Here is a 57,671-nt window from a genome sequence, read left to right on the forward strand (position 1 = left end):
TTTAAAAGTGATATCACCGTTAACGAAGGTGACACTTTGAGCATGCAGGCCGGTGTAAAACTTATAGCCATAGGTGATGGCAAAACCTATCAAACGGCTCCTGAAATTATCATGCACGGTACATTCATTAGCCTTGGTACTAAAGATAATCCAAACTATATAACTGTTGCCAATGCTGCCACGTTGCATACTGAAGCCAGTGCCCAAAACTATACTAATATTTTTCAGGGATGGTGGGGTGGTATTGTATGCTCGCCGGGGCCGGTAACGGCTTCAAACCCAACGCCAACAGGTGGTGATATGATCATTAAATGGACACATCTTGAGTTTGCGGGCGGTCCTTCAGGGCCAAACAACGATCCGGCAATTTACGCACAGGGCGATCCGCGATATATTATCTATTACGGTAATATCAAAAAGAACTTCATTTTGGAAGATTCATGGGTGTTTGGCAGCAAGGATGATGCTATCCGTATCTCGGGCGGTAAAATCAGCGTTATGCGCAACACCTTCGAGCTTTGCGGTCAGGCAGGCGGCGAGTTTTTCAACATGAAAAGCGGCACCGTAGGTGATATAGGGTACAATATGCTTATCGGAGCTGCTACCAATGCCTTAAAAGCATCCGATTCGGGTAGTTCGGGCGTGCAATGTGATGTGAGTATGTATAACAATACCATGGTTAATTGCGGCTTCAGGCAAACCAAATCTGGTCGTGGCGGTTCAATTGACTATGAAAAAGGTGCAAGGGGATGGGTTTATAATAATCTCATTGCCAATTGCCGTTTCGGGCTGCGTTTAACCAGCGACGCCGACCTGGCCAATATTACCTATAACAACCAGTACTACTATGGCTCGTCAGATAAAATTATAGGGCAATTTTTAGTAGCCGATGGTGTAGCAAAATTTCAGTCGGCTGATACACATTCAACAACTATAAAAGATAACGACCCTAAGTTTTATGGTTACGATTTAACCAAGTTTGATTTTGTTGCCAATCCGGGCCCGATGAACGTTAGCCTTCAAACTGCCGACCTGGTTACGATCGGTACATCAAATTTCAGGCTGCAGGCGTCAGTTTCACCTGCATTAAATAAAGGTAAGGTTGATTTAACACCCATAAATGCAGTAACTGTTACCGGTACTTTGGGCACTACTATTACCCCTCCGGGTAAAGATATCGGTGCTTATCAAAATGACGGTACCGGTAACCAACATTAATTTATCACTTAGTTTATAACCAATAGTTCATGATGCATGGTTTTTCAGGTATCATGAACTATTAGTGTTTTAAGCATAATCATTTTTAAATTTGAACCCAGCCAGTTCCCGGCTGTTATTCATCAACTAATAAATATGTGTGCATCTGTAAATGATCTTAAAAAATTATTATGCCTACTGCTTTTATGCGGATTGTACTTCACTGCATCGGCACAGAAATGTGATAATGATTTTTTAGGAAGCAAAACGCTTTATAAAGCACCTTTGGCGCGGTATACACCTGCCCCGGCAGGATATAAACCTGTTTTTATTAATCACGTTGGCAGGCATGCTGCAAGGCATTTAACCAAGGATGTTAAAACTGCTTATACTTACAACTTACTGCAAAAAGCTGATAGTGCCGGCGTTTTAACGGCCAAGGGAAAGCAATTGTGGCAGATGATCATGCTTTTGCAAAAGGTAGAAAAGGGGAACACTAAATCCATATCTGCCGAAGGGCGTAGCGAGTTGCGGGGGATAGGTGAAAGGATGTATAACAGCTACAGTAATGTATTTAATACGCCGAAACCCAGGTTTAATGTTGCCTATACCAAAGAGATCAGGACAACGCAAAGTGCTGATGCTTTTTTATCCGGGCTGAAAGGAAAGCTTAAGGATTCTGCAATGGTCACTACCTATAATGATGATGTAAACCTGCGTTTTTATGACGAGTCGCCGGCTTATACCCGGTATGAAGAAAGTGGTGATTGGAAGGTATATAAAGCCAAAATTGCCAAAGCCGAAAAGCTGGATCTGATTGAAAATGATTTGCTAAGCCAGTTTTTTACCCCTGCTTTTTTTAAAACATTGGGCAAGGCTGATGTTGAAAAAATAGTTAACGACGTATTTGGGTTTACCACAATTGTTTTTTCATTACAAGAGGAGATAAAACAACTTGGCCTGAAACCCATCAACCTCGATTTTGAATCGTTATTTACCTGCGCACAGCTTAAAAGCCTTGCACGGGTTGATGCGGCCGAAGACTACATGGTAAAGGGCCCGGGATTAAAGCCTGATGGTTTGCCGGTGATTATAGCCGCGCCTTTACTGGCCAACTTTATCAATACAGCCGATCAGTTTATCAAAACAGGTAAGTACAATGCTCAGTTTCGTTTTGCGCATGCCGAAACCATATCGCCGTTTGCTGCCCTTTTGGGGATTTCAGGAGCGGATAAAGTTGTAAAAGACATCAATGAATATGATAAGGTATGGAGCCCATCGGCTGTTATTCCCTTAAGTTCAAATATCCAATGGATTTTTTATCGAAAAAAAGGATCATCGAAATACCTGGTTAAAATCCTCCTTAATGAAAACGAAGTAAAAATAACCGGGTTGCCATCATTATCACCATATTATGATTATACTGTTTTAAGATCATTTTATATAAAAAAATTAAAAAAGCACGGTGTTGGTTTGCAAGATGATATGCAGGGTTTGCTTAAAGGGCTTAAAGATTAATGGGGGGCTGATTAAATAGCTTAAATGCCGGTTTACGCAAAACAAAAAGCCGCCCATAATACTTATCTCCTTTAAAAAAGAGTATTATGTCATTTGATCAATATCACGAACCCGCAAATGAACTGTCGGACGAAACCCGCACCTTTGCCCGGATGATAGTTTCGTTAACTGAAGAAGCCGAAGCCATAAACTGGTACGAGCAGCGTATCTCGGTTGAAAAAGATAAACAGGCCAAAGCTATCATGCAAAATGCCCAGCAAGAGGAGTTTAAGCATTTTGGTATGGACCTTGAATTTTTACTGCGCAAAAAACCGGTATGGCGTACCACCCTGCAGGCCATTCTTTTTAAAAAGGGCGATATTGTTGAGTTGGGAACAAAAGGTGAAGAAGCTGCCGAAGAATAATCATTTTTACAATTTTAATACCATTGTTTTACCATCGTTACATTAAGTTAGGGCTATTGTATTATCTTTAGCGCTTAAATTAATACGGCCCTACTACAAAAGAATATGATCTGGTACGAAGAGGATGTGAAGCAATTGGAAATTAAGCGAACAAAGCTTAATTATGTGCCACGGGTAATTTTTTATGGAAGCTCATCCATTCGTTTATGGAATACGCTTGATGCTGATTTTGATGATATGCAGCCTGTTAACCTTGGTTTTGGAGGTTCAACTTTAGCCGCTTGTGTCTGGTTTTTTGAGCGGATACTTCATTCTTATAACCCCGAAGCCATTGTGGTGTATGCGGGTGATAACGACCTTGGCGATGGCCGCAATCCTGAAGAGGTTTTTATATTTTTTAAGCAGCTTACCGTTGAGGTTGAGCGGCTTTTTGGCAATATCCCCTGCTATTATATATCGCTTAAACCGAGCCTTGCACGCTGGCCTATTGTTGATAAATACAGGTACACAAACAGCTTAATTGAAAACGAAATAATTCACCGCCATAAAAACTGGCAATTTGTCAATATATTTAATCAGATGATAGATGCTTCTGGTAAACCAATACGCGAATATTATGATAAAGATGGTTTGCATTTAAGCAGCGCCGGTTACACTTTGTGGAAAAATGCAGTTTTACAGCGAATGCCACAAAGTATCAAATTAGCTTAATATAGGGTTTACACACATTTGTCATCTTTCAGCGGTTTAAAAGATGAAAAGAGAGTACCACAAGTGGTTTAGTCCATCACTTCAGCGTAATATGGAATTGCTGGTTTTTGGCCATGCCGGTGCCTCTATTTTATTTTTCCCTACTCGTACCGCCCGGTTTTATGATTATGAAGACTGGAGGGTAATTGAAGCTTTACGCAGCAAAATAGAAGCCGGCCACCTGCAGGTATATTGCGTTGACAGTATCGACCGCGAAAGTTTTTATAATGAGTACAGCCATCCCTATCACCGTATGGAAAGGCACCTGCATTACGAGCAGTATATTTTACAGGAAGTAGTACCCTTAATGAAAACGCTTAACGCCGATGGCTCAATTATATCGGCGGGTTGCAGCATGGGTGCTTATCATGCGGTTAATATAGCGTTTAAACATCCCACGGTATTTGTTAAAGTAGTAGGCATGAGCGGCCGTTATGATATTACCCAGGCTATGGGCAATTTTCGCGATCTGTTAGATGGGTACCGTGATGAAAACGTGTACTTTAACATGCCTAACCAATTTTTAAATAACCTGCACAGCCCCGAAATTATCGATCAGATCAAGCGTCTTCAAATTATCCTGGCCGTAGGTGAAGAGGATGCGTTTTTGGAAGATAATAAATACCTGAGCACCGTATTGGCTGGTAAAGGCATCCAAAATAGCTTGTATATCTGGCATGAAGAAGCCCACCGCGCCCGCTACTGGCGCAAAATGGTGCAGCTGTATTTCTAAAAGCAAAACACTTTACTGTTTGTTATATCAGCTATAATTTAAAAAGTTATGGGTACGATTGAACTGGTACAGGGTGACATCACAAAAATTAAGGCCGACGCTATTGTAAACGCTGCAAATACCTCCCTCATGGGCGGCGGCGGTGTTGATGGTGCTATACACCGCGCAGGCGGACCGGAAATATTAGAAGACTGCCGTAAAATAGTTGCCAGGCAGGGTGGCTGCAAAACCGGGCAGGCTGTCATAACTACCGGTGGCAAATTACCTGCCAAATACGTGATTCACACAGTTGGCCCTGTTTATAACAGTGGTAAAACAGGAGAGGAGGAGCTATTGCATTCTGCTTATTTAAATAGTTTGAAGCTTGCTGCCGAAAACGATGTGCATACAGTAGCCTTCCCAAATATCAGTACTGGCATTTATCATTTTCCCAAGGATAAAGCGGCTGTTATTGCTGTTAAAACGGCAAGAGCTTTTTTGGCGGATGATAAAGTAGTTGAGAAGGTGATATTTGTTTGTTTTGATAACGAAAATTATAGTTTATACAAGGGTTTGCTTGATCGGCAATAGGCCAGATTTGCCAACACCATACTAAGTGTATAAATTGCAATGATGCATCCAGCCTTAAAACAATACATTGGAGATAAATTAGTGCTATCGCCCCCACACGAACAGCTGGTAGCTAACTGTTTTAAGTCCCGCTCAACTAAACGCAATGAGATCCTGGTTGAAAAAGGGAGTATTGCAAAGCATTTATATTTTGTAGTAAAAGGATGCCTTCGCGTTTTCTTAACCGACGACAATGGCAACGAATCAACCCGGTTCCTGATATTTGAAGGGCGCATGGGTACAGCATTTCCGAGTTTTATATTGAAAGAGCCCTCCATTGCATCTATCCAAAGCCCCGAACCATCCGAGTTATTGGTGTTGAGCTATGCTGATCGCGATTTGCTGCTGAAGGAAATTCCCGGGTTTGAAACCATGTATCGTTTAGGGCTTGAGCTTGATTATATTGCATCCATACAGCGGATAGAAAGCCTTATCACCATGGATTCAAAGGCCCGGTACAATATCCTGATGCAAACCCAGCCCGAGATCATTAAAAGACTGCCCAATAAAATAGTTGCCGATTATCTTGGCATCTCGCAGGAAACCCTGAGCCGCCTTAAATCAAAAAAGTGAATTATTGACTATTGTCAATCTTTTTGAAGTGCTAAATGCCTTGTTTTGTGATATAAACGCTGAATGTTATGCACAAACAAATATTTATTGCAATCCTATTACTGCTATACGATGGTGTTGCCCTGGCTCAAAATTTAGGCGAGCGTACCTTTAATTTCAAGGACGAAAGCCGCCTTAACCGCCCGGTGATAACCGAGATCTGGTATCCAACTGCAGATACCTTAAAGTCAGCTGATAAACATTTCTCGCCCTTTTTAAGGCAGTTAACTGTGCGCAATGGTAAGCTTCCGGCAAGTAAACTGCCGCTTGTCCTGCTCTCGCACGGAACCGGCGGGGGCCGGTTAACTTTAGAGTGGCTTGCCCAGGCTCTTGCAAACAGCGGTTGTATAGTTGCCGCGGTCGATCATTATGGCAATACCTATGACCATAAAATACCGCTTGAATTTGTTAAGCCTTGGGAGCGCCCGTTAGATATCAGCTTCGCCCTTACCTCATTATTGAATGATCCTGATATAGGGCCGCTTATCGATCAGCAAAAAATAGGGGCAACGGGGTTTTCATTTGGAGGCTACACCGTGATTGCCCTTGCTGGCGCAAAACTTGATTTTGAGCAGGCCCGCAATTATTATAAAACTATAGGCCGCAAAGAGCTGGACATTCCAGAGTTTCCGGGCCTGGTAAAATTATTGGATGATAGCACGCTGATTGCCGGTTCCAAGCATGTGCCACCGTTAAATGACAACCGCATCAAAGCATTTTTTTCGATATCACCCGCGTTGGGTTTCGGTTTTACCCGCAAGGAGCAAGTAGCTGATATTAAAGGTGCCTTATACATAGTAGGTTCGCAAAGCGATAGTATAGCCCCTGTTAAGACAAACGCACGGCATTATCATCAATTAATCAGTAAATCAAAATATACCGAATTGCCGGGTAAGGTAGGCCATTATGTAATGCTTGGCGAAGCTATTGACGCAGTGAAAAAAGAAGCGCCTATATATTTTAGTGATGATCCGTCAGTTAACAGACATGCTATTCATTTACAGGTGGATAGTTTGGCTGTGAGGTTTTTCAGAAAGGAATTCAAATAGGGTATCGCTTTAAACAAAGCAGCCGGTTAAAGTACTTTAACCGGCTGCTTTGTTTATGGTTAATTATATTACCTGCTTGTAGAGTTTTTAAGAAAAGGCGTAATATTGGTGGTCTGTACTGTTTCCAGGGTCGAAGTATTGAAGGCTTTAAAGCGGGTACTTCCGCCAAAAACAAACAGCATATTATTTACTATTGCTGATGACGCAGCCCGGCGTGGCTCCATATTTGATTTCAGTTTGATGAATTTGCAGTTGTCGGTATCAAAGTATCCTAAAAGGTTTTCATCATCGTAACTGCCCGCAACAAATATCACATTGCCGCTTGCCGCTACGCTATTAGCCGACATAAATTCGGGCAGTTTGCCAGCCGTTTTCCACGTATTGGTTTTGATGTCATAGGCGTAAATACTAGTACCCTGGTGTTTAAGAAAAGTATCATAACCGCCAAAAGTATAAATAACACCATTTACTACAGCTCCTGCAGCCTGCAGGTACTCGGGCATACTGGCCAGTTGTTTAAATTTGAGCGTTATAGGATCAAACTCATAAACCGAGTTGATACTGCGTTTACCTTCGCGGCTGCCGCCGAATAAATAGATCTTATTGTCCCATTCAACAGCAGAGCCATAGGTGCTGGCCATCGGGTTCAATACGTTGAGATTTTTTACCTCGCCGGTTTTAATGTCAACGCTTTGCACACCCTGAAATATCTGGCTGGTGCGTATATCGGCGCTAACGCTGCCAATACCTCCAAAAACATATATTTTACCGGTAGCGGGAACATAAGCAGTTGCCGATTGAACTTTGTTGCCGCCCATATCGGCAATTTTGGTCCAGCTATTAGTTTCAGGGCTATATTTCAATACATCCGACGAATATCCGCCACGACCGCCTTTATAACCTGCTACGGTGTAAATGTTGTTACCATCGGTAACACTGCTGGTCCAGGTAAGCGGGTATGGCAGGTTAGCTGCATTTTGAAAAGTAATTGTTGGTGCAACCGCCTGCTGAGATTGTGCCGATACAGGGTTATAACTTAACCCGGTAAAAGCTAAAAGGATACAAAAGGTTTTTATTGATTTCATGGAGGTTTGGTTTTATTAAGTGAATATACAAATTGTTAAACCGGATAATAAGTGCCGGGTTTAATTGTAGCTTATTATTTACACTGAAAATTATATAGCATTAATCCATTTTTAACAAAACCTTATTATCCAGCTAAAAACATTTTTATTGTGTATGAGTTGATAATTTAACTCTGAGTATTAAATTATTTCTGCTGATACTATGAAAGCTTTTCTGTTTTGTTTTCTTATCATGATTTTAACCGGCGTTGATGCCGGGGCACAAGCAAAAAATGTAAGCGGCGTTTATGCCGGTATTGAATTAACCTTGCCTGTTACCATGGGCGCGGGAATGGGACGTAACGACGTGGTGTACATGCTAAGGCCTGATGGTACGTTCAATGATCTGCTTAAAAAGCCCGACTGGAAAACCCGCGTTGCCGGTCATTACCAGGTTCAGGGCAATACACTCAAAATGCAATACCTTAAAGGTTCTAAACAGGAATACAAATTTGAGGCAGACGGCGATATTGATGCTGGCAGCTTCAATATACTGAAACTTAACACAGCTGATAGGGTGCCCGCCGGGTATTATGAATTTACCCATGCAAGTAGCGCAGGGGGCATGAACACCGGCCAGGTATTTGTTGGTACCGCTGGCGAAAAGGGACTTTATTTTGATGGGAAAGGTAACTTCAGTCAAAACAGTTCTTCGGCTACAATGGTATCGGGTGAGGGCATTGGTGGCGGCGGAAGCCATAAAGACAGCGGTGAGGGTACTTATACCATTAAAGACGGTACGCTTACTTTAACTTACAGCACCGGTAAATCCGAAACTCACAGCTTTTTCTGCCGCCCCGGCGAAAAGCCGATCATGGCAGCCATAGACGGTAACATTTATTTCATGAAAGATAAAGCGCCCAAAAGTGCTTCATCTGTAGCTAAAACTGCACCCGGTGCTCGCGGCAATACCGCTGTTGCCACTACGGAAAGCTCCGCAACAGGAGCAAGCAATAATAATGATGGTGCAAGCCTACTGCGCAAGGCTGCCGAAGTGCATGGCGGGGCAAAGCTTGACGCAATTAAAACAATGCAGGTATCCGCTACAATGATGGGGATTGATATTACCCTTAAAATTGATCTGACAGCCCGCCGGGTGCGCTCCGAGCTTCGTAAGGGAGGCAAATTGTTACAGGTAGAACAAATGGAGGGGGATAATGGCTGGCAATGGCGTAACGGCAGTAAGCAACCACTATCAGCCGCCCGCCTGGCGCAGTTGAAACAGGGGTTTCGCTCCGGCCCATTGCTGTTCCGGAAAGAAAACCTTGATAAACTTCAGAACGTTAAGGCGCAGCAGGGCAAAAACAATATGGTAATCGTAAGCTATAACTTTGATGGTGTAACCAGTTTTGCAGCTTTAAACGGTAACAGCCAGCTGGTTGGTGAAGGCACTAAAACCGGTTCGGTAATACAGGCATCGGCGTTTACCGGTTTTAAAACGGTAGATGGCATTGTATTGCCTGCTGCTGAACTACAAAGCGAAGGCACGCAAAAAAGTAGTATTACCTATAACGATTACAAAATAAATCCTTCGTTTACAGATGCTGATTGGGCAGATGCACGGTAACAGCTGGTTTATAAGGTATTCAATACCCGGTGGTAAATGATCTTAACGGGCTCAACGAGCAGTATGGTGACAATAATGATAAAAAACACCTGCTGATCACTTGTTTTATAACGGGCTATTACCAACAAGCCAATGGCCAGCAAAAATAATGGAGCTGCATATTTAAGCGTGCTCCAGCTGGATTTTGTTTTGGTTTCGATAAGGTTGTATATCAGATAACTGCAAACAGCTATTACATAGCCCGGTATTGCAAACAAAGCATACATTATTGCTGCCTCTATCTCGTTTCCTTCGCGGGCAATACCGTAAATAATGAGTGTAATTATCAAAAAAGGTATACAGGTACCTGCCTGTATAAGCGCTTGTGAAATTAGGGTTATTGGTTGTTTTAAGCTCATTGAAAGCCTAAAAATAACAGAAAGTTTCTGAATAATGCAACTGGTAGGTTAAACTCTGTCAACTCAAACGATGTAGTTAAAATATACGGTTTGGGACACTCTTACAACGATATACGTTAGGCCTAAAGCTATATATTTGGAAAAAAACCAACACCAATACAACCCTCATGAGAAATAAATACTACCTGCCCCGGGTGTTTGTGGCATCTGCTTTATCTCTTAGCTTTAGTCTTTCTGCACAGGCACAGGAAAAAAAAATCTATCACAAAGGCTGGATAGATTTTAACAAGAACGGCAAAATGGATGTGTTCGAAGATCCATCGCAGCCAATTGATAAACGTGTGACCGACCTGGTGAGCCAGATGACTGTTGAAGAGAAAACCTGCCAGATGGCCACTCTTTATGGCTACAAGCGCGTGCTTAAAGATGAAATGCCCGTACCAAACTGGAAAAACGAGGTATGGAAAGATGGTATCGCCAACATCGACGAAGAGCTGAATAACCTTACATCGCATACAGATGATGCGCCTACGCAGTATTCATATCCCTTTAGCAAACATGCTTCGGCCATTAATACCATTCAGAAATGGTTTGTTGAGGAAACCCGTTTAGGTATTCCTGTCGATTTTACCAACGAAGGTATCCACGGCCTTAACCATGACCGGGCCACGCCGCTGCCTGCTCCGATATCTATAGGCAGTACCTTTGATAAAGAGCTGGTTTACGAAGCCGGTAAAACGGTTGGCCGTGAGGCCAAGGCATTAGGTTATACCAATGTTTATGCACCGATACTTGATCCGGCACGTGACCAACGCTGGGGCCGTGTGGTTGAATGTTACGGCGAAGATCCTTTCCATATTGCCGAAATGGGCAAACAAATGGTACTGGGTATCCAGGAGGGCGGCGTGGCATCAACCCTTAAACACTTTGCAGTGTATAGCGTGCCCAAAGGCGGCCGTGATGGCAGCGCGCGTACCGATCCGCATGTTGCGCCGCGGGAAATGTACCAGTTGTACCTGTATCCGTTCCGAAGGGTGATCCAGGAAGCTCATCCTATGGGGGTAATGAGCAGCTATAACGATTGGGATGGCGTACCGATAACAGGCAGCTATTACTTTTTAACCCAGCTTTTACGCCAGCAGTTTGGCTTCGATGGTTATGTGGTGAGTGATAGCGAAGCTGTTGAGTTTCTGTATTCCAAACACCATGTTGCGGCCGATTATAAGGAAGCTGTAAGGCAGGCCGTTGAAGCTGGCCTTAACGTGCGTACCAACTTTACCATGCCGCAAACTTTTATTATGCCTCTGCGTGAGTTGATCAAAGAAAACCGCATTTCGATGAAGATCATTGATACCCGCGTTGGCGAAGTATTGAAAGTTAAATTCAGGCTGGGATTGTTTGACAGTCCGTACGTTAAAGATCCTAAAGCAGCTGATAAAATAGTGCATACTGAGGCAGATAAGGCAATGAGCCTGAAAATGAACCGCGAATCTATGGTGCTGCTTAAAAATGCGAATAACCTGTTGCCGCTGGATAAAAAGAAATATCCTAATATCCTGGTAACCGGTCCGCTGGCTAAAGAAACCAATTATGCTGTCAGCAGGTACGGCCCGTCGCACAACCCGGTTACTACTGTGTTTGATGGTGTTAAAAATTATGTTGGCGGCGATGCCAAAGTTAGCTATGTGAAAGGCTGCGATATGATTGACGCCACCTGGCCGGAGAGCGAGATCATCGAAACACCATTAACCGCACAGGAGCAGGCAGGCATTGATTCGGCAGTGGCGCAGGCCAAACAATCGGATATTGTAATTGCTGTAGTAGGCGAGGATGTTGACCGTGTAGGCGAAAGCTTATCGCGTACGGGTTTAAACCTGCCGGGCAGGCAATTGAAACTGATCCAGGCTTTGCAGGCAACTGGCAAACCGGTGGTAATGGTAATGATCAACGGGCAGCCGCTTACCATCAACTGGGAAAACAAATATGTACCGGCCATATTGGAGGCCTGGTTCCCGAGCGTGCAAAGCGGACAGGTTATTGCCGAAACTTTATTTGGCGATAACAATCCTGGTGGCAGGCTGCCTATCACATTCCCTAAAACAACGGGGCAATTGGAATATAACTTCCCTTTCAAGCCATCATCACAAGCTGAGCAGGGCGGACAAAACAGCTGGGGCAAAACCAGTGTAAAAGGAGCCTTATATCCTTATGGTTACGGGTTAAGCTACACTACATTTGAGTATAGTAACCTACAGGTATCACCCGAAAAAGGCAACTCCCAGGGGCTTATACAGGTAAGTGTTGATGTGGCCAATACCGGCCAGCGTAAAGGCGACGACGTGGTGCAGCTTTATCTTAAAGATGAGGTAAGCAGTGTTACTACTTATGAATATGACCTGCGCGGATTTAACCGTATTACCTTAAACCCCGGCGAAAAGAAGACTGTACAATTTACGCTGCACCCCGATGATCTGGCCTTGCTGGATAAAAACATGAACTGGACTGTTGAGCCGGGTAAGTTTCAAGTGATGATAGGAAGTTCGTCGGTTGATATTAAATTGAAAAAGGAATTTGAGATAGAATAAAAGAGGCCGTGTTTATGACTTACGAAGTTTTGAAAACTTCGTAAGTCTGTTGTCTATTAAGTAGGGTGAGATACTTTTACAAATGATTTTTTTTGAATAAGTATGCCAGATTTGGTCAGGTGTGACTATCTTTATACTTAGAAGCTGATCGAAAATAAAAACCTGTCACTGAAAAAACGATACAATTACGAATTGTCTTGTTTTGCTTTTTTTATATAAACATCTCTGCTAAACCTTATAAAAACATCCCTATGATCTTAGACGATACCTGGGTATCGGTAGAAGCCGTATCCGACGATGATATTCCGTTGCTGGTCCGTTACAGGCCTAATTTGTTGAACTTTTTTGAAAGCGGTGTATACCTGCAGCGCATGGACGTAACCTGGAGTTATGAAACGTTTGATCCATCGCTGCTGCCCCCGGCAGATGAAATGCTGTTGATGGAGCAGGTAGAAGATGCATTGGTGGACCTGCTTGAAGATGATCATCAAAGCATACTGGCCTTTGTATTCACCGGCGAAAATGAACGCTGGTGGGCCTGGTATACCACAGATATTGAGGAAGCAGGCGACAGGTTAAACGATGCCTTATCCGAATTTGATGAACTCCCCATAAACATAACCGTTATAGACGACCCGGAATGGGAAGAATATTTTGGCGTGATCGAGGATTTTGGAGAGGATGGAGAGTAGGCAAGGCGAGTAGCCCATCTTAAAAAAACTTTTACTTATATCAATGCATTTCACGACCAAACCTTACTTCCTCTTTTTTTTGCCTGCTATATGCATTTTTTTTAGTTGCAGGCAAAAACCACTTGCTTCGACTGAGCGCTTTGTTTCCCGGAAACCCCATAGTATGACTCCGCCTGCACCAACTGAAGATTCGGTGGCGTATTATCCTTCTGATTCTGTTTCGTATCCGGCAAGGGTCTTATCTGGATATGATTTGTTTCATGGCGGAGAAGTTGCTCTTGATTGGGGTAAATATCACTGGAAAGGTTTGTTTAAGTCGGCCGGCGGATATTATGTAGCAAGTACAAGCCTGGTAATTAAGAAGGCACACGACGATCTGTTTGATAATGAAGGACAGACTACGGGTGTAGAGATAACGAAATCGGTTAAGGACAGTACCTTATTGTTATTTTCCGGAATTACGGGTATAACTAACCGGCCGGTTGAACAGATTGATGTTAAAGTAACTGAGTTATTTCCAGGGCGATCTACCCGGTTCACAAACAATAATATTACTTACACTTTGTATGCCACGGGTAATCGCAAATACGACATTGTAGCCAAAGATTATGTGGTAACCAATTACAGGTTATTTATAAAAGCTGTAATTAATGGAAAGCTGTTTGATCAAATGCTTGCTTCTGCACCCAGTTTTGATGATGCCCAAACGCAAATACTTTTTGTTGGTGATATTGACGGTGATAAAGTGCCTGATTTGATCCTTGACACCACCCCCGAATATAATGTAAAACAGCCAACTTTATATTTGTCTAAACCGGCCACAAACGGAAATTTGCTAAAAGTTATGGGACTGCATATTGTAACCGGATGCTAAGTGCTTTTACTTTTTTGGCCGCTCCAGCTTTTGAAAAGGTATCTTCAGAATATTTACAAACCTGCCATTAACGCTTTTATCCATATGGGTATCAATGCCAAAACGGGTGTTTTCCTGTTCAAGTTCTCCAAAGGTGCCAAAAAGCCTGTCCCAAATGCTTAGTACATCGCCATAATTGCGGTCGGTGTGTGGTAATTGATAGTGATGGTGTACATGGTGAAGGTTAGGGGTTATAAAAACCAAACCAACAATTTTATTAACGCGCTGTGGCAGCCTGAATTCGGTATGGGCAAGGATATTAAACAATGATTGAAAAGTTTGCCTCAATACTAAAACACCGATTGCAGGGCCGCATATAAATACCCAAAGCATTAAGCAACAGGTGCGTACGCAGGTTTCTCCGGGATGTTCGCGTACTGTGGTTGAAACGTCAACATGAAGATCGCTGTGATGCACGAGGTGAAATTTCCAAAGCGGGTCTATCTTATGCATCACCACGTGATAAATGTATTCGCAAAGGTCAAGCAGCATGAAAAGGCTTATATAGTAAACCCATTTATTATGATGACCAGGTATGTAATTGATCAGTCCCCATTGATGAGCGTTAGTCCACTCCAGTATTATTAAAACAATGGTTGTAAGCAAAAGTTGAATAGGGAGGGCTGTAAAAATGAACAGGAGGTTGGTTTTGTTATGCTGCCAGCGTTTTTTTACCGAAATTATACCAGAAGCAAAACAAACTTCCGTTAGCCACAATGAGCATATGATTAAAGCATACAAAGCAACTTGCACAGCATCCTGATGCCTGTCAAGAAATTGGGTAATAGTCATTCTTAAATTAATAGGGGTAGTTATTTTTAAATTGAACTTAAAAATAACTGTGCCAAGATAGGGGTTTGGCCTTTTTTGCGCATGAATATTTGATGAAGTGTGTTAAATGACTGTTAATAAGGTGTTGTATAAATACGCGCCTGATAACCCAACATTTCTGGCCCCTTTTATTGAAATACCTAAAAAACGTATAAATTTATTTTATGAAAGTCCCCAAAATCACCGGTATAATTGACAGGCGTATATTAATAAATTTTGTTGTGGACGCGGATGTGGCAAAAAAAATTGTACCATCGCCTTTTACCCCCAAGCTTATTAATGGTAAGGCTATAGCAGGCATCTGTTTGATTAGGCTTAAAGAGGTGCGGCCTAAAGGCATACCGGCATTTTTAGGTATGAGGTCTGAAAATGGTGCCCATCGTATAGCTGTTGAATGGCTGGAGAATGGCGAATTAAAAGAAGGAGTGTACATTCCGCGCAGGGATACCTCATCATTATTTAATACCGTTGCAGGTGGCAGGTTTTTCCCCGGTAAGCATTACCTGGCTAAATTTGATACTAACGAAAATAACGGACAATATCATGTAGCCTTCACAAGCCCGGATGGAACGGCGATCAGTGTTGATGCCAAAGTTGTTGATAAACTCAATCCGGGTTCTATATTTGGAACGCTTGAAGTAGCGTCTGATTTTTTTAAAGCCGGGTCAACAGGTTATTCACCTAATGGTAACAAGTATGAAGGTTTGATACTGCATACTGACAACTGGAAAGTGCAGGCACTTGAGGTAAGTTCGGTTAAATCAAGCTTTTTTGAGGACGCAGCTTTATTTCCTGAGGGGGCTGTAAAGTTTGATAATGCTTTGCTCATGACAAACGTTCAGCACCACTGGTCATCGGGGTGTGATAAACCGATAGTAATTACTGTTTAATTGCTGCTTTTAAATATCTTCGCGCTTACGCAAAATGAAACTATCGGTTACAGAACAATCTACAGGCGGCGATCTGCTGCTGCTTATCAACGAAAAACATTTCGACAGGATGTTTTTTACCAGGGACCGTCAGCATAAATACCTCACCATAGCCTGGAATAAGGGCGAAAGACAAACAGTGACAATTGATGAGGTAGATTATGATTTCCTGCCCAACACCATTTTGCCATTAATGATTAACCAATCCTTTCGTTTTGAGCGGCCGGAAGATATTGTGGCCTGGCAGTTTAATCGTGATTTTTACTGCATTGTTGATCACGACGAAGAAGTAAGCTGTGTGGGTTTCCTGTTTTATGGCAGTGCAGATCAGGTATTTGTTACGCTTGATGAAGCCATGCAATTTAAAATGCAGCGTCTGCTTGATATTTTTATTGAAGAATTTGAAACTGCAGATAACATCCAGATAGATATGCTCAGGATGTTGTTGAAGCGGCTCATTATTATTGTGACACGCCTGGCTAAAGCTAACCAGTTACCCGGTTCGGCAATAGGCGATGAAAAATTTGGCACCATCCGTAAGTTTAACTTAATGGTTGAGAATAATTATCGCCAGCATCATTCGGTAGCTTATTATGCAGAGCAATTAAATAAATCACCCAAAACGTTATCCAACCTTTTTGCGTTATATAATCATAAACCGCCTTTACAGGTAATACAGGAGCGCCTTATCATTGAGGCTAAGCGGCTGTTGTATTATACCGATAAATCGGCCAAGGAAATTACCTATGATCTTGGCTTTGATGATGCTGCTTATTTCAGTAACTTTTTCAAAAAACATACCTCGTTTTCACCTACCGATTTCAGAAATAACAAAGTTTTAATAGCCGGAGGGAAATAATTACAAGTACTCGGGAAATTTGCCCATTCCGCAGGGCTGCTAAAGTTGCCACCTTTGTATTGTTAATTCAAAACAACAAAAATTAACATTATATAAAATGAAAACTTTCGCAATTCCAACAAGAGAACAAGTAACTCCAGAAAACCAGGCAATATTTGATACATTAACCAAAGTAGTAGGTCGCGTACCAAACCTTTTTGCAGTATTTGCTACTTCAGATCATGCATTGGCTAATTATATAACTCTTTCAAACGGCAAAACATCATTACGTGCTAAAGAAAAAGAAGCCGTAAATCTTATTGTAAGCCAGGTAAATGATTGTGCTTACTGTTCTGCCGCCCACACAGCCATTGCTAAAATGAATGGTTTCACTGATGACCAGATCGTTGAAATTCGTGGTGGTTCTGCCTCATTTGATGCAAAAATCGATGCTTTGGTTAAAGTAGCCAAGTCAATTACCGAAAATAAAGGCCACGCCGATCATCAGCTGATCGAAAACTTTTACGCTGCCGGTTATACACAGGCAAACCTGATTGACGTAGTTGTGGCTGTTGGCGATAAAACCATTACTAACTATGTATACGCTTTAACCCAGGTGCCGGTTGACTGGCCTGCTATTCCTGAACTGGTAAAATAATACCCCTGATTTATAATTATAGTTTACACTTTATGCCCGCTTTGCACTGCAAGGCGGGCATAAGTATTTATCTTTTAAATTAACGCACCATGAACTTTGCACGTTTCGCTTTCAGCGACGGAGTTAAAAAACTGCAGGAGAAATACGGAAGTCGCGCCGCTTATGCCCGTATGGAGAATCCTATGGCCGATAAAGATGGCATTACCGAATTTGAACAAATGTTTATCGAAAGCCGCGATAGCTTTTACATGGCCAGTATTGGTGAAAACGGTTATCCGTATATCCAGCATAGGGGAGGCCCTGCGGGTTTTATTAAGATGATAGACAGTCATACGCTTGGCGTAGTGGATTTTAGAGGTAATAAACAATACATTTCGGTAGGTAATGTATTGGCGCATCCGCAGGTATCGTTGTTTTTGATGGATTATCCTCATAAAACAAGGCTTAAGATTTACGCCGATGCCCGCATCGCAGAGCTTGCCGATAACCCCGAATTGTTTGACCTGATAGATCCGTCTGAATACAAACATACCGCCGAACGCATGCTTATTTTCGACGTAAAAGCATTCGACTGGAATTGCCCGCAGCATATCACCCCGCGATACACCGTTGATGAAATTAAAGAAGCCTTCGCCCCGCAAAACGACTATGTGCTTAAATTGGAGTATGAAGTTGCTAAGCTTAAAAAGCAATTGGAGGAAAAGTAAGCAGCTTTGATAAATAGGATTCAATAGTTTACCTTAGTGCAACCAACCGGGCGTAAACCAATGAGTAACAACCAACAAATAATCCCTATGCTTGCCTATGAAGACGGCATTGCGGCTATGAACTGGTTGTGCGATGTTTTTGGTTTTACTGAAAATATGCGTATGACCAATGATGCCGGTCGCCTTACTCATGGGGAGCTTAAAATGGGTGAGAGTTTGATAATGCTGGCCGAACCTTCGCCTCATTATCAGGGACCCGCACATCATGCTGAAAATTGTGATATTGCTGCTAAATGGAGCGCAGTGCCGTATATTATTAACGGAGTTTTAGTATATGTAGATGATGTAGCGATGCATTACAATATTGCGAAAAGTAAAGGTGCAGTTATATTAAGTGAACTTGAATATGGCTTCCCGGGCACCCGTTACCGCTCTGCCGATTTGGAGGGGCAACGTTGGATGTTCATGCAAATTGAGAAAGATTAAACAACCTTATGACAACACTATTACATTTTTTATTTACCGTAATTAAATCATACCTGCTCGCCTTAGTTTATGCGCCGATAATCTGGATTTTATGGGTGATGATCTTAAAAGCGCTGAAAAAGTATACCGGTTTTAAGTGGCGCAAAGTATTTCAGGTTTATGTAATAACTGGTTTACTATTAATTGTTTTTTCATTCACTTATTATGGGGATCACGGCCTTGGCGATGAGTCCCGTATTCCTTTGGGGCATGGCGAGGCAATAAAGCAGGGAGATGAATTTGCATATTTTACACCGAAAGGAACAAGTAAACAGGTTCATGTAAAAACTTTCGTTTTGAAGGGCGACAATCTTTGCATGTCTGTTGATTCGGGTTATAAAGTGTACAACTTAAAAACCAAAGGCGTTGTCAATTTCAGCGAAGGGCAAATGTATGATGCTTTCGCCTTTTCTTATGGCTTGCCTTTATCACTTCAGTTACAAAACTTCAGGTCGCAATATGATAAATATTGGAGCGGCTGGCGGTTTTGGTTACTTCCATAATAGGTTTTTAACAGAAAAATCATGTAATTGAACTTTATCTGCTGATTTTTTAATCAAAACTTTCGCTGTTTGTTATCGTACACGATTTTTATAGATATTTTTGCGCATTGTAGGCAAATGGCTCAATAATGATGTCCATCTCTTGCACGGCAGGCCTAAACTGTAATAATTACAGTTGTACTTTATTACTTTATTTATAAATTTATAAATGCAATACACTAAGGGGCTTGGCCTGTTATAAACCAAACTATAAAATTTGTTAATGGAAGTTACGACTAAAGGGGTAAAGGGCAGTCAGTTAAAAAATATGATCATCAAACGGCTTTATTTTAATAAGGCCATGTCATGTGCCGGACTGAGTGAGTTGTTTGATAAAAGTATCCCTTCAATAGCCAAGGCTATAAATGAGCTAATGCATGAGGGCTTTGTGGTTGAGCAAGGTTATGCCCCTTCAAGCGGTGGTCGCAGGCCATTGATGTATTCTGTTAAGGCAAATGCAATGCACATACTGGCCATTGCACTTGATCAGTTAACGGCAAGGATCCAGATGTTTGACCTCATGAACAACGCCGTAGCTGATATGCTTACCTTTGAGCTTAAACTGCTCAATAACCCCGAAGCTTTACCTAAACTGGTTGAAGAGATCAACAGGTACATTGCACATAGTGGTATCTCTAACGACAGAATTGCAGGCATTGGTATTGGTATGCCCGGATTTATAAATATTACAGAAGGTATTAACTACACCTATCTTGACGCCGGAGGACAAAGTTTAACGGCTTATCTTACATCAAAAACGGGTATAGCCACTTATATCGATAACGATTCGAGCCTTATAGCACTTGCAGAGCAAAAGTTTGGTATAGCCAAAGCTCAACAGGAAGTTATGGTAATAAACCTGGGCTGGGGTATTGGCCTGGGGATGATCGTAAACGGCAAGCTTTTCCGCGGTCACAACGGTTTTGCGGGCGAGTTGAGCCATATCCCGCTGTCAGAAGATGGTTCCCTTTGCGAATGCGGCAAGCGGGGCTGCCTTGAGGCCGAAGCATCAATGCTGGTAGTAGCCCGCAAAGCTATTGAAGGCATAAAAAAAGGCCGCGTAACCAGTTTAAAATACAATGAGGATGATCATTCCAAATTAATGGGTGATGCCCTGATCGAAGCCGCTAATAACGGCGATCAGTTTGCTATTGAACTGCTTTCAGACGCTGGTTATAAAATAGGGAAGGCGCTTGCAATCCTTATCCATATCATGAACCCGGCAATCATTGTTTTAAGCGGTCGCGGTGCCAAAGTTGCCAAAATATTAACCGCGCCCATGCAGCAGGCGTTACATAAATATTGTATCCCGCGTTTGGCTGCCGGTACAGAACTGCTGGTATCCGAATTAGGCTTCGACGCTGAATTAATTGGCGCGGCTGTACTGGTAATGGAAAACTTTGACAGGGTAGTGAAGACTAAAGCCGTTAAAGCGGCCAAGAGCGCGGCCGCGTAAGAGTAAAAATATTTAACGCGCGTCATTGCGAGTAACCATCAGGGGAATCCTGAAAAAAATCGCGATGACGTGCAAAAAATCATATTTGATAATCAGTCATTTACGATCACGTCATTATAAGGTACGAAGCAATCGCATGTTGTTTATTGGGTTTTACCCAAATACCCTCCCTGAATAATCCATCGCTTCCTTAAATTTATCCATATTAAGCCCCGAGGGCTCGTTTTGTGTGTTGAGGTAATCTATCAGGTTTTCGGTAGCTATATTGCCCGTAAGGTCATCTTTGGCCATTGGGCAGCCGCCATAGCCTTTTAACGCTGTATCAAAACGTTTGCATCCACTTTGGTAAGCAGCAGCTATTTTGGGCTGCCAGGTATCAGGGGTTGAATGCAGGTGGATGCCAAACTCGGTATCGGGAAATAAACGACAAAGATTTGGGTAAATGCTGCCGATCTGAGCTGCATCTGCAATGCCAATGGTATCGGCAAGCGCGATATACTTTACTCCTTCGTTAATCATTTTTTCTGCCCAGTGCTCAATGATGCCGGTGTTCCATTCATCGCCGTAAGGATTACCAAAACCCATAGAAAGGTAAACCAACAGGCTTTTGCCATTCTTATTACACAGTTCATTTATCCGCTGTACCGTTTCAAAGGCCTGTTCAATGGTTGAGTTTGTATTTCGAAGCTGAAAAGTTTCAGATATGGAAAACGGATACCCCAAATAGGAGATCTCATGATGTTTTACCGCATCTTCGGCACCCCTGTAGTTGGCAATAATAGCCAGTAGTTTTGATCTTGTATTGCTCAGATCAAGCTTGGTTAGCACTTCAGCAGTATCCTGCAACTGGGGGATGGCTTTCGGCGATACAAAGCTGCCGAAATCTATCGTATCAAATCCAACCTGTAAAAGCAGGTTGATATATGCCGCCTTAATATCGGTGGGAATAAAATCATGAATGCCCTGCATGGCATCGCGGGGGCATTCGGTTATTTTGATTGCCATTATTTTGAATACTAAATATAGTTGATCCAAAGGCTAAATAAACGCCGTCATTGCGAGGAACGAAGCAATCCCCAATTGGCAAAGAAGCCATGTATGTGCCTCTGTATAGTTCGGGATTGCTTCGTTCCTCGCAATGACGCTTTTTTACTATGGATTTAAATGGTTTTGAATCTAAAGTAAAAAAAATATGGTTGTATTCTGATGTTTCTAACGTAGAACTTCAATCTCAATCAACCGTATTAGGCAAATGCTCGTCTTCGGTTAAACCTTCACGTTCAAATTTGCGGATTATAAGCCTTGTGCCGCCATTATAGGTTATATAGCTCGATACCCAGTTAATAAACACGATGACCTTGTTACGGCCTCCTAACAGCGATATCAGGTGCACAAACATCCATACCAGCCACGCAAAAAATCCCTGAAACTTCACTTTGCCTAAATCGGCCACCGCTTTATTACGGCCAATGGTTGCCAATGAGCCCTTATCATTGTATTTAAATGGTGAGGTTTGTTCTCCATTAATAATATGGATGATGTTTTTGGCTACATGCTGGCCCATTTGTATGGCTACCTGGGCTACTCCGGGATGGCCTTTCGGTGTTTCATCGGTAATCATGGCTGCAACGTCGCCAATGGCAAATATGTTATTGAAACCTGCCACCCTGCCAACGCTATCCACTTTTATCCGGTTTCCACGTTCAATTACATCTTTATCAAAGCCTTCGGGTACCACACCCATTACCCCGGCACTCCAGATCACATTTTTAGTACGGATGCTTTTGCCGCCTTCAAATTTAATTTCTTCTCCGTCATAGCTTTCAACCTTTACACCGGTTAGCACTTCAACCCCCATGTTGGTGAGGAAGGTGCGTGCCGCGTTTGATGCCTGGTCAGAGAATGGTCCCAGTACTTTCGGCAAAAAGTCTACCAGGTAAACCTTCATGTCTTCTTTTTTAAGCTCGGGGTAATCTTTGGTTAAAACATGATTACGTAGCTCGGCCAGTGAGCCGGCAAGCTCAACACCGGTTGGCCCGGCACCCACCAGTACAAAAGTAAGGTAGGGGTCACGCTCGGCCTTGCCAACTTTAAGCAGGGCTTCCTCAATATTCTGCAAAATAGAATACCGGAGGTTCAGCGCCTCAGGTATCGATTTCATTGGCATGGAATAATGTTCAATATCCTTGTTGCCAAAAAAGTTGGTGGTTGAACCTGTTGCTATCACCAGGTAATCATAGGCTATATTGCCTATGGTAGTTTCAAGTATATTGCTGTCGGCATCAACCCTGGTTACTTCGGCTATCCTGAAGCGGAAGTTTTTTTGACTTGCAAAATTCTTGCGAAGGGAAAAAGCGATTGACTCCGATTCAAGACTGCCCATCGCAACCTGGTATAAAAGGGGTTGAAATGTATGGTAGTTGTGTTTATCAAGCATCAAAACATCTACTGGCTTATCCTTTAGCTGTTTTGCTACCTGCAGGCCGCCGAAGCCGCCGCCTACGATCACTACAAGAGGAAATTTTGAATTATTTGATGTGTTCATTTGTGCAGGTTATCTGTTTAAAAACTTTTTAAAGGCCAGGTGTGCGTTTTGGGAGCGTAGCGCAATCTCCGTGCCGTCGATTATTTTTTGTATGATTATACGGTGCAAGTATACCTCATTGTACGCGATATGCAACACCATCTGTCGGTGATATTATAGGTTTTTACGAGTATTATGGCGGCACCTGTCAACAAAAAAGGCCCCAAATTACTTTGGAGCCTTTTAATAATTTTATTCTTTTATATTATTTGAGGTCTTTCTTTCCAAAGTCAACGATCACAGGTGTTGCCACACAGATCGACGAGTATGTACCGAAAAGTACACCAATTAATAACGCGAATGAGAAGCCTTTGATAACGTCACCACCAAAGATGAACAACACTAACAATACGAATACCACGGTTAATGCTGTGATAATGGTACGGCTCAACGTGCTGTTGATAGCTTTGTTAATAACATCTTCAGGTTTTTCGTCCTTGGTAGAGTGCTCAAGGAACTCGCGGATCCTGTCAAATACTACCACGGTATCGTTAATTGAATAACCAATAACCGTTAATATCGCTGCGATAAACGCCTGGTCAATATCCAGTGAGAACGGAAGGAAACCATTGAATAATGAGAAGAACGATAGTACCAATAAAGCATCGTGAGCAGTTGCGATCATCGCACCTAAGCTGAACTGCCATTTGCGGAAACGGATCAGGATATAAGCCGAGATCACAAATATGGCAAACAATACGGTATAGATAGCTGATGTTTTTAACTCGTCGGCAATAGTAGCACTTACTTTTGAACCACCTAAAATGTTACTGTCGGTAATTTTAGTTTCGGGTTTGCTGGCCAGTTTGCTAACAAGGGTAGCCCTTACTTTAACGTCAGCAGCCGTTGAGTTATCGTTGAACAGGTAGTTGGTAGTGATACTGAACTTATCGGTACCCATGGTTTTAACTTCGGTACTGCGGCCTAATGTAGCGTCGATAGCGTCGTGGATCTGCTCGGTAGTAACTGTTTTGTTAGGGAAGCTAACAATGTAGTTACGGCCGCCCTCAAAGTCAACACCATAAGTAAAGCCACGGGTGAAGATAGAAACCAAACCGGCTGCGATAAATATACCTGAGAAAATATAGAACTTACCACGATTTTTTACGAATGCGAAGTTTGCATTTTTAAAGGTATGTGAACTCCATGGGTTTGAGAATTTGATGTCCATGCCTTTATCAAGCATCCACTCAAATATAACCCTTGAGATCAATAATGAACAGAACAATGAAGTTGCGATACCGATCATCAATGTAGTTGCAAAACCCTGGATAGGACCTGAACCGAATACAAACAGGATCAAACCGGTAAGGAAAGTACTGATCTGTGAGTCGAGGATTGAAGGTAAAGCGTGTTTGAAACCGTCAGAAACAGCAACCCTTAATGATTTGCCTAAACCAAGCTCTTCACGTACACGTTCGTAAACCAATACGTTAGCATCTACCGCTATACCTAAGGTTAATACGATACCTGCAACACCTGGTACAGTTAATACCGCGCCTAAGCTGGTTAAAACGCCCATCAGGAAGAAGATGTTGATGATCACCGCAACTACCGCTACAGTACCCGCACGGTTGTAGTAAGCGATCATGAAGATCAATACCACTACTAAACCTAAGATACTTGAAGTGATACCCGCAGAGATAGCCTCCTGACCTAATGACGGACCTACAATTGACTCAGATACGATGTGGGCAGGAGCCGGTAAACGGCCTGCTTTTAATACGTTGGCTAAGTCATGAGTGTCATCAATGGTAAAGTTACCAGAGATTGATGATACGCCACCAGAGATTTCATTCTGAACGGTAGGGGCAGAGTATACGTTATCGTCCAAAACAATGGCGATAGCTTTTTTGTTGGTGCCTGATGATGCTTCGGCAGTAACAGCACGCCATTTTTGAGCACCTTCCGAGTTCATGATCATCACAACCTCCGGGCTGCCTTTCTGATCGTTATCAGCACGGGCGTCGTTAATTACAGAGCCTGACAGTACCGGGCCGTTTTCGGCACCAGTAAGTTTGATGGCATATAATGCAAAAGTTTTAGTGTTTTTAATAGGTTTTACTTCCCACAAAAATTTGATATTGCGTGGAATAACCGCTAAAACATCGGCACTGTGCAGGTATGAGTTAACTTTTGCAGTATCTTGTAATGGAGCGTAACCAACAACCGGGCCCTGGCCTAATTGCTGCTGACCGTTTGCACCCTGGCCAACGTTTAATGACATCACTGCAAACAGCGGGTGCTGAGCAGCTAATTTTGTTTTGCTTAATGAAGCAGCTGAAGTATCGTTTTTAGCAGCGTTCTTTTGAACTTTGCTTAACAGTGAACCACCTTTGGTGGTATCGGCTTTTGCAGCAGCAATGTTAGCAGCAGTATCGGCTTTTGCTGATTTACCTGTATCGGCTTTAGCTGTTTTGCTTTTTGCGGCAAGCAGGTTGTCAACGTTGATCAGGTATTGGTAAGCCTCTGCGTTATCAAAAGTTTCGTAAAACTCCAATTTAGCAGTACCTGAAAGTAATTTACGAACACGCTCCGGTTCTTTAACGCCAGGCAGCTCAACCAAAATCCTGTTTGAACCTTGTTGTAACTGGATGTTAGGCTGGGTTACACCAAACTGGTTAATACGGGTGTTCAATACGGTGAATGATTGTTTTACCGCTGTTGAAGCCAGGTCCTCAAGATAAGTTTTAACCTCACTGTTTGAAGCGTTAAACTTCAGGTGGTCCTGGTTATCTTTTGTTGAAAAGATAGAAGCAAGCTTACCGTTAGGGTTTAGCTTTTCGTATTCGCTTACAAATAATGCAACGTAATCCTTTTGACTGGTTTGCGCGTTAGCCTGTAATTTATTGGCATTTGCCAAAGCCTGATTAAAAGTAGCATCCGGATTGTCGTTTGCTATTTTACGTATTACTTCATCAAGCTGGATCTGCATGGTAACGTTCATACCACCTTTAAGATCGAGACCCAATGCAATTTCCCTTTGCTTTACGTAAGCGTAATCATGTTTAAATAGCGGATAAACCGGTTGGTTGGAAATTGAATCCAAATAAGTTCTTTCTTTGGTAGAGTCTCCCTTTGAATATACTTTGGCATCACTCTCAACTTTATGGGCCACCCACGTAAATGATAGCTGGTATAAGCACACCACTGCCAGTAGTATGGCGAAAAATTTAATAACCCCTTTGCCTTGCATTGAATTTGTAATATGTAATAAATTAGTTTATAAGCTTTTTTTAATAAGGGAGCAAATCTAATAAAATTTCGTAAGCACAAAATTTTAAATTAAAACAAAATCATGACAAAAAATGTTAGCGACGTTCAAGTGTGATAAATGAATATTTATACTTGTTTTTTTCGTCGGGCTCAAAATCTTCACGATCTTTTTCCTGCCACTCATCAGAATTTAACTCGGGGAAGAATGTGTCCCCTTCAAAATCCTGGTCAATTATGGTGAGATAGATGCGGTTTGTAAGCGGAATAGATTGGCGGTAAATCTCGGCACCGCCAACAATAAAAACTTCGTCCTCAGTTTTGCAAAGCTCAATAGCGGCTTCAACAGAAGGTACCACCTCACAACCTTCAATACTGATGGCTTGCCGGGTAATGACGATGTTGCGGCGTTTAGGCAACGGCTTGCCAACCGAATCAAAAGTTTTGCGCCCCATGATCACGGTATGCCCGGTAGTAACATCCTTAAAATGTTTCAGATCATTAGGCAGGTACCAGAGTAATTTATTGTCTTTACCAATAGCGTGGTTTTTAGCTATGGCTACGATTATAGATAATATCATTAGTTCATTTGTTCAAGGTTCATTGGTACAGAGCATATGAACCTTTATTTTTCAATACGTCATTGCGAGGTACGAAGCAATCCCCTATTAACAGAGCCACTCTGTATAGTTTGGGATTGCTTCGTACCTCGCAATGACGGGTAGTTTTTTAATTCTGTAAGGATAACAAAATTCTGTTAAAATCTTAAACTCAATCTACACCTTACACCAATGAACGAATGAACCAGTGAACAAATGACTACACAGCCACTTCGGCCTTAATATGCGGCCACGGATCATAGTTCTCCAAAGTGAAATCTTCAAACTTAAATGAGAAGATATCTTTAACCTCCGGGTTGATCTTCATGGTTGGCAGTGGGCGCGGATCGCGGCTTAGTTGCAGGCGGGCCTGGTCCATGTGATTGTTGTAAAGGTGAGCGTCGCCGAAGGTGTGCACAAAGTCGCCAAGGTCAAGGTCACATACCTGTGCCATCATCATGGTGAGCAATGCATACGAAGCTATATTGAATGGAACGCCAAGGAAAATATCTGCGCTTCGTTGATATAGCTGGCATGATAACTTTCCTTTTGTTTCGCCTTTGGAGATATCCGGTGGAGCCACATAAAACTGGAACAAACTATGGCATGGCGGCAGGGCCATCTGGTTAACCTCGGCAACGTTCCATGCCGATACAATAATGCGGCGCGAATCAGGATTGTTTTTAAGCTGGTTCACTACCTGCTGGATCTGGTCGATATGACCGCCATCAGGTGTTGGCCATGAGCGCCACTGTTTGCCGTACACCGGGCCAAGGTCGCCGTTTTCGTCGGCCCATTCGTCCCAGATCCGCACGCCGTTTTCTTTCAGGTAACGGATATTACTGTCGCCGCTCAAAAACCAGATGAGCTCGTGAATAATTGATTTGAGGTGGAGCTTTTTGGTGGTCACCATCGGGAAACCATCCTTAAGGTTGAAACGCATCTGGTAGCCAAACACACTTACCGTACCGGTGCCGGTTCTGTCATGCTTCTGCGCGCCGGTTTCCATCACATGTCTCATCAGGTCGAGATACTGTTTCATTTTATTTTATTTAGTTCATTTGTTCAATTGTTCATTAGTTCATTGGTGCTTGTTTGTGGGTTAATAGACGAGTAAATCTGACCGACGTAGTTTTAATACGAGCGATACCAATGAACCAGTGAACTAATGAACCAGTGAACGACCAAACCAATGAACTAATGAACATTTTCAGAGGGCAAAGAAAAATAATCTACCTTTGGTTTCCTACTGATGTTAGCAAATACATCACGTGTTAATTACTTTGTATGATTTTATTTCCGAATGCAAAAATAAACATCGGCCTTAATATTACCGAACGCCGGCCGGATGGTTATCATAATCTCGAAACCATTTTTTATCCTATCGACATTAAAGACGCTCTTGAAGTAGTGAAGAGCGACAAGCTCAGCTTCACCTCAACAGGTCTGGACATTCCCGGTCTGTTAGAGGATAATCTTTGCGTTAAAGGGTATCATATGCTTAAGCAGGATCATGACCTGCCGCCGGTGAGTATTCACTTGCATAAGCATATCCCGATAGGTGCAGGGTTGGGTGGCGGTTCATCTGATGCGGCGTTTTTTATCAGGCTAATGAATGATGAATTTAAACTCGGATTATCCATTGACGAGATGACTGATTATGCGCGTCGCCTTGGTGCCGACTGCGCTTTTTTTATCGAGAATAAACCTGTGTTTGCTTTTGAACGGGGCGACGAATTTGAGAGTATCAAACTCGACCTGTCAGGTTACAAAATAGCATTGGTGATGCCGCCCATTCATGTGTCTACCGGCGAGGCTTTCCGTGGTATAAAACCAACTCCTGTGAAAGACTCTCTGTTTGATCTGATCAACGAGCCAATAGCCGACTGGAAGAAGTTAATTAAAAATGATTTTGAGCAAACCGTGTTTAAAAATCATGTGGAGATCCGTGGCGTAAAAGCTGCCCTTTATGAGGCCGGTGCCATCTACTCCAGCATGAGCGGAAGCGGCGCATCCGTGTTCGGGATTTTTGCTGATACTCCCGACCTGAAATTTCTGGAAGCAGAGAACGAAGTGTTCTATTTATGATATCGGATTTCGGATGTTCGATTTCGGAGTTGCTCAGCTGGTGGCTTTAAAATTTCGACAAATGCATCAATATTAAAGCGTCATTGCGAGGCACGAAGCAATCCCAAACTGTACAGAGAAACTTGCATAGCTGCTCTGCTAACAGGGGATTGCTTCGTGCCTCGCAATGACGCTTTTTTACTTTTGAACAAATCCGAAATCGAACATCCGAATTCCGAAATCAGAGCCCTGCATCTTCACTTACGCCGCGTCCTATTCCTTCTACCCAATCGCTCTCGCCCCAGCCCCTGGCTACGGCTGTTAATAAGCGCCCGTGTACGGCGTTTGCAATGGGCATGGGCATCTCGCTTGTCTGCGATAATTTGAATGCCAGGCGCGCATCCTTGTACCCTAATTTTGCTTTGAAGCCTACCGGTTGATATTGTTTGCCGGCAAGGGCTTTACCATAGTTCTGAAAGATGGGGGCGTTGAAAAGCGTCGAGCTGAAAAAGTCGGAAACCAGCGTTCTGCTCAGTCCGTTTTTTTCGGCAAGGGTGAATGCCTCAGCCATCATTTCCATTGATGCCATGATCATAAAATTACCGGCAATTTTAACCACGTTTGCTCCTCCGGCCGTAGGGCCAAAATCTACTACTTGCTGGCCCAGTAAATCAAGGATGGGGCGGGCATCAGCTTTGGTTTGTTCATCGCCCGAAATGCAGATCCACAGCTTACGTGCCGCTGCCGCTTCAGGGCGTCCGAATACGGGAGAGGCAAGGTAACGGCTGCCCGCCTGTTCATGTAATTTGGCAAGTTCTACAGATGTTTCGGGCGAAATTGTGCTCATAGATATGTGCACAGCATTTGGCTGTAGCGTTTTTAAAATTCCGCCGTCGCCTACAGTCGATTCTCGCAGCACTTCATCGTCCGACACCATTGTGATCAAAAATGGCACATCGGCCGCTGCTTCAGCCGGGCTCAGGCACTTGGTTACGTTGTCGGTGCCAAGCTCGTCTATTTTTGAAAGTGTGCGGTTGTAAACCTGCAGGTGGTACCCCGAATCGATAAGGTTTCTGGCTATACTGGTACCCATGTTACCAAGGCCTATAAATCCAATTTTTGTTTTCATATGTTAGCTGATGTATTCTCTGTCTTCGTCACTTAGTGTATTGGTGTCATCTTTTTTGTGGATGGCGTCATGATAGCCTTCAATATCAAATTTTTGTTTTTTGGGCCAGGCCACAATCAGGCCCAGGATAAAACCGGTTACCGCAACCACCAGCATCATCATTAGTTTGGATACCCTGAAAGTGGCGAACAAAAATTTGAAGTAAACCTCATCGGTATTTTGCATCAGGACGATGGTAAGCAAAACAGCGATGACTACAATGACTATTGTTTTAATGCTCATGATGGATGTTGATTATAGAGTTAATACAATATCCGCTTTTTAAATGTTTAATAAAAATTGATCTCGGTTAAATCATTGTCATAAGATTGGGAAGGTTGAGTGGAGGTGAGGTTGGCGTACGTGCATTCAAATCTTCATCGCAGGATCAGATGTTACAGGTTTCAGCGTTCAACCTGATGTTTTGTTTTTGACCCGCTGAAAACTCCTTTGTTAAAAAATGGAGCGATCTTAAACATGATGAAAATTTCCAGGTGTTTTTCATCTGCAAAAACTGGGACTATCAGCGCCCTTTAAATTCAACACAACAGTAAATTCTCCTCTCAAATTTTCCTTCTCCAAATTGTATGAGAGTGCTGAAAATTTATCGCGAAAATGTTTTTTGTATACAAGCGGGAGAGATGCTGCGATTTTTTTCGATTCCTGAATATTTACTTCACTACACTTTGTAAAAATGAATCCGGCCCTGTTGCTTTTAGGAGCTTTACGTTAAATAAATATATTCAATTATTTGATTATTAATTTTATATGACACTTTTAAAAAGCTAAAATTAAAAATGCTATTATTTTTAGCTTTTTATGATTTTACTTGCGTTGGTTTTGTTAAATTAAATATTCAATTAAATAATATAAATATCTGATTTTTAATTTTATATTTTTATTATATAAATTAATTATTAAAATTTTATTAGCGATTGAAATGAATTAAGATGTAATTCTTAGGGTTTTGGGATAGGAGTTTTTATTTTGGTTTTAGTACACTAAGCTAAAAATGGATTTTGCCGCTGTTTTGCTCTGAAGTACTGAGTGGACCCAGAATGCCTCAAAAAATTAGAATCGCTTAGAGGGGCTAAAAATGGCTTGCAGGGGCAATGGTATTTTACCCCTACTGTGGTGCTGATAAGAGAAAAATGCGGATGAGTTTAAGCTTATGTGCGACTATTGGATGGCCGACAATGACATGGTTTTTATAAACTACAGATGTTAAGTGCGGGTACGGAAAAGCGAAATTTAGGCCCTGTTTTTACGCCTGGTAATTTGCTTTTGGGCAACAGGGTATAAGAAGATCGTAGACAAAATAAGGAGCGCGCCACCCCAAAATCCCAGCGTCATTTTGTTCATATCGCCAAAAAAAATAAACGACATAATGATGCCATATACCGGCTCAAGGTTGGTGATGAGCGCAACCCTGAAGGCCGAAAGCTCGCGCATTACGGATACGCCTGCAACATAAGCAAGCGATGTACACACGGTGCCAAGCAGCACCAGGTAGCCGATATCTGCAGGCTTCAGCAGCATAGCCCGGGTATAGCCGGAGGTGATAAAAAGGTATATCGAGATCCAAACGAAGGCTCCGGAAAGCTCATAAAATGCAATAACAGGAGCCTGTATTTTTTGAACCTGGCGTGAATTAATGATAGAGAAAAGACTGGCGCAAACGGCGCTTACGAGCCCGGCTATGATACCCTTAGTGTATCTTCCTTCAAATTTAAAAATTAAAACGATGCCTGAGATAATTAAAAGGCCGGCCAGTATTTCAAGTTTTGAAATACTTTTTTTATTGATGATCGGCTCAAAAATGGCGGTGAAAAGTGTGATGGAAGAGAGGCAAACCAGGGTAACTGCAACGGTTGAAAGTTTAATAGCAGCGAAGAAAAGGATCCAATGGCCACCCACGATTGCGCCCGTGCACACCAATTTGATCAGCGTTTTGGTGTCGACCTTAAAATCGGTTTTGTTGAATTTGAAATACAAAAACAGCGATAAAAAGGCAATAAATACCCTATACCACACCAATTGTACGGCAGAAATGGTGATCAGAGCGCCTAAAATTCCGGTAAATCCCCACACAAAAACCGTAAAATGGAGGATAATTAGGTTCTTATTTAAGGTAGAAGGGGTGTTTTGTGCCATTATTTTGGAGCTTTTAAAAGCAGGTAGTAACCTAAAATGCCGAAAATGATGTTAGGAATGAACACCGCTATCAATGGGGTCATACCTCCTTTTACCGAAAATACCAGGGCAAACCGCTCTAATATAATATAAGCGAAGCATAATAAAATGCCTATTCCCAATGGCAGGCCAACGCCGCCGCGCACTTTTCTTGACGATATTGAAACGCCGATAAGCGTAAGTACAAACGCCGATAAAGGGTACACAAAGCGGTGATATTTTTCAAAATAAATAGCTTTCAGATACTCAGGCCTGCGTAGTTTTTCTTTGTCGATATTCTTGTTCAGATCGCTTAATGACATAGCCTGATACACGTTATCATAAACAATAAAATCGCTCGGGTGCATATCCAAAACAGTGTCTTTAGGGGCGTCACTTTTAATAAATTGCTCCTTCATCCCCCTGATATATTTAACGCTGTAGTTCTTGAGCGACCATATTCTTTTTACAGAATCGTACTGGATGGTGTTGGCAATTAGTTTCTCGCGCAAGGTATCTCCGTTAAATTTTTCCATTATAAAATTATAACCGAGGTGTGTTGTAGGATCGTAATTGGCGAGATAAACAAACGTGTGTTTGTCAATCTGCATATGTACCTCCACTTTGGTAGGGTCATTATCCATCATGCCATTCGCGTTTTCAAAGTCGATTTTGAGCCTGTTTGTATACGGAATGAGATATACATTTGCAAAAAACGATACCACAAATATGATAGACGATGCAATTACATACGGCCTTAAAAAGCGATTAAAGCTTACTCTTCCGCTCAGGATCGGCACAATTTCTGTTTGGTTTGCCATCTTGGCCGTGAAGAAAATTACCGCCAAAAAATTGATCAGTGGCGATAGCATATTAAGATAAAATGGAATAAAACCGGCGTAATATCTAAACACAATATCATGGAAACTTGCGTGTTTATTCAGGAAGTTATCCAGCTTTTCCGACACATCAAATACTACAGATATCACCGTGAAAATACCCATAGTGAAGATAAAAGTACCCAGGTATTTTCCAATAATAAACCTGTCGATGATCTTTAAATGTTTATGAAAAAAAGCTTTCATCTGAAGGTTATTTGATTGTTATTACTCATGTTTTTCATGGAATTTTTTTTGAGTTCCTGATGCTTTTATAAACGCTGACCAAGGCGTTTTACCATCATGTTCTTCCAATCGTAAAACTCGCCTGCAATGATTTTTTTTCGCGCTTCTTTAACCAGCCAAAGGTAAAAATGCAGGTTGTGCAGTGTGGCTATCTGAGCACCAAGCATCTCGCCCGAGTGGATCAAATGACGCAAATAGGCCTTGCTGTAATCCCTGTCGGCAAACAGGTCGCTGTCATCTTCAATAGCCGAAAAGTCATTTTTCCACTTTTCGTTTTTGATATTGATGATACCGTTTTTTGTGAAAAGCATACCATTGCGCGCGTTGCGGGTTGGCATAACGCAATCAAACATATCAATACCGAGGGCTATATTTTCCAGGATATTTACAGGCGTGCCTACACCCATTAAATAGCGCGGTTTTTGTTGTGGTAATATATTGCAAACAATCTCGGTCATGGCATACATTTCTTCGGCTGGTTCGCCTACCGAAAGACCGCCTATCGCATTGCCTTCACGCTCATAAGAAGCGATTACCTCGGCCGAACGTACACGCAGATCTTTATATACAGAGCCTTGTACAATTGGAAAAAGCGTTTGGCTGTAACCGTATTTTGGCTGGGTGCTGTCAAACCTGTCACAGCAGCGTTTCAACCAGCGATGGGTCATTTCTATCGACCTTTTTGCGTAGTTATAATCGCATGGGTAGGGGGTACACTCGTCAAATGCCATGATAATATCAGCGCCGATTATGCGCTGGATATCCATTACGTTTTCGGGCGTAAAGAGGTGTTTTGATCCGTCGATATGCGAGCGGAAAGTAACACCTTCCTCTTTAATTTTACGTACTTCGGTTAATGAATACACCTGGTAGCCGCCGCTATCGGTTAAGATTGGCCCGTCCCAGCCATTAAATTTATGCAGGCCACCGGCACTTTCAAGGGTATTTAAGCCCGGACGAAGATAAAGATGATAGGTATTACCCAATATGATCTGGGCCGAAATATCCTGTTTAAGCTCATGCTGGTGCACTGCTTTTACAGTGCCGGCGGTGCCTACAGGCATAAAAATAGGTGTTTGTATAGTACCGTGGTCGGTAGTGATCTCGCCGGCGCGGGCCTTTGAAAGCGGGTCTTGTGCTGTTAAGTTAAATTTCATTTTAGGGTTGCAAAATTAGCAAAAAAAAGCCTCATACCCGCTCTTTCAAAGCCTGAGGTAGTATAAATGCTATTTATAAACGTGCTGAATATTAAAACCATGTTAATTAAATAGCTTTTATTTTAAAGGAATTAAATAAGCGTATGTTAAACTTCAAATTAACGCGGATATTGGCGGTTAATTTCATTGATTTTTAACAAATTTGCCTCATTATTCTTTTTGTTTGGAAACGTACTTACACGACGCGCTTTTTATTCTTTTTCAGCTTTGTTTTATAGTTCAGCTGTATTATTTGGTAAGCAGGCATACCCGCCTTGCGGGATATAAACCCGCCGAAGGGCCGCCGCCTCAGGTTATGATCCCTGTTTCGGTAATTATAAGCGCCCGTAACGAGGCCCGTAATTTGCAAGATAATTTACCCGCTATACTTGAACAAAAGTACCCCGATTTTGAGGTAGTTGTCATCAACGATTGCTCATACGATACGTCTGACGAGGTGCTTGAGCTCCTTCAAAAACAGTATCCGCGTCTTAAGGTTGTTACTATTACAGAACATGACCGCTTTAAAACCGGGAAAAAATTTGCCCTAACGCTGGGAATCAAAGCCGCAAAAAACGAGTATCTTTTATTTACCGATGCAGATTGTAAGCCGGCTTCCGAAAACTGGATCAGCCGTATGGCTGCCAATTTTACCAGCGGTGTGCAAATAGTTTTAGGTTATTCCCCATATTATAAAGCAGGTGGCTTTATCAATACTTTTACCAGGTTTGAGACGATAAAAACGGCTACTAATTACCTTTCGAGCGCGTTAACGGGCGATCCCTATATGGGTATTGGCCGTAACCTGGCCTATACAAAAACGCTGTTTTTTAGTGCAAAAGGCTTTGCTTCGCATATGCATGTAATATCGGGCGATGACGACCTGTTTGTTAATCAGCACGCCACTCCTGATAATACAGTGGTTGAACTAAATCCCGAATCGTTTATGTTTACTGAAGCTAAAACCACATTTAAATCATGGTTTAAGCAAAAAAAACGACACATGGGGGTAGGCAAACTGTATAAAAACCAGCACAGGCGTATGCTTAGTTTTGATGCAGTTAGTGGATTCATATTCTATATTTTGTTGATATTATTCCTTATTTTGCGATATGAGCCTTTACTGGCATTAGGTTTGTGCACTTTTCGATTGATATTACAATCGGCCATTTATAATCGTATATTTAGAAAACTTAATGGTAAAGACCTTTTGTTGTATCTCCCCTTTTTTGACATATTATATTATATGTATTTAAACGTTTTTGGATTGATCGGTACCTTTTTAAAAACTACTCAATGGAAATAAACGCCAACTTTACCGAAAATGCAAAGAATGATTTTCACCTGGTAGTGAAAGCCAGGCAAGGAGATCAAAAAGCTTATGCTGATCTGATGCACCGTTATAAAGATTCGATTTATTTTATGGTGCTGAAGATGGTAAACAACAAAGAAGATGCAATGGACCTGACGGTAGAAACGTTTGCCAAGGCATTTGAGAAGCTTGAAAAATACCAGCCTGATTTTGCTTTCAGTACATGGCTTTTCAGGGTTGCGACTAATAATTGTATTGATTTTATTCGCAAAAAGAAACTAAGCACCATGTCTATCCATGGTATGATGGACGACGAAGGTGATGAAAAGCCGCTGCAAATTAAAGCTGATATCCTCAATCCCGAAGAAACTTCAATTAAAAAACAACAAACGCAGGAGCTGAAATTGCTGATTGAAAGCTTGCCAACACGCTACAGAAACCTCATTACTTTGCGTTATTTTGATGAGCTTTCGTACGAAGAAATAGCCCAGCAGCTCGACCTTCCGTTAGGGACTGTAAAGGCTCAGCTATTTAGGGCGAGGTACCTGCTTGGCAATATTATTAACCGTTTTAACAGGGATGACATCTGAAATAATTCTACAATATTTTCCTGATTTAAGTGCTGAACAACGCGAACAATTTGAAAAATTGCCTGCGTTATATGAACATTGGAACAGCCAGATCAATGTGATTTCGCGCAAGGATATTGATCTTTTATATGAACGCCATGTGCTTCATTCGCTTGGGATTGCTAAAGTTATGGCTTTTTTACCTGGCGAAAATGTACTTGACGTAGGTACAGGCGGAGGCTTTCCCGGCATTCCGCTGGCTATATTGTTCCCCGAAACCCAATTCCATTTGGTTGATTCCATCGGGAAAAAAATCAAAGTTGTAACTGAAGTTGCATCAGCTTTGGGCCTTAAAAATGTAAAGGCATCGCACTCAAGGGCCGAGCAAATTGCTGATAAATTTGACTTCGTAGTATCGCGTGCAGTTACCCAGTTAAAAGATTTTTATCCCTGGATAAAAGGTAAATTCAATAAACAATCGAACAATAAATTGCCTAATGGTATCCTGTATTTGAAGGGCGGCGATCTTGAGCAGGAGATCAAAGAATCGGGCTTAAAGGTTACGCAATATCACTTGAAAGATTATTTCAATGAGGAGTTTTTTGACACTAAACAGGTGATATATGTGAAGGGATAACTGCCCGTTTTCACTATCATTATCTGTAATAAACCCAGACTTACGAAGTTTTTAAAACTTCGTAAGTCTTTACCTGCTTATGCTGCTTTTAAGCAGAGCCTTGCCCGCAAATCTTCGCCTGGCAAAGTGGTATAACCCTTTTGTCAAAGCCAATATTTCTTTAATTCGCAATGTGTTTTTATATCAAATGATCGTGGTGCTGATTATCAGTGCGCGATGCTGCCCAGAAAACAAATCCCAGGAAAGCCGTGACGCCACCGGCAAAAATCGGAAGTTTGAAAGTCCATCCGCCTTTTAAGCCTGTAATAATAATTGAACTTCCGGAGCTATCCACAGCGTTGATAGTATGCTTATAAAAGAAGTTACCGGCAATGAGTACTACAATGCCTATAATTAATAAAATGATACCGAACTTTTTCATATTATAAAGTTTAAAAATGAACAAAATCAGGTTGCTGGTAAGGCTCAGGAAGTATAACTGGTATATGATAAACAAAGCGTATTTGGATAGGTTTGCCTTGTTTGATTAAAATTTTATTGGATATATTACTAAGTTACAAACTTTTGGATATTAAAGGAAATTATTTAATCATTTGTAAAAGAGGAGATTTGGGGAAGAGGCGACTGCTGAACGCAGAAAATTGCCGGGACGGTTTTAGGCCGATCGGCAATGAATTTAGGGGAGAAAGATAGAAGAATAGTTTATTCTACATATCCAACCACAACAACCTGACTTTTTTCATTGTCAATATTGTTAGCTATATATTTATCGTGCGAATCTATCAGCTTAAGAGCTACGGTAAGGGTATAATCGCCCTGGTTTAAGCCGTCGAGCTTTTCATCAAAATCACTTACGACCCTCGCTACTTCTTTATCTATTTGCGGGTCAACAGTTTTTAGTACTTTAACGCCGTTTATTTTTCCGTTGCTTAGCTTAAAACCCACAGTTACCTGGCCTGTAATACGGTTATTGCGTGCTGCAGCCGGGTACCTTACATGCTTGGCTATATATTTGTAAAGCGGTTCCATCGGATCTGCTGGGGGCGGCGGTGGGGGCACTTGCGCCGAAGCAGAAGGCTGCGCCGGGGCTACAGGGTTACCCACAGGTATAGCTTCCTGTACTTTTACCACTTTAGGGGCCTTTTTTGTTTTTTCCGGATTTGCAGGTGGTGGCGGAGGCGGAAGCTTTACATCAGTAACTTTTGGCTTTTTGCCAGGGGCAGGCGGTGCGGGTGGCGGAGGCGGAAGTTTTGGATAGATCATCATTTTAGGGAAGGTGTAGCCATATTTACTTTTCAGCGTAGCCAATTCTTCCGGTGTTGCTTTACTTTTGAAATATTCTTTTTGCTCGCCGTTTTTTTCGGTAATGATCACCCGGAAATCGGTTTTGTTGTTGATAAGGTACCCGGTTTCCTCATATTTATACCCTTTGGCAGTGGTAGACATTTTGTTGACCTGTGAGGTATCAACAATAGGATTAATGGGGGCGGCAGTTACAAAAGATGTGTTTTTGTGACCTGGCATCAGGTCAATAAATCCATAGCTTTTACTGAATACTAAGGTCGACGCGCAAAGCAGGCCGGCGCTTATGGGTACGGCCACGAGGTATTTTAGCCTGGCTAACTTCCCCGAACGTTTTTGGTTTAACATAATTATCCTCTTTTTTAATAAGTTATAATTGAAAAATGAATGCGCCAGAGCGGAACCGTTTAACCCATAAGCATTGCTTACCAAAAATGATGAATAGCTTAATGCGTCGCTTTCCTGCGCTGCCGTTTGCTCATCGGCTATATATTCGTGGATGGTTTTAAGGCTTATCTGCAGTAAATAAATCAGTGGATTAAACCAGTTTATGATCTTGATCAGCTCCAGGAAAACAATATCTGCCGAGTGTTTTTGACGGATATGTACCAGTTCGTGCCTGATAATAATAGTGTTTGCCTGTGTTTTTGTACCTATAAAAAGATAGTTAAAGAAGGAGAAAGCTGTATTTGAACCTTCGATGCTTATAAGTTTATACTTATCATCAACCAGAGTTTGGGTGGCTTTTGTAAGTTTTGCCAGTTGGTATAGTCGTACTAAAAGTACCGCCGTAAATACAATTGCGCCCAATATATAAGCATAAAGCAGCAGTTCCTGAAAGTTTAAAGCTGGTTGCGCAGCCAGTTTGTGATCAATAGCTTGCTCGCCGTTGCGCGGTATAATAAAAGCGGTAGTTGGCGATTCGAGTGCTTTTAGCCAGCCAATTTGTACCATCGGCAATACAAACGAAATTATGCAACTCAATAACAAGTATATACGGTTGAGCGTGTAGTGTGTTTCTTTATTTAAAAACAGGCAATACACCGCATAAAATATGCCGAGGTACAAATTTGCCTCCAGGAGGTAATGCAGCCAGTTCATTGTTTTTCGTTTTTAAGTTTATCAATTAATGATGTTAGCTCATCCAGTTCCTTTACGCTGATCTTCTTTTCGTCTACAATAAAAGATACCAGGCTTTGATACGAATTGCTGAAATAGTTATTCATCATCTTATCAAAAGTGAATTTTTTATAATCGGCATCACTGATAAGCGGGAAGTAAACGTGCGAGTTACCGTAGGCCTTATGATCAATAAAACCCTTGCCTTCTAATACCCTCACCACGGTTGATACCGTATTGTAAGCTGGTTTGGGCTCCGGCATTTCTTCAATAATATCTTTAACAATGGCTTCCTTTAACTGCCACAGGATCTGCATCACCTGCTCTTCGGCTTTGGTTAGTTCTTTAATATGCATGGCAAACTATTTTTATAGTTAGATAAAGGTAAAACTATTTTTATAGTTTGCAAACTATTTTTGTAGTTTTTAGGTGGATGTGCAGATTACAGATATGCAGACAACTAATTTATAGCGGCTGGATTGTGTTTTAAAGCTAAATGCGATTGTTCACTTTGTTTAAAATGACCACGAATAGCACTTAATACCGCTTGAAAATCGGCCGAATATTTATAATTTGCAGGGCTGTAATCTATAATCTGCATATCTAAACCCAATGTCATTACTTCATAAAGTAGCCCTATCTTTTGTTAAAAACCTCGGCCCGGTGGCGGCTAAATCCCTTATTGCATACCTTGGTAATGAAGAAGACGTATTTAAGGCATCTCCCGAAAAAATGATAAGGATACCGGGAATAGGAGAGAAGCGCGCTGTAAAATGGGATTTTGAAAATGCTTTAAGGCAGGCAGAAAAAGAATTGAAGTTTATAGAAGACAATGGGATAGATGTTGTTTTTTATACAGATGCCCGTTACCCTAAACGCCTAAAAAATTGCCATGATTCGCCCGTACTGCTTTATGCAAAGGGGAAAATGGATCTTAATCCACCCCACATAATTAGTATAGTAGGCACGCGTAATGCTACCGATTATGGCAAGCAATTATGTCATCAATTAGTAGAAGAATTACAACAGTATAATGTATTAATAGTAAGTGGCCTGGCGCACGGTATTGATGTTGCTGCTCATAAAGAGTGTATAAAAATAAACCTGCCAACTATTGGGGTGCTTGGTCATGGGCTTGATAGGCTTTATCCGGCTCAAAACCGTGCTACTGCCGATAAAATGCTTCAAAATGGTGGCCTGCTATCTGAGTATCCTTCCGGTACCAATCCCGACAGGGAAAATTTTCCGCAGCGCAACCGCATAGTTGCTGGTATTGCCGATGCAACGGTGGTGATTGAAGCCAGCATTAAGGGAGGGGCGCTCATCACAGCCGAAATAGCCAATTCCTATAACCGGGATGTGTTTGCTTTTCCGGGTAGGCTGGGCGATGAATTTTCTGAAGGATGTAACTTCCTGATCCGTAATAATAAAGCAAGCCTGCTTACCTGCCCTGCCGATCTGGCTTTCAGTTTAGGTTGGGAAAAGAAGGATATAAGTAAACCTGTTGAGCAGTTTATATTGCCGTTTGATCTGTCGGACGATGAGCGGCTGATCATGGAGATCTTGCGGCAAAACAGCACACCGGTTGCCATTGACGATCTCACATTGAGGGCTAATATGCCTATGAGCCAGCTGGCTATGAACCTGCTCAATATGGAAATGCAGGGTTATATCAGTTCATTGCCGGGGAAAACGTATCGGGTGAATTGATTCTTAGTCTGTAGTCTTTAGCACGTAGTCTTAAGTTGAAAGTCAATAATTCAAGATTATAAGCTCAGTTTTAAATCTTCGACTTAGAACTACAGACTTAACACTTTTGACTTAAAACTACCCTTTCGGTGAATCAAAATGCACCAGTTTTCCATCTTCTTCACTAATGGATTGCCAGGTATCATTTTCAAAAGAAATAACGGCCACCGCACAGGTTGGCATTTCCTTTAACTGACTGGTTAGGTAATACAAAATCTGGCTGATACCCGGATTGTGGCCCACCACGGCTATAAAATCATACTCGTTTGGAAGATCATTAATTACTTTAACCCAGGTGTTTTCGCTGGCTTCGTAAACTCTTTTATCCTCGCCGGGAGCCGGTAGCTTAAAGTGATTGGCAAAGATCTCGGCCGTAGTCTTAGTTCTGAGTGCCGGACTGGTTATTATAATTTCGGGAATTTGTAATTGTCCTTTTAAAAGGGTCGCCATTAAAACCGAATCCTGCATACCCGATTGTTTTAGAGGACGGTCAAAATCAATGTAGCCACTTTCATGGGTAGCTTTTGCGTGGCGAATTAGTAATAACTTTTTCATGATTTTAAGCGGGTTAGCGATCGGTTTATAATATTAAGGCGTTGTAAATATAACGTGAAACTTTTTTAATAGGTTTCAATAATACTAAATAAAAAAGGAGAAGCAACAGCTTCTCCTTTTTTTAAAGAGGATCTAAAGACCTCTTATTTCTTTGTTTGGTTAATTAAAATGCGTAACCTACTGAAATACCGAGAACACGGTTTGTTAGTTTAATACCATCAACGTTGGTGATATTGGTTAAACCCCAATCGTAGTTAGCATTTATAAGGAAACCGGTTTTGAATTTGAAGCCAACAATAGCATCTAAACCAGCGTCGGTTCTTTTGATCTCATCCTGGCCGCTGCCAAATTTAATGCTTTCTGAATTTCCGTTGTCATCTTTTGATTTACCGGAAACACCCATGCCAAGGTATGGGCCGGCACCAAAGTAAAAATCACCAACAACTGCAGGTACATGGTAAACAACATTTACGGGTACCTGCAAATAGTAAAGTTTTACTTTGCCGGATGCACTGGCTTCATCATCAATAGAAACGCTTGACGAACCACCTTTACCGGTAAAATTTAAAGCCGGCTGTAGTGATACGTTGCCAAATTTAAAATCGACAAAAGCGCCTACATTGAATGAGGTTAGGCTGCCGGAATTGCCGGAACCACTAAATCCATCGACTGTTGCATGTAAAGTAGCGAAGTTTACGCCTCCTTTAAAACCAACAGTTGGTAATTGAGCAAATGCTGCGAAAGATGCCATTAAAAGGCACAGGCTTAGTAAGGTTTTTTTCATCGTGTAAGGATTTTAAGTTAAGCTACAAAGTTATACAAATACACTTACTATAAAAGGTATCTGGTGTTTTTTGTAGAATATTAACAGTTGTGAGCTTGTAAGTATTACTTACGCAATGTTTTATGACAGCGATTAGCGGTTGGAAAAATTTACGATATCTGCCTCTGGCATATCGTTCATACACTTAAAGTGGCCAAGCGGACATTTTTCAAGCCCGAATTTTGAGCAGGGACGGCAGGATAATTCAATACCGGCAATCAGCGTTTCTTTTACTTTGTAAGGCCAAACACCCAGCAAGTCGGGCGTTGTGCCGCCCCAAACCGAGGCTATCGGTATATTGAATGCTTCGGCGATGTGGGTAAGGCCGGTATCAAAACCGATGAGACTTTGTGCTTTTGATACCAGGAAAACTGACTCATCAAGCGATGTTACTCCGCAGGCATTATAAACCGAAATGCCAACTGCCGCAGTTATTTCGTCGCCATTGGCCTTTACATCATTGCCGCCTAATAGCAAAACAGGTAAATTAAGTTGTTTACAAATGCTGATAATCTTGTAGTTAGGCATCCGCTTGGTAAAATGAGTAGCGCCTATTACAAAAGCAACATAGCCATTTTGGTGACTGGCGGGGAGCAATTTGGTTATATCGTGCTCGGCTTTGATATAATAGTCAATCGGGTTATCGTCATTAACAACGTCTAAAAACTTAACTGCTTTTAAATACCTGTCAACCAAATGCTCCTTACTTACCAGGTTACGTTTTAGCTTTAAACTTAACCATTTCAGGATAGGTTGCTTTTTGTAGGTTGATGCCTTAATGCCGGTGCGCAGCTTGATAATGCTTGTGCGTAGGTTATTATGAAGATCGATGATCTGATCGTACTTTTCGGCCTTAATCTCGCTGATGGTATCTGTTAAAGAAGGTTTTAGCAACAGCAGTTTATCAACGTATGGGTTATTATCGTAAATATATTTGAAGGCCGGTTTAGTTAAAAAATGAACTTCGGCATCGGGCACCTGCTTTTTGAGGCAGCGTACAACAGGTGTGGTATAAATTATATCACCCATTGAGCTAAAGCGGATCACCAGTATCTTCATGCGGTTATCAAGTTCAGGAAATCTGGTTCCTGATTTTTTCAATTATCGAGGTAGATGAATATCCTTCAACAAAATTAATGGTTTTAACTTCACCGCCGTTGGCTATCACCTCTTTAGCGCCTATAATGTTTTCAATCGCATAATCGGCACCTTTTACAAGGATATCCGGAAGGAGGGAGCTGATCAGGTTGAGCGGCGTATCTTCTTCAAAAACAACAATGGCATCTACAAAAAACAGTGCTGCCAGCAATGCGGCACGGCTGTTTTGATCATTCACGGGGCGGGTTGGCCCTTTGATCCGGCTTACCGAGCTATCAGCGTTAAGGCCAATTACCAGTTTGTCGCCAAGTTCGGCTGCTTTGGCCAGGTAGGTGAGATGCCCGATATGTAACAGGTCAAAAACACCGTTAGTGAACACAACCTTTTTACCTTCGGCCTGCCAGTTTTTGATCTGTGCCTGCAACGATGACAGATCAGTTATTTTACCAAGAAGCGTTTTTTCGAAGCCTGTTCTCATTTATTTTTTTCTGTGGAAACGCATCACATGCGTGTCTGTATCATTAGAAAAGACGCATGTGATGCGTCTCTACGGTGTAATTGTTAGTCAAAAAGATCATCAACTGCTGTACACAGGATATGCCCGATAAGGATATGCATTTCCTGGATGCGTGCGGTGATGTTTGATGGCACAATGATGTTCAGTTCGCAAAGCCCGTTCATCTTGCCACCATCCCTGCCTGAAAGGCCTAATGTTTTAACTTTTAGCTTTTTAGCCGACTCGAAGGCTGCCAAGATTCCCGGACTGTTGCCGCTTGTCGAAATGCCGATGAACAGATCGCCCGGTCTGGCAAATGCTTCCAGCTGACGCGAAAATACGTGCTCGTAGCCATAGTCATTAGCAATAGATGTAAGGGCCGAAGTATCAACCGTTAAGGCGATGCCCGGTAAAGGCTGACGGTCTTTTACGTAGCGCCCGGTAAGTTCGGCTGCAATATGCTGGGCATCAGCAGCACTACCGCCGTTTCCTGCCAGCAATACCTTGTTGCCGTTTTTTATGGTTGAAGTGATCATTTCACAGGCTGTTTCAATATCGCCGCCAAGCGTATCAATTACCTTTTGCAGGGTATCCTGGTGATCTTTAAGTTCGTTTAATATTTTTTGGTTCATTAGTTTTACATCATTGGGGCATTAAGTCATTGAGTCATTTTTTGACCTTTCGCCTTTAACCTTTTACCTTTCGCCTTTAACCTGCAGACTTACCTTTCGCCTTTTAATATATCTTCAACTATCTCGTCTAAAGTAGTTGTTGCACTGCCCACGCGGCGGATCACTATGGCAGCGGCGTGGTTGGCCAGTTCGCATGAATCCTCAATACTTAGACCGCCCGCCATAAAGTAGGCCATAGTAGCCAGCACAGTATCGCCGGCACCGGTTACATCAAAAACTTCGGTAGCCTTTACGGGTAAGCTTTGATAATCCTGTTCGCTCAGTATTACCATGCCTTCTTCAGACAGGGTAACTACTATATATTGTGTACCTGTTTGTTCAAAAATAACTTTGCCGGCCTGTTGCAGGCTTTCTATCGAATTGATCTTCTCTGTTTTAGCAGCTTCCGACAATTCCTTACGATTGGGTTTGATGATAAAAGCACCCTTGTACTTTTCGTAATTAAGTCCTTTAGGGTCGATAATTACCTTTTTTCCTTTTGCATTTGCCGCTTTTATAATGCCCTGCGTTAAAAACGGTGAAAACAGGCCTTTGTTATAATCAGACAAAAGTACCATATCTGCACCATCGATATGGCTGTTTAACTTGTTGATAAGCTCGTTGGCAATAGCTTCTGATACCTCGTCGGTAACTTCGCGGTCAACCCGCACTAGTTGGTGACTGCCTACAACAACACGGGTTTTAACTGTGGTAGGGCGGTTGTTATCTTTAATAATGGTATCTGTTTCAACGCCCTCGTCGGCCAGGATCTTAATTAGTTCGCCTGCCGCCTGGTCGTTACCAATAACACCGGCAACAATAACTTTTGCCCCTAACGATACCAGGTTTTGAACCACGTTACCGGCACCACCCAATGTAGTGGTTTCGTTTTTTACATTTACAATAGGCACAGGTGCCTCGGGCGAAAGGCGGGTAGCGCTACCCCATATATAGTGGTCAACCATCAGGTCGCCGATAACCAGTATTGCCGGTTTGTGAGCTGCTGCCTGTATGGATTGTACTTTATCTTTTAAGTGGTTCATTAGTTCAATAGTTCATTTGTTCATTGGGTTAGGAGCAGAGCCTACCCTAATCTCCAATCTCTAATCACTGGTCTCTTTTAGCTGCAAACACCTTTGTAATTTCGGCCAGCGACATGGCATTCATGCACATTTCTTTATATAAGCCGCCTTTACGGGCTGCAAGGATGCCGTAGTGCATATCTGTAAAACCTTCAATGCGGTGGGCATCGGGGTTTATGGAAAGCATTACTCCTTTATCCAAAGCATATTGGTGCCAGCGCCAGTCGAGGTCGAGCCGTAATGGGTTGGCATTGATCTCAATAACTACATTGTTGGCTGCGCAGGCATCTATTACTTTTTTATAGTTAATAGGATAACCGCTGCGGCTTAGCAAAAGCCTGCCGGTAGGGTGCCCCAATATAGTTGTATAAGGGTTTTCAATGGCAGTGATGAGCCTTGAAGTGGCCTTTTCTTCATCCATTTTGAGGATAGAGTGCACAGAGGCTACAATGAAATCAAATTTCTGTAGAATTTCATCAGGGTAATCAAGTGCGCCATCGTACAAAATATCAGATTCTATACCTTTAAAAATATGGAAGCCTTCGAGCTTTTTATTCAGGGAGTCAATTTCTTCATGTTGTTGTAACACCCGTTCTATGCTTAAGCCTTTAGCATAAAACGCGCTCTTGCTGTGATCACACATGCCCAGGTATTCCAGTTTCAGGGTATCACGGCAGTATAGTGCCATTTCCTCAATGCTGTTTACACCATCGCTCCAGGTGCTGTGGTTGTGTAATGTACCTTTCAGATCGTGCCAGTTGATCAGGGTTGGCAACTCATTCTTCTCGGCTTTTTCAATAAATAAAGTACCCTCGCGCAGTTCGGGCTGCATCCAGGCTAAACCGGCTTTGGTGTAGATGAGTTCTTCACTTTCAGGTTGTTCAACAGGTGTATTAATTCTATCAAAAACGGCCTGCACATGCTCTTCTGTACCAGTGTTGACAAATAACTCTCTGTAATAATCGGCTTTATCAACGCAAACAATATCTACCAGCAAACCATTTTGAAGCTCGCCCTGGATATGGTTTTTATTTTTACTTACGTTGCAGAGTATTTTAGAGTTAGCCATTGCATTGTAGGCCACATCCTGGTTAATACTACCCACCACAATCACAATTTCGGTAATGATCTCATTCAAACGCCTGAATTCGCCGGCAAAATGTTTCAGGGCATCAGGGAAAATGGCTTTTACCTCATCCATCAGCTCATTGGCTTCCTTTTCAACCTGGGCAAAAAGGAATTTACCATTGCTCGCCATCCTGAACTCGATAGCCTTACGGATTTCTTCCTGCGTTTTAAGTCCGAAACCTTTGGCTTCGATCAGCCGGTTTTCATTGCAGGCATAAAAAAGCTCACCGGTATTTTCAATGCCCAGTTCTTTCCAGATAATGGCCACCTTTTTAGGACCGATGCCTTTAATACCCATCATTTCAACCACACCGGCGGGGGTTTTATCCAGCATTTCCTGTAGTTCGGTCATGGTACCGGTTTCAAGCAGTTCGGCCACTTTGCCGGCTATGCTTTTACCTATGCCATCAATCTTCTCCAGTTCGTCCAGTTTTTTACCGGCGATAGGGAAGGGGAGCTTGTCAACTTTAAAAGCTGCATTAGCTACCGATTTGATCTTGAACGGATTAACCTCATGGAGTTCCATGAGTTGCGACAGTAAACGAAGCGTACGGGCTATGGGTTTATTTTCCATAAATACAATGAGGCGGTAAAAATACAAAAAGCCATTGTAATGACAGCTTATGCGGTTGGTTTGTTTTTATAAGATGCTTTTAATGAGATTTAAAGTATTAGTATATTCGATAAACCAAACATCTATTCACACATCATGAAAAAAGTAATCATTTTATTGGGCTTTACATTTTTGCAGATAGGCGTAGCATCGGCACAAGACGCCGTTTATAAAAATGATACCCTTGTTTATAAAGGCATAAAGATATATCCTATGCAAAAGATACAACTGCTTTACGGCACGAAACCGGATAAGTCATTTGTATTTGTTTGTAATAGTAAAAGAATGAATGATCCCCTTCCTGCAATTGTTTCAAAGCAGAAAGGCGGAATACTTAAAATAATAAAAGAACACAGCAAATATTATGCAGTTGGCTATTTAAGCGATGGCCCTGCATATTTAAGTAAGGAAATTGTAATAGATATAGAAGGCGCTATTGATTTTAGTGAAATAAAAATAGAATCGAAATGATTTAAAGCCATGCCAAATTACACTGACATCCTTTACGCTGCCGAAATTCATGCTGTTGATGAGATCAAAGCGTATTTCAAAAATGGCGGCAGCCCGAACGAAGTTCATGACGGGATACCTGTTTTTACCATGATGGTTGAAATGTATGCTCGCGGTCCTCGGTTTAAAGATTGTGTACAGGCGTTTATCGATGCGGGGCTCGAATACGAAGATAAAGCACTGCTGGCCGTTTTAGCTCACGATGAAAAGATGTTAAAGCAAGAAATAAACGCAGATGCTGCAGTTGTCAATAAAACATATTCCCTATATAACAATACTTATACTCCCTTAACAGGCAGTACGCTGATGCATTTTTGTGCCGAGTATAACAGCCTTGCCTGTGCCAAATTACTTTTGGAGCAGGGTGCCGATGTAAATGCCAGGGCCGCTTATGATGAGGATGGTTTCGGAGGGCATACGCCTATTTTTCATACAGTTAATCAAAACGGAAACAGCTCCGTTGATATGCTTCATTTTCTATTACAAAACGGGGCCGATCTGTATATAACCGTTAATGGATTAATTTGGGGCAGGGGATACGAATGGGAAACGTTTATTCCTGCCGTAAACCCGATAAGCTACGCTATGATGGGGTTGTTACCACAGTTTCACCGTAAAGAACAAACGATTATGGATGTGGTAAGCCTGCTTATAAAACATGCTTATGGAATTGATTATGTACCGAAGAATGTGCCGAATGCTTATTTGAAGAGGGGGTAGAGACATAATATTTTAAAGGTGTCTACATAGTAACCGTCATTGCGATGTACGAAGCAATCGCGAACTATACAAGGCGGATCTGCCAATCGGGGATTGCTTCGTACCTCGCAATGACGGTCTCTTATTCAATAAAAAAAGCCACCCAATCCCGGGCAGCTTTTCACAATCAAAATTAGTGTATTAATGAAATTTTATTTGATCACAAGGTCGTAAGGAAGGCGGGCTTGTGGGGTACGCATCATTTGGGTGATGCCTTTTATTTGTTGGTAAACCCTATAGTTTTCGCCAAGCTCGTTTTTCACCATGCGGGTTTGTACTTCGGCGCTTAAACCGCTGCCCATTTTACTGAAAATACTTTTTTGCTCGGGATAGTTTACAATGTTATAGTTCTTGATCTTAGCTTTTTTAGCAGCTGAAGCAATGGCATCATTTATATTTCCAAGGCGGTCAACCAGGCCTATTTTTAGGGCTTGTTCTCCAGTCCACACGCGGCCCTGACCAATGCTATTAATGTAAGCCTGAGTTTTACCACGACCGTCGGCTACTGCTTTGGTAAATTCATCATAGCCATGGTTTACACTGTTTTGTAGTATCAGGTGTTCTTCCGGGCTCAACGGACGGCTAATATCGCCCAAGTCGGCGTATTTGCCGGTTTTAACACCATCAAACGTTACTCCCAATTTATCGTTAAACAATTTCTGCATGTTAGGTAGTACCGCAAAAATACCGATAGAACCTGTAATGGTATTGGGCTGGGCAATGATAGAATCGGCAGCACATGAAATGTAATAACCGCCTGATGCCGCGTAATCACCCATTGAAACAATGATCGGCTTCTTTTCGTGGATGAGTTTTACTTCACGCCAAATCACATCTGAAGCTAATGAACTGCCCCCCGGCGAATTTACACGTAATACCACGGCTTTAACTTTATCATCCAAACGTGCTTTACGCAATGCTTTGGAGATGGTTTCTGAACCGATGTTGTTATCATCACTTTCACCGCCGTTGATATCGCCAGATGCATAAACAATGGCAATGCGGTTTTTTGATGATGAATCTTCATTTTTATCGTCCGGGTCATCGCCTTTATTTTTAGCGTAATCTTTAAGATCAACGCTTTTTAGGTCATCTTTCAAATCGGTGCCGGTACGTCTTTTCAGATCGTCAAGGATCTCATCTTTATATTTTAAGCCATCAACCAGTTTTAATTTATACGCATCTTCCGGAAATTGAATACGCATGTTATCGGCATAGGTAAATAACGAATCTTTACTAACGCCGCGGCTTTTACTGATACCGCTTAAAAAATGATCGTACAATGAGCCCAGGTATGAAGTTACCTGAAGTTTATTGGCGTCGCTCATTTTGGTAAGAAATAAAGGCTCAACTGCACTTTTGTAGGTGCCAACCTTAATGATCTGTGCTTCAACACCCAATTTATCTAAAGCGCCTTTCAGGAAAGTGGTTTGCGAGCTAAAGCCATGAAACTCAAAAATACCTTTGGGGTTGATATAAACTTTATCGGCAACGGATGCCAGATAGTAAAAGCCCTGGGTGTAAACCTCGGCATAGGCTATTATAAATTTGCCTGATTTTTTAAAATCAATAAGCGCGTTGCGGATCTCTTCGGTGGTGGCCTGGCCGGCGGTCATATAACTTTCATCAAGGTATATGCCTTTTATGTTATCGTCGGTTTTGGCTTTTTTAATATCGGCCAGGATATCATTTAGCCCTATTGATTTATTTTCACTGAATCCTAAAAAGTCCAGATCGGCGAGGGGATTGTTGGGGGTGCGTTCAACTATCTGATTTTTAAGCGACATGTATAAAATAGAGTTGGGACTAACATCTACTGTTTTATCGCTGCCGGCGGATGAGATGAGGCCGACAATAATACCGGCTCCTATAACACCTATTATTACACCCGAAATAATTACCCCTATAATAGTGGCCAGAACGAATTTGAAGAATTGTTTCATTAATGTTATAAATCTTTTTAACTATGCAAACTTAGTAATAAGGTGCCGTATAATGCTAAGAGCGGTTTCCATTATATTTGTTACAACATGATTGATGTTTTTTTATTACTTGGGAGTAACCTCGGTACGCGCGAATTGTTTCTGCAACAGGCAATTGAATCTATTGCTGTTCAAGTTGCCCCTGTTAAATTGGTATCATCTGTTTACGAAACCCAATCATGGGGTAAAACCGATGAGCCCGACTATTTAAACCAGGTGCTGATGATACAAACTGACTTACCGGCGCAGAATGTTTTGGAAAAAATATTAGGTATCGAACTGCAAATGGGACGTAAGCGCGATGTTAAATGGGGATCGCGGATTATTGATATTGATATTTTGTTTTATGGCGATGCGGTGATCCATGAGTTTAACCTCGTAGTGCCCCATCCTGAATTGCATAAACGCAGTTTTACGTTAATCCCTTTGGCCGAGATAGCGCCCGATCTTATTCATCCGGTATTTAAAAAAAATATTTTGCAGTTAAAGGATGAACTAAAGGATAACTTAATCGTAAAAAAGCATATTTTTGAATAAACACAAAGCTTTTATAATGGCAGATATTTCACCGGATCAGGATCTTGATCTTTCTTTTTTATACGAGATTGCTGATGGGAGCGACGATTTTATTGTCGATTCGATAGGGATGTTCCTTGAGCAATCGCCCGAATTATTGAATACTATTAGTAACGCACTAAATAATCAGGATTGGGCATTAGCCGCACAGGCTGCCCATAAATTAAAGCCTAACCTTGGCTTTTTTGGTATGCCCATAAGCCAGGCTACCATACAGGAGGTTGAACTGGCTTGCAAAGCAGGCGGTGAAAACCCGGCAGAGATATTTGAAAAATTTAACCAGGTAAACAGCATGGTATCGGCAAACCTGATCACTTTAAAGGAAATTAAGGCCGAGAAGGAAGCGAATCTTTAAGGTGAAAGGTGAAAGGTGAAAGGTGAAAGGTGAAAGGTGAAAGGTGAAAGGTGAAAGGTGAAAGGTGAAAGGTTTCGCCGTTTAGATATAAAAAATAAAGGCAAAAGGTTTCCCTTTTGCCTTTTGTATTTTATAAAGTTTTAGTTGTTTACGCAAATAAAAAAGCCTTTCAGCTTTTACCTTTCGCCTTTAACCTAAACTTCAGCTATTTTAAAAGTATAGCTTTCCATGATCAGGTTAGCCAGCAGGCTTTTGCAGGCCTGGTCAACTTTAGCGCTGGCGGTTTCAGCATTTTCGGCTTCTATTTCAAGCGTAATGTGTTTGCCAATGCGCACGTTATGGATTTCGGCTAAGCCAAGATTTTTCATGCTACCGGTTACAGCTTTTCCCTGTGGGTCAAGTATTTCTTTTTTGGGCATTACTTCTATTTCAGCCTGGAACTTTGTCATTTGTAAGTTTCGTTTGAATGAGAGATAAGGTGATATAAATAAATATAACCACCGGAACGGCCACAAATTTAAAAAATAGTATAAGTATTGCCGAAAACAAGAGTAGTAAATAACGGAAAATGTTTTTATTAAAGTCGCGGTTTTTGAATTTAAGCGACATTAAAGGTATTTCTGACACCAGCAGCGTACACATTATCAACACCAAAACTGTAAGAAAATACGGGTTTAAAATGTAATGTGCCAATGCATCGTACTGTTGCACTATTAAAGGTAATGATGCTATCAGTATAGCGTTTGCCGGGGTAGGCAGACCTATAAAACTATCAGACTGCCTAGTATCGTTATTAAACTTGGCCAGCCTTAATGCCGAAAATACAGGTAGTAAGAACGCCACAAAGTTTAACAATTGGCTTACTCCGTTTATTTGCGGGGCCTGTAAAAACAGTTCGTACATGATAACAGAAGGCAATACGCCAAAGCTTACCATATCGGCCAATGAATCAAGATCTTTACCTATAAACGAGTATGAATTTAAAACTCTTGATGCAAGTCCGTCGAAAAAGTCAAATATCGAGCTAAGGAAAATGGCATAAGCAGCCACTATTAAGTTACCCTGAAAGGCGAAAACAATCCCTATACAACCGCTAAACAGGTTGGCACAGGTAATAGCATTAGGAAGGTGTTTTTTTACGCGTCTCTTCATTTCGCCATGAAGTTATCAGGAAATTATTAAGTAATAATGAAGTTACAAATAATATTCTACTTACTTATAACTTCATTATCGCTAAAATATTACGAATTCATTGAAATCAGAAATTCTTCGTTAGTTTTTGTTCCTCTTATTTGAGCCTGTAAAAACTCCATTGATTCCTGCGAATTCATGTCGGCAAGGTGGTTACGAAGGATCCAGATGCGCTGAAGTGTTTCACGGTCAAGCAATAAGTCGTCGCGGCGGGTACTTGAAGCGGTGATATCGATAGCAGGGAAGATCCGTTTGTTTGACAATTTACGATCAAGCTGCAGCTCCATATTACCGGTACCTTTAAACTCTTCAAAAATAACTTCATCCATTTTTGAGCCGGTTTCAGTAAGGGCAGTAGCGATGATGGTTAGTGAACCGCCATCCTCAATGTTACGGGCGGCACCAAAAAAGCGTTTAGGTTTGTGCAGCGCGTTAGCATCAACACCACCTGATAATATTTTACCTGATGCCGGGGCAACAGTATTATAAGCACGGGCTAAACGGGTGATAGAATCCAACAGGATCACTACGTCATGACCGCACTCAACCATACGTTTTGCTTTTTCAAGCACAATGTTGGCAATTTTTACGTGACGCTCGGCTGGCTCATCAAAGGTTGATGAAACAACTTCGGCACGTACGCTGCGGGCCATATCGGTAACCTCTTCCGGACGCTCGTCAATCAGTAATATAATAAGGTATACTTCGGGATGATTTTTGGCTATTGCATTAGCTACATCCTTCAATAACATGGTTTTACCTGTTTTTGGCTGTGCCACGATCAAACCACGCTGACCTTTACCAATAGGCGAAAACAGGTCCATGATGCGGGTTGAATAGTTGTTAGGATCAGTAAACAGGCTCAGTTTCTCAGAAGGGAACAGCGGTGTTAAGTGATCAAAGGGAACGCGGTCACGCACTTCGGCGGGGATCCTGCCGTTTATTGCTTCCACACGTACTAACGGGAAGTATTTTTCACCTTCTTTTGGCGGACGGATACTTCCTCTTACAGTGTCGCCTGTTTTAAGGCCAAATAATTTTATTTGTGATTGTGATACGTAAATATCATCAGGAGATGTAAGGTAGTTATAGTCAGATGAACGAAGGAAGCCATAACCATCAGGCATGATTTCTAACACCCCTTCATTTACAATTACATTATCAAAGTCGAGATTGATTGGCGGCTCTTGTGCTTTTTGCTGATTTTGGTTATTACTGTTAACCCTGCGCTCAAATTTTTGAGGGCGGGCCTCCGGTACAACTTCTTCAGTACGGGTTACCGCTTCGCCTGCTTGCGGAGCTTCTGTTTCTGCAGTTACAGCAGGAGCCTCAGTTTCAGGTTCTTCCTGTACGGGCTCATCCTCTTGCGAATCAAAAAGATTAGTATCATCCAAAGGTACTTCAACACGTGGTTTTGCCAGTTCTTTAGTTTTTATAACACGTGTCCTTTTGCGCGGTTTTTCTGCTGTTTCGGCAGCTTCTTCGCCCGGAGCGGGAGTAGGGGTATAGTTTGATTCAACAAGATTTTGCTGGGCCCTGGCGGCTTCAATAAGTTGCTGTTGTTCAACGATGCGGGCAACAAGCTGAGCTTTACGTAGTTCGTCGGCCTCAGCAATACCTAAATTTCTGGCAATTTCGCGCAACTCTGAAACGAGTTTGTCGTTCAATTCAATTTTATCAGACATGATATGAATTATAGTTCAATGGGATTTTTTAATTGTAAGTTGTTTTCAAACGGCAAAAATTTCTATGCAAGTATTAAAGCTTTAACCACATGCAAAAACATATGAGGCTATAATTGAAAGAAATTGATCTTGAAACCTTGTTTTTAGTAAACATCCAAACCCATGCAAGTATTATATAAAAGTGATAATAAAAAGCGTGGTGATTTAAATTGTTTCTTTAGTGCAAGAAAAATTCAATGGAAAACGATGCAAGTGTAAACAATTATTCTTTAAATTCAAATTAATTAAATAAATATCACTTATATCATAACACATAAGCCAAATTTTTAGTTTTTTTGACAATTAAAATATTATTCAGCAGCTGATGATGTCCCGCCAGGAATTAATTGAACAGATCAAAAAAAAGAAATCGTTTTTATGTGTTGGGCTTGATCCCGATATCAACAAGATCCCTGAATTTTTAAGATCATATCCCGATCCTATACTTGAATTTAATAAACGTATCATTGATGCAACGCAGGACCTCTGCATTGCTTATAAGCCTAATGCGGCTTTTTACGAAGCTTATGGCATAAAAGGATTGCAAAGTTTAATTGATACTTATAAATATTTGCCAAAAGATTGCCTAAGTATCATTGATGCCAAACGAGGTGATATCGGCAATACTTCTGATAAATATGCCAGGGCATTTTTCGACGAGCAATCGGGCGGAATGAGTTTTGATGCCATTACCATTACACCTTATATGGGTAACGACAGCGTTACACCTTACCTGGCTTATGATGGCAAATGGGTTATCATTTTAGCCCTAACCTCATCGGTTGGGAGTAAGGATTTTCAATACCTGCAAACCGGCGATGGCTATTTGTATGAAAATGTAATAAAAAAAGCCAATACCTGGGCTGGTGCCGATAGGATCATGTATGTAGTAGGCGCAACCAAAAGCACCGAATTTACCAATATCCGTGCATACGCACCCGATAATTTCTTACTGGTACCCGGAGTGGGGGCACAGGGTGGGAGCCTTGAAGAAGTTTGCAAATACGGTATGACCAAAGATTGCGGCCTTATTGTAAACTCTTCCCGCTCTATATTATATGCCAGTAATGGTGATGATTTTGCTGATGCCGCCCGTGCAGAAGCGCTTAGCTTGCAACAGCAGATGCAGGTGGAGCTGGAAAAAGCCGGGGTGATATAACACAAGTTAATGCAAGCGGATGCAAGTTCAAGCGTCCACGCTTGAACTATCCGAAAGGTAAGCGTCCACGCTTACGAAAACGATTATTAATGTGTAGTAAGCGTGGACGCTTACATTAAAAGTCATTCAAGCGCGGGCGCTTGAACTTGCTTAGAGAGAGCAAAAAAAGCCCGAAGTCATAAACTCCGGGCTTTACATATACCTTTTAGCTTCTGCTTTTATCCTTTCAGCTCAAAGACTACTCAAAATATTCTTTCATTCGTTCAAAGAAACTTTTCTCGTTTTTGCCTGGATTAGGTTTAAAGTTAGGGGAGCTTTGCAGTTTCTCCAGGATCTCGCGCTCTTCACGGCTCAATGCTTTTGGTGTCCAGATATTGATGTGAACCAACTGGTCGCCGCGGTGGTATGAATTTACTTCCGGTAGACCTTTACCTTTCAGGCGCAGGATCTTGCCTCCTTGTGTTCCGGGATCAATTTTTATCTTGGCTTTGCCGTCAATGGTTGGTACTTCAACAGATGTACCTAAAGTAGCATCAACAAAGTTTACGTGTAAGTCGTAGATCACGTTGTTGCCGTCACGTTTTAATGTTTCGTGAGGTACTTCCTCAATCAGGATGATCAGATCGCCGGGAACACCACCGCGTGGGGCTGCGTTACCTTTGCCGCTCATGCTCAGTTGCATACCTTCACTAACACCCGCAGGTACCTGGATAGTAATTAATTCTTCACCACGAACAACGCCATCACCATGACAAACAGTACATTTTGACAGTATGGTTGAACCTTCGCCGTTACAGGTAGGGCAGGTGCTGGTAGTTTGCATCTGGCCCAAAATAGTATTGGTTACCCTGCGCACAGCTCCGGAGCCTCCGCAGGTTTTACAGGTTTGGAACGATGATTTGTCCTTTGCGCCGCTGCCATCGCAGGTTTTACAGATGATCTGTTTGTTAACCTTGATTTTCTTTTCGGCACCGTTGGCAATTTCTTCAAGGGTTAAACGCACTTTAATGCGCAGGTTACTGCCGCGTGCCACACGCCTGCCGCCACCGCCGCCTTGACGGCCACCACCAAAGAAACCTTCAAACGGACTGCCACCGCCAAAAATATCGCCAAACTGGCTGAATATGTCGTCCATATTCATGCCGCCACCACCACCGTAACCGCCGCCATTTGCCGACGATGCGTTGGCCGCGTGACCAAACTGGTCATACCGCTGACGTTTTTCGGGAGTACTCAGTACTTCGTAAGCTTCGGCAGCTTCCTTGAATTTTTCTTCTGCTTCCTTATCGCCCTGGTTTTTATCAGGGTGATATTTAATAGCCATTTTACGATATGCCTTTTTTATGTCATCAGCACTTGCTCCTTTAGCAACTCCAAGCACATCGTAATAATCTCTCTTAGCCATGTTTAATGTCGAATTATTGAATTAGTGAGTTAGTGATTTAAAAATTACCAACCCGTATTCTGATATTTTATTTATTTAGTAAAGCATTAAAAGAAG

The 57,671-nt window shown here is 41.9% G+C and carries 57 protein-coding genes (1 of these 57 running past the window's edge); 29 read left to right on the plus strand and 28 right to left on the minus strand.

From position 1 onward, the window contains the following. From MTO98_RS10670 to MTO98_RS10705, 8 genes are all read left to right on the plus strand, one after another. Positions 1 to 1,218, plus strand: partial view of a hypothetical protein gene (locus tag MTO98_RS10670; RefSeq protein ID WP_243486639.1) — the 3' portion only. Its footprint begins 177 nt before the window's first position; 1,218 of the gene's 1,395 nt are visible here — the last part of the coding sequence; its start codon lies beyond the left edge, outside the window; the stop codon is at positions 1,216 to 1,218. A 135-nt stretch (positions 1,219 to 1,353) separates the two neighbouring features. After that, positions 1,354 to 2,715, plus strand: a complete 1,362-nt coding sequence (locus MTO98_RS10675; RefSeq protein ID WP_243486640.1) for a histidine-type phosphatase — start codon at positions 1,354 to 1,356, stop codon at positions 2,713 to 2,715. An 86-nt stretch (positions 2,716 to 2,801) separates the two neighbouring features. Beyond that, entirely contained in the window at positions 2,802 to 3,119 is a 318-nt protein-coding gene (locus MTO98_RS10680; protein ID WP_091210719.1) for a hypothetical protein, read from the plus strand. 105 nt (positions 3,120 to 3,224) lie between these two features. Continuing rightward, complete coding sequence (locus tag MTO98_RS10685; RefSeq protein ID WP_243486641.1) at positions 3,225 to 3,830, plus strand: GDSL-type esterase/lipase family protein; 606 nt, start codon at positions 3,225 to 3,227, stop codon at positions 3,828 to 3,830. 43 nt (positions 3,831 to 3,873) lie between these two features. Beyond that, positions 3,874 to 4,602, plus strand: coding sequence for an esterase family protein (locus tag MTO98_RS10690; RefSeq protein WP_243486642.1), 729 nt, complete (start codon positions 3,874 to 3,876; stop codon positions 4,600 to 4,602). 48 nt (positions 4,603 to 4,650) lie between these two features. Continuing rightward, positions 4,651 to 5,172 (plus strand): O-acetyl-ADP-ribose deacetylase, encoded by a 522-nt coding sequence (locus tag MTO98_RS10695; protein WP_243486643.1) that lies wholly within the window; start codon positions 4,651 to 4,653, stop codon positions 5,170 to 5,172. Between the two features lie 39 nt (positions 5,173 to 5,211). Next, on the plus strand, positions 5,212 to 5,784 hold the full coding sequence (locus MTO98_RS10700) for a Crp/Fnr family transcriptional regulator (protein ID WP_243486644.1): 573 nt from the start codon (positions 5,212 to 5,214) through the stop codon (positions 5,782 to 5,784). Between the two features lie 68 nt (positions 5,785 to 5,852). Then, positions 5,853 to 6,872, plus strand: a complete 1,020-nt coding sequence (locus MTO98_RS10705) for a hypothetical protein (RefSeq protein ID WP_243486645.1) — start codon at positions 5,853 to 5,855, stop codon at positions 6,870 to 6,872. Positions 6,873 to 6,940: 68 nt separating this feature from the next. Here MTO98_RS10705 and MTO98_RS10710 read toward each other — a convergent pair whose 3' ends face one another. Beyond that, on the minus strand, positions 6,941 to 7,957 hold the full coding sequence (locus MTO98_RS10710; RefSeq protein WP_243486646.1) for a kelch repeat-containing protein: 1,017 nt from the start codon (positions 7,955 to 7,957) through the stop codon (positions 6,941 to 6,943). Between the two features lie 202 nt (positions 7,958 to 8,159). On the opposite strand from MTO98_RS10710, the gene MTO98_RS10715 reads away from it, so the two are divergent. After that, complete coding sequence (locus MTO98_RS10715) at positions 8,160 to 9,563, plus strand: hypothetical protein (RefSeq protein ID WP_243486647.1); 1,404 nt, start codon at positions 8,160 to 8,162, stop codon at positions 9,561 to 9,563. Positions 9,564 to 9,571: 8 nt separating this feature from the next. On the opposite strand, the gene MTO98_RS10720 is transcribed toward MTO98_RS10715, so the two are convergent. Beyond that, positions 9,572 to 9,961, minus strand: coding sequence for a hypothetical protein (locus tag MTO98_RS10720; protein ID WP_243486648.1), 390 nt, complete (start codon positions 9,959 to 9,961; stop codon positions 9,572 to 9,574). 167 nt (positions 9,962 to 10,128) lie between these two features. Between MTO98_RS10720 and MTO98_RS10725 the strand changes: the two genes are divergently transcribed. From MTO98_RS10725 to MTO98_RS10735, 3 genes are all read left to right on the plus strand, one after another. Next, complete coding sequence (locus MTO98_RS10725; RefSeq protein WP_243486649.1) at positions 10,129 to 12,546, plus strand: glycoside hydrolase family 3 N-terminal domain-containing protein; 2,418 nt, start codon at positions 10,129 to 10,131, stop codon at positions 12,544 to 12,546. A gap of 251 nt (positions 12,547 to 12,797) precedes the next feature. Next, positions 12,798 to 13,238, plus strand: a complete 441-nt coding sequence (locus tag MTO98_RS10730) for a DUF695 domain-containing protein (RefSeq protein ID WP_243486650.1) — start codon at positions 12,798 to 12,800, stop codon at positions 13,236 to 13,238. Between the two features lie 163 nt (positions 13,239 to 13,401). Next, positions 13,402 to 14,112 carry a hypothetical protein gene (locus MTO98_RS10735; RefSeq protein WP_243486651.1) on the plus strand — a complete coding sequence of 237 codons (711 nt, stop codon included), beginning with the start codon at positions 13,402 to 13,404 and terminating at the stop codon, positions 14,110 to 14,112. Between the two features lie 6 nt (positions 14,113 to 14,118). Here MTO98_RS10735 and MTO98_RS10740 read toward each other — a convergent pair whose 3' ends face one another. Beyond that, a complete protein-coding gene (locus tag MTO98_RS10740; RefSeq protein WP_243486652.1) occupies positions 14,119 to 14,943 on the minus strand; it encodes a sterol desaturase family protein in 825 nt (274 codons plus the stop codon). Positions 14,944 to 15,146: 203 nt separating this feature from the next. Here MTO98_RS10740 and MTO98_RS10745 point away from each other — a divergent pair, with 203 nt between their 5' ends. The 7 genes from MTO98_RS10745 to MTO98_RS10775 all read left to right on the plus strand — a co-directional run bounded on the left by MTO98_RS10745 (position 15,147) and on the right by MTO98_RS10775 (position 20,637). Then, a complete protein-coding gene (locus MTO98_RS10745) occupies positions 15,147 to 15,872 on the plus strand; it encodes a DUF2071 domain-containing protein (RefSeq protein WP_243486653.1) in 726 nt (241 codons plus the stop codon). Positions 15,873 to 15,906: 34 nt separating this feature from the next. Continuing rightward, the gene (locus MTO98_RS10750) at positions 15,907 to 16,770 is read left to right on the plus strand and encodes an AraC family transcriptional regulator (protein ID WP_243486654.1); all 864 of its coding nucleotides are present in this window, start codon (positions 15,907 to 15,909) and stop codon (positions 16,768 to 16,770) included. Positions 16,771 to 16,867: 97 nt separating this feature from the next. Then, positions 16,868 to 17,407: a carboxymuconolactone decarboxylase family protein gene (locus tag MTO98_RS10755; RefSeq protein ID WP_243486655.1), complete on the plus strand. Its 540-nt coding sequence runs from the start codon at positions 16,868 to 16,870 to the stop codon at positions 17,405 to 17,407. 89 nt (positions 17,408 to 17,496) lie between these two features. Then, positions 17,497 to 18,114, plus strand: a complete 618-nt coding sequence (locus tag MTO98_RS10760; protein WP_243486656.1) for a pyridoxamine 5'-phosphate oxidase family protein — start codon at positions 17,497 to 17,499, stop codon at positions 18,112 to 18,114. Positions 18,115 to 18,174: 60 nt separating this feature from the next. Further along, positions 18,175 to 18,600 carry a glyoxalase/bleomycin resistance/extradiol dioxygenase family protein gene (locus MTO98_RS10765; RefSeq protein ID WP_243486657.1) on the plus strand — a complete coding sequence of 142 codons (426 nt, stop codon included), beginning with the start codon at positions 18,175 to 18,177 and terminating at the stop codon, positions 18,598 to 18,600. A gap of 8 nt (positions 18,601 to 18,608) precedes the next feature. Further along, on the plus strand, positions 18,609 to 19,142 hold the full coding sequence (locus tag MTO98_RS10770) for a hypothetical protein (RefSeq protein ID WP_243486658.1): 534 nt from the start codon (positions 18,609 to 18,611) through the stop codon (positions 19,140 to 19,142). Positions 19,143 to 19,404: 262 nt separating this feature from the next. Continuing rightward, positions 19,405 to 20,637 carry an ROK family protein gene (locus MTO98_RS10775; protein ID WP_243486659.1) on the plus strand — a complete coding sequence of 411 codons (1,233 nt, stop codon included), beginning with the start codon at positions 19,405 to 19,407 and terminating at the stop codon, positions 20,635 to 20,637. 153 nt (positions 20,638 to 20,790) lie between these two features. On the opposite strand, the gene MTO98_RS10780 is transcribed toward MTO98_RS10775, so the two are convergent. The 5 genes from MTO98_RS10780 to MTO98_RS10800 all read right to left on the minus strand — a co-directional run bounded on the left by MTO98_RS10780 (position 20,791) and on the right by MTO98_RS10800 (position 28,075). Next, positions 20,791 to 21,642 (minus strand): hydroxymethylglutaryl-CoA lyase, encoded by an 852-nt coding sequence (locus MTO98_RS10780; RefSeq protein ID WP_243486660.1) that lies wholly within the window; start codon positions 21,640 to 21,642, stop codon positions 20,791 to 20,793. Positions 21,643 to 21,868: 226 nt separating this feature from the next. After that, the gene (locus MTO98_RS10785; RefSeq protein WP_243486661.1) at positions 21,869 to 23,182 is read right to left on the minus strand and encodes an NAD(P)/FAD-dependent oxidoreductase; all 1,314 of its coding nucleotides are present in this window, start codon (positions 23,180 to 23,182) and stop codon (positions 21,869 to 21,871) included. A 244-nt stretch (positions 23,183 to 23,426) separates the two neighbouring features. Beyond that, positions 23,427 to 26,417 carry a protein translocase subunit SecDF gene (gene secDF / locus MTO98_RS10790; RefSeq protein WP_243486662.1) on the minus strand — a complete coding sequence of 997 codons (2,991 nt, stop codon included), beginning with the start codon at positions 26,415 to 26,417 and terminating at the stop codon, positions 23,427 to 23,429. 115 nt (positions 26,418 to 26,532) lie between these two features. Next, positions 26,533 to 27,015, minus strand: a complete 483-nt coding sequence (locus MTO98_RS10795) for a dihydrofolate reductase (protein WP_243486663.1) — start codon at positions 27,013 to 27,015, stop codon at positions 26,533 to 26,535. Between the two features lie 238 nt (positions 27,016 to 27,253). Further along, the gene (locus tag MTO98_RS10800) at positions 27,254 to 28,075 is read right to left on the minus strand and encodes a thymidylate synthase (RefSeq protein ID WP_243486664.1); all 822 of its coding nucleotides are present in this window, start codon (positions 28,073 to 28,075) and stop codon (positions 27,254 to 27,256) included. A 245-nt stretch (positions 28,076 to 28,320) separates the two neighbouring features. Between MTO98_RS10800 and ispE the strand changes: the two genes are divergently transcribed. Beyond that, positions 28,321 to 29,121, plus strand: a complete 801-nt coding sequence (gene ispE, locus MTO98_RS10805; protein WP_243486665.1) for a 4-(cytidine 5'-diphospho)-2-C-methyl-D-erythritol kinase — start codon at positions 28,321 to 28,323, stop codon at positions 29,119 to 29,121. A 220-nt stretch (positions 29,122 to 29,341) separates the two neighbouring features. Here the strand turns inward: ispE and MTO98_RS10810 are convergent, their stop codons facing one another. From MTO98_RS10810 to tgt, 5 genes are all read right to left on the minus strand, one after another. Further along, positions 29,342 to 30,229 (minus strand): NAD(P)-dependent oxidoreductase, encoded by an 888-nt coding sequence (locus MTO98_RS10810; RefSeq protein WP_243486666.1) that lies wholly within the window; start codon positions 30,227 to 30,229, stop codon positions 29,342 to 29,344. A gap of 3 nt (positions 30,230 to 30,232) precedes the next feature. Further along, positions 30,233 to 30,511 (minus strand): LapA family protein, encoded by a 279-nt coding sequence (locus tag MTO98_RS10815; protein WP_243486667.1) that lies wholly within the window; start codon positions 30,509 to 30,511, stop codon positions 30,233 to 30,235. A 1,008-nt stretch (positions 30,512 to 31,519) separates the two neighbouring features. Next, entirely contained in the window at positions 31,520 to 32,422 is a 903-nt protein-coding gene (locus tag MTO98_RS10820) for a DMT family transporter (protein WP_243486668.1), read from the minus strand. Continuing rightward, complete coding sequence (locus MTO98_RS10825; protein ID WP_243486669.1) at positions 32,422 to 33,525, minus strand: LptF/LptG family permease; 1,104 nt, start codon at positions 33,523 to 33,525, stop codon at positions 32,422 to 32,424. Before MTO98_RS10825 ends, MTO98_RS10820 begins: the two co-directional genes overlap by 1 nt. 65 nt (positions 33,526 to 33,590) lie before the next feature. Then, complete coding sequence (tgt, locus tag MTO98_RS10830) at positions 33,591 to 34,721, minus strand: tRNA guanosine(34) transglycosylase Tgt (protein ID WP_243486670.1); 1,131 nt, start codon at positions 34,719 to 34,721, stop codon at positions 33,591 to 33,593. Between the two features lie 223 nt (positions 34,722 to 34,944). Between tgt and MTO98_RS10835 the strand changes: the two genes are divergently transcribed. Genes MTO98_RS10835 through rsmG form a run of 3 tightly spaced genes read left to right on the plus strand, consistent with a single transcriptional unit; the run spans position 34,945 to position 37,278 of the window. After that, positions 34,945 to 36,066: a glycosyltransferase gene (locus tag MTO98_RS10835; RefSeq protein WP_243486671.1), complete on the plus strand. Its 1,122-nt coding sequence runs from the start codon at positions 34,945 to 34,947 to the stop codon at positions 36,064 to 36,066. Beyond that, the gene (locus MTO98_RS10840) at positions 36,057 to 36,662 is read left to right on the plus strand and encodes an RNA polymerase sigma factor (RefSeq protein ID WP_091210688.1); all 606 of its coding nucleotides are present in this window, start codon (positions 36,057 to 36,059) and stop codon (positions 36,660 to 36,662) included. The genes MTO98_RS10835 and MTO98_RS10840 overlap by 10 nt, the downstream gene beginning before the upstream one ends. Continuing rightward, positions 36,652 to 37,278, plus strand: coding sequence for a 16S rRNA (guanine(527)-N(7))-methyltransferase RsmG (gene rsmG, locus MTO98_RS10845; protein ID WP_243486672.1), 627 nt, complete (start codon positions 36,652 to 36,654; stop codon positions 37,276 to 37,278). Before MTO98_RS10840 ends, rsmG begins: the two co-directional genes overlap by 11 nt. Positions 37,279 to 37,456: 178 nt before the next feature. On the opposite strand, the gene MTO98_RS10850 is transcribed toward rsmG, so the two are convergent. From MTO98_RS10850 to MTO98_RS10860, 3 genes are all read right to left on the minus strand, one after another. After that, entirely contained in the window at positions 37,457 to 37,699 is a 243-nt protein-coding gene (locus tag MTO98_RS10850; protein WP_243486673.1) for a hypothetical protein, read from the minus strand. Positions 37,700 to 37,980: 281 nt separating this feature from the next. Further along, entirely contained in the window at positions 37,981 to 39,681 is a 1,701-nt protein-coding gene (locus MTO98_RS10855; protein ID WP_243486674.1) for a M56 family metallopeptidase, read from the minus strand. Next, complete coding sequence (locus tag MTO98_RS10860; protein WP_243486675.1) at positions 39,678 to 40,055, minus strand: BlaI/MecI/CopY family transcriptional regulator; 378 nt, start codon at positions 40,053 to 40,055, stop codon at positions 39,678 to 39,680. The genes MTO98_RS10855 and MTO98_RS10860 overlap by 4 nt, the downstream gene beginning before the upstream one ends. A gap of 256 nt (positions 40,056 to 40,311) precedes the next feature. On the opposite strand from MTO98_RS10860, the gene dprA reads away from it, so the two are divergent. After that, entirely contained in the window at positions 40,312 to 41,409 is a 1,098-nt protein-coding gene (gene dprA, locus MTO98_RS10865; protein WP_243486676.1) for a DNA-processing protein DprA, read from the plus strand. A gap of 117 nt (positions 41,410 to 41,526) precedes the next feature. Here dprA and MTO98_RS10870 read toward each other — a convergent pair whose 3' ends face one another. The 7 genes from MTO98_RS10870 to MTO98_RS10900 all read right to left on the minus strand — a co-directional run bounded on the left by MTO98_RS10870 (position 41,527) and on the right by MTO98_RS10900 (position 47,875). Then, entirely contained in the window at positions 41,527 to 42,003 is a 477-nt protein-coding gene (locus MTO98_RS10870; protein ID WP_243486677.1) for a histidine phosphatase family protein, read from the minus strand. Between the two features lie 163 nt (positions 42,004 to 42,166). Beyond that, positions 42,167 to 42,787: a porin family protein gene (locus MTO98_RS10875; RefSeq protein WP_243486678.1), complete on the minus strand. Its 621-nt coding sequence runs from the start codon at positions 42,785 to 42,787 to the stop codon at positions 42,167 to 42,169. A 132-nt stretch (positions 42,788 to 42,919) separates the two neighbouring features. After that, positions 42,920 to 43,927, minus strand: a complete 1,008-nt coding sequence (locus MTO98_RS10880; RefSeq protein WP_243486679.1) for a glycosyltransferase family 9 protein — start codon at positions 43,925 to 43,927, stop codon at positions 42,920 to 42,922. Continuing rightward, positions 43,899 to 44,402: a D-glycero-beta-D-manno-heptose 1-phosphate adenylyltransferase gene (gene rfaE2 / locus MTO98_RS10885; RefSeq protein ID WP_243486680.1), complete on the minus strand. Its 504-nt coding sequence runs from the start codon at positions 44,400 to 44,402 to the stop codon at positions 43,899 to 43,901. Before rfaE2 ends, MTO98_RS10880 begins: the two co-directional genes overlap by 29 nt. A gap of 83 nt (positions 44,403 to 44,485) precedes the next feature. Further along, entirely contained in the window at positions 44,486 to 45,052 is a 567-nt protein-coding gene (locus MTO98_RS10890) for a D-sedoheptulose 7-phosphate isomerase (protein WP_243486681.1), read from the minus strand. An 89-nt stretch (positions 45,053 to 45,141) separates the two neighbouring features. Then, positions 45,142 to 46,134, minus strand: coding sequence for a D-glycero-beta-D-manno-heptose-7-phosphate kinase (rfaE1, locus tag MTO98_RS10895; RefSeq protein WP_243486682.1), 993 nt, complete (start codon positions 46,132 to 46,134; stop codon positions 45,142 to 45,144). A gap of 64 nt (positions 46,135 to 46,198) precedes the next feature. After that, positions 46,199 to 47,875: a DNA polymerase/3'-5' exonuclease PolX gene (locus tag MTO98_RS10900; RefSeq protein ID WP_243486683.1), complete on the minus strand. Its 1,677-nt coding sequence runs from the start codon at positions 47,873 to 47,875 to the stop codon at positions 46,199 to 46,201. Between the two features lie 135 nt (positions 47,876 to 48,010). Between MTO98_RS10900 and MTO98_RS10905 the strand changes: the two genes are divergently transcribed. Together MTO98_RS10905 and MTO98_RS10910 are read left to right on the plus strand one after the other, a co-directional pair. Further along, on the plus strand, positions 48,011 to 48,385 hold the full coding sequence (locus MTO98_RS10905; RefSeq protein WP_243486684.1) for a hypothetical protein: 375 nt from the start codon (positions 48,011 to 48,013) through the stop codon (positions 48,383 to 48,385). A 9-nt stretch (positions 48,386 to 48,394) separates the two neighbouring features. Further along, the gene (locus tag MTO98_RS10910) at positions 48,395 to 49,144 is read left to right on the plus strand and encodes an ankyrin repeat domain-containing protein (RefSeq protein ID WP_243486685.1); all 750 of its coding nucleotides are present in this window, start codon (positions 48,395 to 48,397) and stop codon (positions 49,142 to 49,144) included. 191 nt (positions 49,145 to 49,335) lie between these two features. Here MTO98_RS10910 and sppA read toward each other — a convergent pair whose 3' ends face one another. Next, a complete protein-coding gene (sppA, locus tag MTO98_RS10915) occupies positions 49,336 to 51,126 on the minus strand; it encodes a signal peptide peptidase SppA (RefSeq protein WP_243486686.1) in 1,791 nt (596 codons plus the stop codon). 87 nt (positions 51,127 to 51,213) lie between these two features. Between sppA and folK the strand changes: the two genes are divergently transcribed. Both folK and MTO98_RS10925 read left to right on the plus strand, forming a co-directional pair. Next, positions 51,214 to 51,702 carry a 2-amino-4-hydroxy-6-hydroxymethyldihydropteridine diphosphokinase gene (gene folK / locus MTO98_RS10920; protein ID WP_243486687.1) on the plus strand — a complete coding sequence of 163 codons (489 nt, stop codon included), beginning with the start codon at positions 51,214 to 51,216 and terminating at the stop codon, positions 51,700 to 51,702. A gap of 16 nt (positions 51,703 to 51,718) precedes the next feature. Continuing rightward, positions 51,719 to 52,096, plus strand: a complete 378-nt coding sequence (locus MTO98_RS10925; protein WP_243486688.1) for an Hpt domain-containing protein — start codon at positions 51,719 to 51,721, stop codon at positions 52,094 to 52,096. Between the two features lie 194 nt (positions 52,097 to 52,290). Here MTO98_RS10925 and purS read toward each other — a convergent pair whose 3' ends face one another. From purS to rho, 3 genes are all read right to left on the minus strand, one after another. Next, the gene (gene purS, locus MTO98_RS10930) at positions 52,291 to 52,545 is read right to left on the minus strand and encodes a phosphoribosylformylglycinamidine synthase subunit PurS (protein ID WP_243486689.1); all 255 of its coding nucleotides are present in this window, start codon (positions 52,543 to 52,545) and stop codon (positions 52,291 to 52,293) included. After that, entirely contained in the window at positions 52,526 to 53,248 is a 723-nt protein-coding gene (pssA, locus tag MTO98_RS10935) for a CDP-diacylglycerol--serine O-phosphatidyltransferase (protein WP_243486690.1), read from the minus strand. The genes purS and pssA overlap by 20 nt, the downstream gene beginning before the upstream one ends. 89 nt (positions 53,249 to 53,337) lie before the next feature. Beyond that, positions 53,338 to 54,972 (minus strand): transcription termination factor Rho, encoded by a 1,635-nt coding sequence (rho, locus tag MTO98_RS10940; RefSeq protein ID WP_243486691.1) that lies wholly within the window; start codon positions 54,970 to 54,972, stop codon positions 53,338 to 53,340. Between the two features lie 367 nt (positions 54,973 to 55,339). Here rho and pyrF point away from each other — a divergent pair, with 367 nt between their 5' ends. Beyond that, positions 55,340 to 56,170: an orotidine-5'-phosphate decarboxylase gene (pyrF, locus tag MTO98_RS10945; RefSeq protein WP_243487923.1), complete on the plus strand. Its 831-nt coding sequence runs from the start codon at positions 55,340 to 55,342 to the stop codon at positions 56,168 to 56,170. Between the two features lie 238 nt (positions 56,171 to 56,408). Here pyrF and dnaJ read toward each other — a convergent pair whose 3' ends face one another. Next, positions 56,409 to 57,575 (minus strand): molecular chaperone DnaJ, encoded by a 1,167-nt coding sequence (gene dnaJ, locus MTO98_RS10950; protein WP_243486692.1) that lies wholly within the window; start codon positions 57,573 to 57,575, stop codon positions 56,409 to 56,411. Positions 57,576 to 57,671: the final 96 nt, after the last annotated feature.

The organism is Mucilaginibacter sp. SMC90 (genome assembly GCF_022811725.1).
Classification (GTDB): domain Bacteria; phylum Bacteroidota; class Bacteroidia; order Sphingobacteriales; family Sphingobacteriaceae; genus Mucilaginibacter.

Coding starts and splice junctions, on each gene's coding strand:
- MTO98_RS10675 (WP_243486640.1), top strand. CDS start 1,354: ATGTGTGCATCTGTAAATGATCTTAAAAAATTATTATGCCTACTGCTT.
- MTO98_RS10680 (WP_091210719.1), top strand. CDS start 2,802: ATGTCATTTGATCAATATCACGAACCCGCAAATGAACTGTCGGACGAA.
- MTO98_RS10685 (WP_243486641.1), top strand. CDS start 3,225: ATGATCTGGTACGAAGAGGATGTGAAGCAATTGGAAATTAAGCGAACA.
- MTO98_RS10690 (WP_243486642.1), top strand. CDS start 3,874: ATGAAAAGAGAGTACCACAAGTGGTTTAGTCCATCACTTCAGCGTAAT.
- MTO98_RS10695 (WP_243486643.1), top strand. CDS start 4,651: ATGGGTACGATTGAACTGGTACAGGGTGACATCACAAAAATTAAGGCC.
- MTO98_RS10700 (WP_243486644.1), top strand. CDS start 5,212: ATGATGCATCCAGCCTTAAAACAATACATTGGAGATAAATTAGTGCTA.
- MTO98_RS10705 (WP_243486645.1), top strand. CDS start 5,853: ATGCACAAACAAATATTTATTGCAATCCTATTACTGCTATACGATGGT.
- MTO98_RS10710 (WP_243486646.1), bottom strand. CDS start 7,957: ATGAAATCAATAAAAACCTTTTGTATCCTTTTAGCTTTTACCGGGTTA.
- MTO98_RS10715 (WP_243486647.1), top strand. CDS start 8,160: ATGAAAGCTTTTCTGTTTTGTTTTCTTATCATGATTTTAACCGGCGTT.
- MTO98_RS10720 (WP_243486648.1), bottom strand. CDS start 9,961: ATGAGCTTAAAACAACCAATAACCCTAATTTCACAAGCGCTTATACAG.
- MTO98_RS10725 (WP_243486649.1), top strand. CDS start 10,129: ATGAGAAATAAATACTACCTGCCCCGGGTGTTTGTGGCATCTGCTTTA.
- MTO98_RS10730 (WP_243486650.1), top strand. CDS start 12,798: ATGATCTTAGACGATACCTGGGTATCGGTAGAAGCCGTATCCGACGAT.
- MTO98_RS10735 (WP_243486651.1), top strand. CDS start 13,402: ATGACTCCGCCTGCACCAACTGAAGATTCGGTGGCGTATTATCCTTCT.
- MTO98_RS10740 (WP_243486652.1), bottom strand. CDS start 14,943: ATGACTATTACCCAATTTCTTGACAGGCATCAGGATGCTGTGCAAGTT.
- MTO98_RS10745 (WP_243486653.1), top strand. CDS start 15,147: ATGAAAGTCCCCAAAATCACCGGTATAATTGACAGGCGTATATTAATA.
- MTO98_RS10750 (WP_243486654.1), top strand. CDS start 15,907: ATGAAACTATCGGTTACAGAACAATCTACAGGCGGCGATCTGCTGCTG.
- MTO98_RS10755 (WP_243486655.1), top strand. CDS start 16,868: ATGAAAACTTTCGCAATTCCAACAAGAGAACAAGTAACTCCAGAAAAC.
- MTO98_RS10760 (WP_243486656.1), top strand. CDS start 17,497: ATGAACTTTGCACGTTTCGCTTTCAGCGACGGAGTTAAAAAACTGCAG.
- MTO98_RS10765 (WP_243486657.1), top strand. CDS start 18,175: ATGAGTAACAACCAACAAATAATCCCTATGCTTGCCTATGAAGACGGC.
- MTO98_RS10770 (WP_243486658.1), top strand. CDS start 18,609: ATGACAACACTATTACATTTTTTATTTACCGTAATTAAATCATACCTG.
- MTO98_RS10775 (WP_243486659.1), top strand. CDS start 19,405: ATGGAAGTTACGACTAAAGGGGTAAAGGGCAGTCAGTTAAAAAATATG.
- MTO98_RS10780 (WP_243486660.1), bottom strand. CDS start 21,642: ATGGCAATCAAAATAACCGAATGCCCCCGCGATGCCATGCAGGGCATT.
- MTO98_RS10785 (WP_243486661.1), bottom strand. CDS start 23,182: ATGAACACATCAAATAATTCAAAATTTCCTCTTGTAGTGATCGTAGGC.
- secDF (WP_243486662.1), bottom strand. CDS start 26,417: ATGCAAGGCAAAGGGGTTATTAAATTTTTCGCCATACTACTGGCAGTG.
- MTO98_RS10795 (WP_243486663.1), bottom strand. CDS start 27,015: ATGATATTATCTATAATCGTAGCCATAGCTAAAAACCACGCTATTGGT.
- MTO98_RS10800 (WP_243486664.1), bottom strand. CDS start 28,075: ATGAAACAGTATCTCGACCTGATGAGACATGTGATGGAAACCGGCGCG.
- ispE (WP_243486665.1), top strand. CDS start 28,321: ATGATTTTATTTCCGAATGCAAAAATAAACATCGGCCTTAATATTACC.
- MTO98_RS10810 (WP_243486666.1), bottom strand. CDS start 30,229: ATGAAAACAAAAATTGGATTTATAGGCCTTGGTAACATGGGTACCAGT.
- MTO98_RS10815 (WP_243486667.1), bottom strand. CDS start 30,511: ATGAGCATTAAAACAATAGTCATTGTAGTCATCGCTGTTTTGCTTACC.
- MTO98_RS10820 (WP_243486668.1), bottom strand. CDS start 32,422: ATGGCACAAAACACCCCTTCTACCTTAAATAAGAACCTAATTATCCTC.
- MTO98_RS10825 (WP_243486669.1), bottom strand. CDS start 33,525: ATGAAAGCTTTTTTTCATAAACATTTAAAGATCATCGACAGGTTTATT.
- tgt (WP_243486670.1), bottom strand. CDS start 34,721: ATGAAATTTAACTTAACAGCACAAGACCCGCTTTCAAAGGCCCGCGCC.
- MTO98_RS10840 (WP_091210688.1), top strand. CDS start 36,057: ATGGAAATAAACGCCAACTTTACCGAAAATGCAAAGAATGATTTTCAC.
- rsmG (WP_243486672.1), top strand. CDS start 36,652: ATGACATCTGAAATAATTCTACAATATTTTCCTGATTTAAGTGCTGAA.
- MTO98_RS10850 (WP_243486673.1), bottom strand. CDS start 37,699: ATGAAAAAGTTCGGTATCATTTTATTAATTATAGGCATTGTAGTACTC.
- MTO98_RS10855 (WP_243486674.1), bottom strand. CDS start 39,681: ATGAACTGGCTGCATTACCTCCTGGAGGCAAATTTGTACCTCGGCATA.
- MTO98_RS10860 (WP_243486675.1), bottom strand. CDS start 40,055: ATGCATATTAAAGAACTAACCAAAGCCGAAGAGCAGGTGATGCAGATC.
- dprA (WP_243486676.1), top strand. CDS start 40,312: ATGTCATTACTTCATAAAGTAGCCCTATCTTTTGTTAAAAACCTCGGC.
- MTO98_RS10870 (WP_243486677.1), bottom strand. CDS start 42,003: ATGAAAAAGTTATTACTAATTCGCCACGCAAAAGCTACCCATGAAAGT.
- MTO98_RS10875 (WP_243486678.1), bottom strand. CDS start 42,787: ATGAAAAAAACCTTACTAAGCCTGTGCCTTTTAATGGCATCTTTCGCA.
- rfaE2 (WP_243486680.1), bottom strand. CDS start 44,402: ATGAGAACAGGCTTCGAAAAAACGCTTCTTGGTAAAATAACTGATCTG.
- MTO98_RS10890 (WP_243486681.1), bottom strand. CDS start 45,052: ATGAACCAAAAAATATTAAACGAACTTAAAGATCACCAGGATACCCTG.
- rfaE1 (WP_243486682.1), bottom strand. CDS start 46,134: ATGAACCACTTAAAAGATAAAGTACAATCCATACAGGCAGCAGCTCAC.
- MTO98_RS10900 (WP_243486683.1), bottom strand. CDS start 47,875: ATGGAAAATAAACCCATAGCCCGTACGCTTCGTTTACTGTCGCAACTC.
- MTO98_RS10905 (WP_243486684.1), top strand. CDS start 48,011: ATGAAAAAAGTAATCATTTTATTGGGCTTTACATTTTTGCAGATAGGC.
- MTO98_RS10910 (WP_243486685.1), top strand. CDS start 48,395: ATGCCAAATTACACTGACATCCTTTACGCTGCCGAAATTCATGCTGTT.
- sppA (WP_243486686.1), bottom strand. CDS start 51,126: ATGAAACAATTCTTCAAATTCGTTCTGGCCACTATTATAGGGGTAATT.
- folK (WP_243486687.1), top strand. CDS start 51,214: ATGATTGATGTTTTTTTATTACTTGGGAGTAACCTCGGTACGCGCGAA.
- MTO98_RS10925 (WP_243486688.1), top strand. CDS start 51,719: ATGGCAGATATTTCACCGGATCAGGATCTTGATCTTTCTTTTTTATAC.
- purS (WP_243486689.1), bottom strand. CDS start 52,545: ATGACAAAGTTCCAGGCTGAAATAGAAGTAATGCCCAAAAAAGAAATA.
- pssA (WP_243486690.1), bottom strand. CDS start 53,248: ATGAAGAGACGCGTAAAAAAACACCTTCCTAATGCTATTACCTGTGCC.
- rho (WP_243486691.1), bottom strand. CDS start 54,972: ATGTCTGATAAAATTGAATTGAACGACAAACTCGTTTCAGAGTTGCGC.
- pyrF (WP_243487923.1), top strand. CDS start 55,340: ATGTCCCGCCAGGAATTAATTGAACAGATCAAAAAAAAGAAATCGTTT.
- dnaJ (WP_243486692.1), bottom strand. CDS start 57,575: ATGGCTAAGAGAGATTATTACGATGTGCTTGGAGTTGCTAAAGGAGCA.